This is a genomic window from Autumnicola edwardsiae (assembly GCF_031846505.1).
Classification (GTDB): domain Bacteria; phylum Bacteroidota; class Bacteroidia; order Flavobacteriales; family Flavobacteriaceae; genus Autumnicola; species Autumnicola edwardsiae.
Genome location: NZ_JAVRHP010000001.1, coordinates 1 through 57,671 on the forward strand (window position 1 = coordinate 1; position 57,671 = coordinate 57,671).

55 protein-coding genes and 1 tRNA gene (1 of these 56 running past the window's edge) are annotated in these 57,671 nt (G+C 39.2%); 35 read left to right on the top strand and 21 right to left on the bottom strand.

Going from position 1 to position 57,671, the window contains the following annotated elements; genetic code table 11:
* The coding region (locus tag RM529_RS00005) for a PAS domain S-box protein (protein WP_311482686.1) at positions 1–389 on the bottom strand (389 nt) is incomplete at its 3' end.
* 373 nt (positions 390–762) lie between these two features.
* Between RM529_RS00005 and RM529_RS00010 the strand changes: the two genes are divergently transcribed.
* Positions 763–2,916 (top strand): CRTAC1 family protein, encoded by a 2,154-nt coding sequence (locus tag RM529_RS00010; RefSeq protein ID WP_311482687.1) that lies wholly within the window; start codon positions 763–765, stop codon positions 2,914–2,916.
* Between the two features lie 444 nt (positions 2,917–3,360).
* Complete coding sequence (locus RM529_RS00020; protein WP_311482688.1) at positions 3,361–3,714, top strand: type II toxin-antitoxin system HicB family antitoxin; 354 nt, start codon at positions 3,361–3,363, stop codon at positions 3,712–3,714.
* Between the two features lie 345 nt (positions 3,715–4,059).
* Here the strand turns inward: RM529_RS00020 and RM529_RS00025 are convergent.
* Positions 4,060–4,132, bottom strand: a tRNA-Gln gene (locus tag RM529_RS00025).
* 327 nt (positions 4,133–4,459) lie between these two features.
* On the opposite strand from RM529_RS00025, the gene RM529_RS00030 reads away from it, so the two are divergent.
* Together RM529_RS00030 and RM529_RS00035 are read left to right on the top strand one after the other, a co-directional pair.
* Complete coding sequence (locus RM529_RS00030) at positions 4,460–7,780, top strand: glycosyltransferase family 117 protein (protein WP_311482689.1); 3,321 nt, start codon at positions 4,460–4,462, stop codon at positions 7,778–7,780.
* A 323-nt stretch (positions 7,781–8,103) separates the two neighbouring features.
* A complete protein-coding gene (locus RM529_RS00035) occupies positions 8,104–8,766 on the top strand; it encodes a polysaccharide deacetylase family protein (protein ID WP_311482690.1) in 663 nt (220 codons plus the stop codon).
* On the opposite strand, the gene RM529_RS00040 is transcribed toward RM529_RS00035, so the two are convergent.
* Both RM529_RS00040 and RM529_RS00045 read right to left on the bottom strand, forming a co-directional pair.
* Positions 8,763–9,059 carry a thioredoxin family protein gene (locus tag RM529_RS00040; protein ID WP_311482691.1) on the bottom strand — a complete coding sequence of 99 codons (297 nt, stop codon included), beginning with the start codon at positions 9,057–9,059 and terminating at the stop codon, positions 8,763–8,765. The two genes, RM529_RS00035 and RM529_RS00040, sit on opposite strands and share 4 nt — an antisense overlap.
* Positions 9,060–9,134: 75 nt before the next feature.
* Positions 9,135–10,358: a metallophosphoesterase gene (locus tag RM529_RS00045; protein WP_311482692.1), complete on the bottom strand. Its 1,224-nt coding sequence runs from the start codon at positions 10,356–10,358 to the stop codon at positions 9,135–9,137.
* Between the two features lie 296 nt (positions 10,359–10,654).
* Here RM529_RS00045 and fucP point away from each other — a divergent pair, with 296 nt between their 5' ends.
* Both fucP and polA read left to right on the top strand, forming a co-directional pair.
* Positions 10,655–11,965 (top strand): L-fucose:H+ symporter permease, encoded by a 1,311-nt coding sequence (fucP, locus tag RM529_RS00050; protein WP_311482693.1) that lies wholly within the window; start codon positions 10,655–10,657, stop codon positions 11,963–11,965.
* Positions 11,966–12,061: 96 nt separating this feature from the next.
* Complete coding sequence (gene polA / locus RM529_RS00055) at positions 12,062–14,890, top strand: DNA polymerase I (RefSeq protein ID WP_311482694.1); 2,829 nt, start codon at positions 12,062–12,064, stop codon at positions 14,888–14,890.
* 72 nt (positions 14,891–14,962) lie between these two features.
* Here the strand turns inward: polA and RM529_RS00060 are convergent, their stop codons facing one another.
* Positions 14,963–15,580: a lipocalin family protein gene (locus RM529_RS00060; protein ID WP_311482695.1), complete on the bottom strand. Its 618-nt coding sequence runs from the start codon at positions 15,578–15,580 to the stop codon at positions 14,963–14,965.
* 346 nt (positions 15,581–15,926) lie between these two features.
* Here RM529_RS00060 and rplM point away from each other — a divergent pair, with 346 nt between their 5' ends.
* The 8 genes from rplM (at position 15,927) to RM529_RS00100 (ending at position 21,599) form a co-directional block, all read left to right on the top strand.
* Entirely contained in the window at positions 15,927–16,382 is a 456-nt protein-coding gene (rplM, locus tag RM529_RS00065; RefSeq protein ID WP_311482696.1) for a 50S ribosomal protein L13, read from the top strand.
* A complete protein-coding gene (rpsI, locus tag RM529_RS00070) occupies positions 16,382–16,768 on the top strand; it encodes a 30S ribosomal protein S9 (protein ID WP_311482697.1) in 387 nt (128 codons plus the stop codon). Before rplM ends, rpsI begins: the two co-directional genes overlap by 1 nt.
* A 184-nt stretch (positions 16,769–16,952) precedes the next feature.
* Positions 16,953–17,861, top strand: coding sequence for a 30S ribosomal protein S2 (rpsB, locus tag RM529_RS00075; RefSeq protein ID WP_311482698.1), 909 nt, complete (start codon positions 16,953–16,955; stop codon positions 17,859–17,861).
* A 91-nt stretch (positions 17,862–17,952) separates the two neighbouring features.
* A complete protein-coding gene (gene tsf, locus RM529_RS00080) occupies positions 17,953–18,780 on the top strand; it encodes a translation elongation factor Ts (RefSeq protein WP_311482699.1) in 828 nt (275 codons plus the stop codon).
* A gap of 135 nt (positions 18,781–18,915) precedes the next feature.
* Positions 18,916–19,167 carry a hypothetical protein gene (locus RM529_RS00085; protein WP_311482700.1) on the top strand — a complete coding sequence of 84 codons (252 nt, stop codon included), beginning with the start codon at positions 18,916–18,918 and terminating at the stop codon, positions 19,165–19,167.
* Positions 19,164–19,430, top strand: coding sequence for a type II toxin-antitoxin system RelE family toxin (locus tag RM529_RS00090; protein ID WP_311482701.1), 267 nt, complete (start codon positions 19,164–19,166; stop codon positions 19,428–19,430). The genes RM529_RS00085 and RM529_RS00090 overlap by 4 nt, the downstream gene beginning before the upstream one ends.
* A gap of 103 nt (positions 19,431–19,533) precedes the next feature.
* Entirely contained in the window at positions 19,534–20,280 is a 747-nt protein-coding gene (locus RM529_RS00095) for a tRNA1(Val) (adenine(37)-N6)-methyltransferase (protein WP_311482702.1), read from the top strand.
* A 143-nt stretch (positions 20,281–20,423) separates the two neighbouring features.
* A complete protein-coding gene (locus tag RM529_RS00100; RefSeq protein WP_311482703.1) occupies positions 20,424–21,599 on the top strand; it encodes an acyl-CoA dehydrogenase family protein in 1,176 nt (391 codons plus the stop codon).
* A 51-nt stretch (positions 21,600–21,650) separates the two neighbouring features.
* Here RM529_RS00100 and RM529_RS00105 read toward each other — a convergent pair whose 3' ends face one another.
* The gene (locus RM529_RS00105) at positions 21,651–21,830 is read right to left on the bottom strand and encodes a hypothetical protein (RefSeq protein ID WP_311482704.1); all 180 of its coding nucleotides are present in this window, start codon (positions 21,828–21,830) and stop codon (positions 21,651–21,653) included.
* A 110-nt stretch (positions 21,831–21,940) separates the two neighbouring features.
* Here RM529_RS00105 and RM529_RS00110 point away from each other — a divergent pair, with 110 nt between their 5' ends.
* Positions 21,941–22,735, top strand: coding sequence for a DUF3050 domain-containing protein (locus RM529_RS00110; RefSeq protein ID WP_311482705.1), 795 nt, complete (start codon positions 21,941–21,943; stop codon positions 22,733–22,735).
* Between the two features lie 298 nt (positions 22,736–23,033).
* Here the strand turns inward: RM529_RS00110 and RM529_RS00115 are convergent, their stop codons facing one another.
* The 6 genes from RM529_RS00115 to trmB all read right to left on the bottom strand — a co-directional run bounded on the left by RM529_RS00115 (position 23,034) and on the right by trmB (position 26,837).
* A complete protein-coding gene (locus RM529_RS00115; RefSeq protein ID WP_311482706.1) occupies positions 23,034–23,369 on the bottom strand; it encodes a 2Fe-2S iron-sulfur cluster-binding protein in 336 nt (111 codons plus the stop codon).
* A gap of 252 nt (positions 23,370–23,621) precedes the next feature.
* Positions 23,622–23,864 carry a NifU family protein gene (locus RM529_RS00120; protein ID WP_311482707.1) on the bottom strand — a complete coding sequence of 81 codons (243 nt, stop codon included), beginning with the start codon at positions 23,862–23,864 and terminating at the stop codon, positions 23,622–23,624.
* The gene (locus RM529_RS00125; RefSeq protein ID WP_311482805.1) at positions 23,865–25,001 is read right to left on the bottom strand and encodes an Mrp/NBP35 family ATP-binding protein; all 1,137 of its coding nucleotides are present in this window, start codon (positions 24,999–25,001) and stop codon (positions 23,865–23,867) included.
* Between the two features lie 202 nt (positions 25,002–25,203).
* Positions 25,204–25,545, bottom strand: coding sequence for an MGMT family protein (locus tag RM529_RS00130; RefSeq protein WP_311482708.1), 342 nt, complete (start codon positions 25,543–25,545; stop codon positions 25,204–25,206).
* Positions 25,542–26,165: a LysE family translocator gene (locus tag RM529_RS00135; protein ID WP_311482709.1), complete on the bottom strand. Its 624-nt coding sequence runs from the start codon at positions 26,163–26,165 to the stop codon at positions 25,542–25,544. Before RM529_RS00135 ends, RM529_RS00130 begins: the two co-directional genes overlap by 4 nt.
* On the bottom strand, positions 26,166–26,837 hold the full coding sequence (trmB, locus tag RM529_RS00140; protein ID WP_311482710.1) for a tRNA (guanosine(46)-N7)-methyltransferase TrmB: 672 nt from the start codon (positions 26,835–26,837) through the stop codon (positions 26,166–26,168). It abuts the gene before it with no gap.
* A 68-nt stretch (positions 26,838–26,905) separates the two neighbouring features.
* Between trmB and RM529_RS00145 the strand changes: the two genes are divergently transcribed.
* Positions 26,906–27,955, top strand: coding sequence for a glycosyltransferase (locus RM529_RS00145; protein WP_311482711.1), 1,050 nt, complete (start codon positions 26,906–26,908; stop codon positions 27,953–27,955).
* Here RM529_RS00145 and RM529_RS00150 read toward each other — a convergent pair.
* Both RM529_RS00150 and RM529_RS00155 read right to left on the bottom strand, forming a co-directional pair.
* Positions 27,902–28,981 (bottom strand): sensor histidine kinase, encoded by a 1,080-nt coding sequence (locus tag RM529_RS00150; protein WP_311482712.1) that lies wholly within the window; start codon positions 28,979–28,981, stop codon positions 27,902–27,904. The genes RM529_RS00145 and RM529_RS00150 overlap by 54 nt on opposite strands.
* Positions 28,981–29,664, bottom strand: a complete 684-nt coding sequence (locus RM529_RS00155) for a response regulator transcription factor (RefSeq protein ID WP_311482713.1) — start codon at positions 29,662–29,664, stop codon at positions 28,981–28,983. Before RM529_RS00155 ends, RM529_RS00150 begins: the two co-directional genes overlap by 1 nt.
* A 316-nt stretch (positions 29,665–29,980) precedes the next feature.
* Between RM529_RS00155 and RM529_RS00160 the strand changes: the two genes are divergently transcribed.
* The 4 genes from RM529_RS00160 to RM529_RS00175 all read left to right on the top strand — a co-directional run bounded on the left by RM529_RS00160 (position 29,981) and on the right by RM529_RS00175 (position 35,860).
* Positions 29,981–31,312: a hypothetical protein gene (locus tag RM529_RS00160; protein ID WP_311482714.1), complete on the top strand. Its 1,332-nt coding sequence runs from the start codon at positions 29,981–29,983 to the stop codon at positions 31,310–31,312.
* A 100-nt stretch (positions 31,313–31,412) separates the two neighbouring features.
* Positions 31,413–34,244 carry a TonB-dependent receptor gene (locus RM529_RS00165; protein ID WP_311482715.1) on the top strand — a complete coding sequence of 944 codons (2,832 nt, stop codon included), beginning with the start codon at positions 31,413–31,415 and terminating at the stop codon, positions 34,242–34,244.
* A gap of 226 nt (positions 34,245–34,470) precedes the next feature.
* Positions 34,471–34,809 (top strand): T9SS type A sorting domain-containing protein, encoded by a 339-nt coding sequence (locus RM529_RS00170; RefSeq protein WP_311482716.1) that lies wholly within the window; start codon positions 34,471–34,473, stop codon positions 34,807–34,809.
* A gap of 61 nt (positions 34,810–34,870) precedes the next feature.
* Entirely contained in the window at positions 34,871–35,860 is a 990-nt protein-coding gene (locus RM529_RS00175; RefSeq protein WP_349254638.1) for a LuxE/PaaK family acyltransferase, read from the top strand.
* Positions 35,861–36,125: 265 nt separating this feature from the next.
* On the opposite strand, the gene tyrS is transcribed toward RM529_RS00175, so the two are convergent.
* The gene (tyrS, locus tag RM529_RS00180) at positions 36,126–37,421 is read right to left on the bottom strand and encodes a tyrosine--tRNA ligase (RefSeq protein ID WP_311482718.1); all 1,296 of its coding nucleotides are present in this window, start codon (positions 37,419–37,421) and stop codon (positions 36,126–36,128) included.
* 80 nt (positions 37,422–37,501) lie between these two features.
* Here tyrS and RM529_RS00185 point away from each other — a divergent pair, with 80 nt between their 5' ends.
* Positions 37,502–38,515: an NAD-dependent epimerase/dehydratase family protein gene (locus tag RM529_RS00185; protein WP_311482719.1), complete on the top strand. Its 1,014-nt coding sequence runs from the start codon at positions 37,502–37,504 to the stop codon at positions 38,513–38,515.
* A gap of 2 nt (positions 38,516–38,517) precedes the next feature.
* Here RM529_RS00185 and RM529_RS00190 read toward each other — a convergent pair whose 3' ends face one another.
* From RM529_RS00190 to RM529_RS00200, 3 genes are read right to left on the bottom strand one after another with little or no spacing between them, the layout of a single operon-like run.
* Entirely contained in the window at positions 38,518–39,069 is a 552-nt protein-coding gene (locus RM529_RS00190) for a DUF4296 domain-containing protein (protein ID WP_311482720.1), read from the bottom strand.
* Position 39,070: 1 nt separating this feature from the next.
* Positions 39,071–40,414 carry a dihydroorotase gene (locus RM529_RS00195; RefSeq protein ID WP_311482721.1) on the bottom strand — a complete coding sequence of 448 codons (1,344 nt, stop codon included), beginning with the start codon at positions 40,412–40,414 and terminating at the stop codon, positions 39,071–39,073.
* Positions 40,414–41,145, bottom strand: coding sequence for a polyprenol monophosphomannose synthase (locus RM529_RS00200; protein ID WP_311482722.1), 732 nt, complete (start codon positions 41,143–41,145; stop codon positions 40,414–40,416). Before RM529_RS00200 ends, RM529_RS00195 begins: the two co-directional genes overlap by 1 nt.
* A gap of 104 nt (positions 41,146–41,249) precedes the next feature.
* On the opposite strand from RM529_RS00200, the gene RM529_RS00205 reads away from it, so the two are divergent.
* Positions 41,250–41,918, top strand: a complete 669-nt coding sequence (locus RM529_RS00205; protein WP_311482723.1) for a DUF4271 domain-containing protein — start codon at positions 41,250–41,252, stop codon at positions 41,916–41,918.
* Between the two features lie 15 nt (positions 41,919–41,933).
* Positions 41,934–42,680, top strand: coding sequence for a uroporphyrinogen-III synthase (locus tag RM529_RS00210; RefSeq protein ID WP_311482724.1), 747 nt, complete (start codon positions 41,934–41,936; stop codon positions 42,678–42,680).
* A 167-nt stretch (positions 42,681–42,847) separates the two neighbouring features.
* Here the strand turns inward: RM529_RS00210 and RM529_RS00215 are convergent, their stop codons facing one another.
* Positions 42,848–43,237, bottom strand: coding sequence for a DUF423 domain-containing protein (locus tag RM529_RS00215; protein WP_311482725.1), 390 nt, complete (start codon positions 43,235–43,237; stop codon positions 42,848–42,850).
* A gap of 283 nt (positions 43,238–43,520) precedes the next feature.
* Between RM529_RS00215 and RM529_RS00220 the strand changes: the two genes are divergently transcribed.
* From RM529_RS00220 to RM529_RS00230, 3 genes are all read left to right on the top strand, one after another.
* Entirely contained in the window at positions 43,521–43,991 is a 471-nt protein-coding gene (locus RM529_RS00220; RefSeq protein WP_311482726.1) for an Lrp/AsnC ligand binding domain-containing protein, read from the top strand.
* A gap of 42 nt (positions 43,992–44,033) precedes the next feature.
* The gene (locus RM529_RS00225) at positions 44,034–44,348 is read left to right on the top strand and encodes a hypothetical protein (protein ID WP_311482727.1); all 315 of its coding nucleotides are present in this window, start codon (positions 44,034–44,036) and stop codon (positions 44,346–44,348) included.
* Positions 44,349–44,445: 97 nt separating this feature from the next.
* Positions 44,446–44,967 (top strand): ferritin, encoded by a 522-nt coding sequence (locus RM529_RS00230; protein WP_311482728.1) that lies wholly within the window; start codon positions 44,446–44,448, stop codon positions 44,965–44,967.
* Between the two features lie 79 nt (positions 44,968–45,046).
* Here the strand turns inward: RM529_RS00230 and RM529_RS00235 are convergent, their stop codons facing one another.
* Entirely contained in the window at positions 45,047–45,733 is a 687-nt protein-coding gene (locus RM529_RS00235) for a zinc metallopeptidase (RefSeq protein WP_311482729.1), read from the bottom strand.
* Between the two features lie 198 nt (positions 45,734–45,931).
* Between RM529_RS00235 and pyrH the strand changes: the two genes are divergently transcribed.
* The 9 genes from pyrH (at position 45,932) to RM529_RS00280 (ending at position 57,128) form a co-directional block, all read left to right on the top strand.
* On the top strand, positions 45,932–46,639 hold the full coding sequence (gene pyrH / locus RM529_RS00240) for a UMP kinase (protein ID WP_311482730.1): 708 nt from the start codon (positions 45,932–45,934) through the stop codon (positions 46,637–46,639).
* A gap of 28 nt (positions 46,640–46,667) precedes the next feature.
* Entirely contained in the window at positions 46,668–47,222 is a 555-nt protein-coding gene (frr, locus tag RM529_RS00245; protein ID WP_311482731.1) for a ribosome recycling factor, read from the top strand.
* Positions 47,223–47,346: 124 nt separating this feature from the next.
* On the top strand, positions 47,347–49,818 hold the full coding sequence (locus tag RM529_RS00250) for a DUF5686 family protein (RefSeq protein ID WP_311482732.1): 2,472 nt from the start codon (positions 47,347–47,349) through the stop codon (positions 49,816–49,818).
* Between the two features lie 74 nt (positions 49,819–49,892).
* Positions 49,893–52,313 carry an efflux RND transporter permease subunit gene (locus tag RM529_RS00255; protein ID WP_311482733.1) on the top strand — a complete coding sequence of 807 codons (2,421 nt, stop codon included), beginning with the start codon at positions 49,893–49,895 and terminating at the stop codon, positions 52,311–52,313.
* A gap of 63 nt (positions 52,314–52,376) precedes the next feature.
* Positions 52,377–53,819, top strand: a complete 1,443-nt coding sequence (asnS, locus tag RM529_RS00260) for an asparagine--tRNA ligase (RefSeq protein ID WP_311482734.1) — start codon at positions 52,377–52,379, stop codon at positions 53,817–53,819.
* A gap of 99 nt (positions 53,820–53,918) precedes the next feature.
* A complete protein-coding gene (locus RM529_RS00265) occupies positions 53,919–54,047 on the top strand; it encodes a hypothetical protein (protein ID WP_311482735.1) in 129 nt (42 codons plus the stop codon).
* Between the two features lie 64 nt (positions 54,048–54,111).
* Positions 54,112–54,978, top strand: a complete 867-nt coding sequence (locus RM529_RS00270; RefSeq protein WP_311482736.1) for an RluA family pseudouridine synthase — start codon at positions 54,112–54,114, stop codon at positions 54,976–54,978.
* A gap of 84 nt (positions 54,979–55,062) precedes the next feature.
* Complete coding sequence (gene rpoN / locus RM529_RS00275) at positions 55,063–56,523, top strand: RNA polymerase factor sigma-54 (protein WP_311482737.1); 1,461 nt, start codon at positions 55,063–55,065, stop codon at positions 56,521–56,523.
* Complete coding sequence (locus RM529_RS00280; RefSeq protein ID WP_311482738.1) at positions 56,523–57,128, top strand: hypothetical protein; 606 nt, start codon at positions 56,523–56,525, stop codon at positions 57,126–57,128. Before rpoN ends, RM529_RS00280 begins: the two co-directional genes overlap by 1 nt.
* Here the strand turns inward: RM529_RS00280 and RM529_RS00285 are convergent.
* On the bottom strand, positions 57,123–57,671 hold the 3' portion of the coding sequence (locus RM529_RS00285; protein WP_311482739.1) for a porin family protein. Its footprint extends 174 nt past the window's final position; 549 of the gene's 723 nt are visible here — the last part of the coding sequence; the start codon falls outside the window, past its right edge; it ends in the stop codon at positions 57,123–57,125. The genes RM529_RS00280 and RM529_RS00285 overlap by 6 nt on opposite strands.

Sequence of the window (57,671 nt, forward strand, 5' to 3'; positions counted from 1 at the left end):
GTCTCCTTTCTAATACTAATATCGATAACAAGCGACATCACATAATCCTCACCATCTATTTTAAAAGGGTTTAAACCCGCTTCAACAGGAAATTGGCTACCATCTTTTTTTAAGCCATGAAGGTCCCTCCCATGCCCCATTTGCCTTTTTTCACTACTCTCTAAAAACCTTGAAAAATGTTGGCCGTGGTTGGGCCGGTAATTCATTGGGATAAGTAGGTTAAGGGGCTCCCCTGTTAATTCTCCAGATTGGTATCCAAACATATATTCTGCAGCAGAGTTTACGGCAATTATTGTTTGAGAAGCATCCACCACAATAATTCCTTCGGAAGCAGCTTCAAAAAGGACATTAAAGACATTTTTATTCTGAAAAAACTCGTTTTTCGCCACAGTTTCTGTTTTACACGAATTTACAAAAGCTAATTCATTTGAAGGAAAATCCTGAAGTTAAGATTCCATTTGTTGCGCTTACTAATATGTACCGAAAATTGCCAATTTTCGGTCTTCATTTATAAGATTAGAGAAACTAATTCGCTATAGAACACATAAAGATTTACCTAAACGATTGGAAAACTTATTTGTTCCTGGAATGCATATAACATTTCTATCCTATATTTGCCAAACACCAAGAACATAAAGAATTGTTTTCTAATATTTTATATTTAGGAAATATACAGGAGGGAAACACAATATCATGAAGTACATAACAGGCATTATTTTTTTATCGTTTCTATTACTTGTCTCTTGTAATGAGAAAGAAACAATGCCTGAAATAATAAAAAAAACAGCTGAGGATCAATTTTATATCTCTGAAAACATTTATGCATCCTCCTTAAGAATTGCTTATTTTGACAGTCTATCCAAAGTAGCTCCCAAAAATCACAAAGAACGCTACAATCTTAGGAAAGCAGATGCACTACTGTATGCGGGTAAAACAAAAGATGCCATCGAGATACTGGAAAGATTATGGGAAGAAAGTGATAAGGGCACATTGCGATATAAACTAGAGGCATTTGAAGAAGAAAAAATAGGTCCTTTACTGGCCCTTGCCTATATGCGGCTGGGAGAACAACAAAATTGTATACATCACCATAATGCTTCTGCATCCTGCATTATTCCTATTGATCCCGAAGGATATCATCAGGCTCCTGAAGGGTCCAGAAAGGCCATTAGTCTTTATGAGCAATTTTTGAAGCAGGATTCTCACGATTATGGAAGTCTCTGGCTCTTAAATGTTGCCTACATGACTTTAGGGGAATATCCTGAAGGCGTACCAGAAAAATGGTTAATTCCTGAAAGTGTTTTTGAATCGGAATACCCATTAAAAAAGTTTGAAGACATTGCCCCAAAATTAGGGTTAAACGTTGATGATTTATCCGGAGGTAGTATAGTAGACGATTTTAATAATGACAATCTTTTAGACGTGCTTGTTTCCAGTTGGTTTCCTTCCGGAAAACTACAATATTTTATTAATAACGGGGATGGTAGTTTTTCAGAAAAAACTGAAACTGCAGGTTTGCAGGAAGTTAAAGGAGGCCTTAATATGGTGCAGGCCGATTATAATAATGATGGTTTTCTGGATATTTTTATTTTGCGCGGTGCCTGGATGGGAAATCTGGGTAAACATCCTAATTCCCTGCTAAAAAATAATGGAGATAATACCTTTACCGATGTAACTATAGAAGCAGGTTTACTATCTTTTTATCCTACCCAAACTGCAACCTGGGCAGATTTTAACAATGATGGCTGGACAGACCTGTTTATCGGAAATGAGTCTGACAAAGAGAACATCAACCCTTGTGAATTCTTTATAAACAACAGAGATGGTACTTTTTCTAACTTTACAACCAAGGCAGGGCTTAATGTAAGTAGTGAAAAAGAACCCTATTATGTAAAGGGAGTAACCACCGGAGATTACAATAATGACGGGTGGATGGATATCTATATTTCCACACTTCAATCTTCAAGTAAAAATCTGGTATATATCAACAAAGGTATTGGTGAAAGCGGTAATATCAATTTTGAGGAAGCCGGATCCCGGATGGGTCTGGAAGAAAAAATTTCCAGTTTCCCCACCTGGTCCTTCGATTACAATAACGATGGGTGGATGGATATTTTTGTAGCCGGTTACAGAAGAAGTGACTTTTACACTATAGTTCCAGATATTGTGAAAGAATATTTAGGAGAACCAAATAAGGCCGAAACCATGCGCCTTTACCAAAATAATAAAGGTTCTTTTACTGATGTTTCCGCTGAAGTGGGACTGAAGAAAATAGGATATGCCATGGGTGCAAATTATGGTGATTTGGACAACGATGGTTATCCCGACATCTACCTGAGCACCGGCGAAGTAAGTTATGAATCCATTATTCCAAACCGGGTATTCCGAAATAATTCCGGAAAAGAATTTCAGGATGTCACCACCGCCGGAGGATTTGGACATATCCAAAAAGGTCACGCCGTCTCATTTTCTGATATTGATAATGATGGCGATCAGGACGTTCATGTGGTTATGGGAGGCGCCTATGAAGGTGATAATTTTTTTAATTCGCTTTACATAAATCCGTATCAGGATGAGAACAACTGGATAAGCTTAAAACTGGAAGGAACAGAGGCCAACAGGGCAGCAATTGGCAGTAAAATTGAGGTAAAAGTTACAGAAGAAGAAGGACTTGAACGTTCAATATTTCATACAATTAGTTCAGGAGGAAGTTTTGGTTGTTCTACTTTACAAGCGCAAATAGGATTAGGAAAAGCATCAGCAATAAATGAAGTAAAAATCCTTTGGGCAGGCAGTGGCACTACCCAAATCCTGGAAAACCTGAAGTTAAACACCTTCTATAAAATAACAGAAAATAAAGCTGAAGCAGAAGAATTAAATCTACAGCCTATTCAATTACAGGAAACCGTTCATTAGGATTTCTGAATTTGAACTTTTGACAAAGTATATGCCGATAATTGGCAATTATCGCTATCTATCTCTTCCCTCATAAATCTCCCTTGCAAGAAAATTACAAATCAGCAAAATCAGCTATTCCTTTGACACGCAGAACACAAAGTTAAAGCAACTAAAATTTAGTTGCAATTCTTTCGGTTTGTATATATTTGTATATATCCAGAATTGAAAAGCTTTTTCAAAAATTCTTAAGCATTCAAAAAGATCTAACTGGGAGGAGTTTTCTCAGGTACTTGAGCACTATGGCTATATTGAGTTAAAGAAAAGAGGAAAGACGGGAGGATCCAGGAGAAAGTTTATAAATATAAAAAAGGACAATGATGTTATAATAGCGCACAAACCACATCCTCAGAATGTCGTAAAAAAGTATATCATTGAACAGGTAATTGAAAAATTAGAGCTGTAATGAAAAATTATTTAGAATATAATGGGTATTTAGGTACTGTAGCCTTTAGTGCCGACGATAAAGTTTTTTTTGGAAAAATACAGGGAATAAATGATTTAATTCTTTTTGAAGGAGAATCTGTTTCTGAATTAGAAAATAACTTCCGGGAATCGGTAGATGATTATCTGGAGACTTGCAAGAAAATAGGAAAAAAACCAGACAAAATTTTTAGAGGCAGCTTTAATGTTCGGATAGACAAAAAAGTACATAAAAAACTATTTATGCTGGCTGCTAAAAAGGGAATTAATCTCAATCAATTAGTGAGCAAATCCCTGGATTTTACTGTTGATAATGAAGAAATTGTTTTAAAATAAAACTGACGATTTAGAGTAGCACTTCTTAGTCTGTTCCTAAAAACCACCAAACTTAAAATTAAAAAAATGTGTTTTTAAGCCAATGCAATGCATATGCTTATCCGCTGCTACTAAAAGACCTCACAGGTTTTAAAAACCTGTGAGGTCTGTATATATGCTAAACGAAAGAAAATAAACAACTATTTATTCGTGCATTAGTGAATATGGAAATATTAACTTTCTCCTACTCTGGTTAACATCTTTGCCTGGTCCACAACATTTAGGAATGATCCGGATAAACTTCTCGCCAATTTTATCAAAAACAAAAAAACCGAACTCTTTGCAGAATTCGGTTTTACATTTTAGTTGGCCTACTAGGGCTCGAACCTAGACTCTTCTGGACCAAAACCAGACGTGTTGCCAGTTACACCATAGGCCAATGCTTAAATGCGGATGCAAATTTAAAACAAAGTTCTTTTTACACAAACATTTTCATCAAAATTATCGAAAAAATTCTTTTCCCTTGTAAAATTCAGTGATCCCAGGACCTCTCTTAGGCTGTAAAAGGACCTGTTTTTCTGCTTCCAAAGAAAATAATTCCTTTTAAAGAGCGTTCATCAGGCATTCACATATTTATTATTAAATTCGCCACATTAATATAAGAAACCTCTGGGAATGTTTACGAGGGGAATTGGGAAAAAATTAAAAAATCGGGGCAGGCCCCGGGCAACCATACCCTCTTTGAGGGATTCAACATTACACAAAAATGACAGATTTCAACTTTCGTAAGTGGAACAAAATCCTGGGATGGCTGGTTTTTATTATCGCACTTATCACTTACTCTTTAACCCTGGAACCTACTGCAAGTTTCTGGGATGCAGGAGAATATATCGCAACTTCTGCCAATCTTGAAGTCGGTCACCCCCCGGGAGCACCGTTTTATCAAATGATGGGCGCTTTCTTTTCTACGTTCGCACCAGATGATAGCCAGGTGGCATTAATGGTCAATTTTATGTCTGGTGTAGCCAGTGCCTTTACCATTCTTTTTATGTTCTGGTCCATTTCACTGCTTCTGCTAAAAATTACCGGACCTGTTTCTAAGATTTCCGCATCTAAAAAAATGTCGGTTTTAGGGAGTGCTTTGGTTGGATCCCTTGCCTTTACCTTTACCGATAGTTTCTGGTTTAGTGCTGTTGAGGCTGAAGTTTATGCCATGGCCTCCTGTTTTATGGCCATTTTATTCTACCTGGGGCTGCTTTGGGAGAGGGATATGTTTAAACCACGTGGCAACCGCTGGGTAATCCTCATTTCCCTGGTTATTGGCCTTTCCTTTGGTGTCCACTTTCTTGGGTTGCTAACAATCCCTGCTATTGGATTCCTTTACTTCTTTAAAAATTACAAAAAAGTTACGGTAAAAAATTTCATTATTGCCAATGTGGTGGTGGTTGCCGTGTTACTGTTTATCTTTAAACTTCTGCTACCCTACACGCTAACTTTTTTCTCGGCTTCAGAAGTATTTTTTACCAACTCGCTGGGGCTTCCGTTTAACACAGGAACGATTATCGCTTTTGTCGTTATTGTGGCTGCATTCTACTTCGGAATAAACTATACCCGCAAAAGAAATTTTTACCAGCTAAATACACTGTTTCTTTGCATCCTCTTTATCCTTATTGGTTTCTCCAGTTGGATGATGCTTCCCATTCGCTCCAACGCGCCAACGGTAATTAATGAAAATAGTCCCAATAATGCCCGGAAACTATTGGCGTATTATAACAGGGAACAATATGGGGAAACGCACCTTTTCTACGGCCCGCAATGGTCAGAAATGTATTCTGGCCTGGACGAGGATAATCCGTACTTGGATGCAAAGCCTCTGTATGAAAAAGATGAAGAACAGGGAAAATATGTTATTGTAAATGATTACAAGAACGCCAGGCAGAACCTGGATGATGACCATAAGGCTATTCTACCCCGAATGTGGAGCACCCAGCACGCCGTAAATTACATGGAATTTACCGGTCCCCTGGAATTTACAGTTAAACCTGAATATCAGGGCGAAGAGCAGCTCATGCAGGCCATTAACGAATTCCGGAGAAGTTACAATGCAAATCAACTGGACAATGAGGATTATCACCAGTTCCTGCAAAGGTTTAGCGATTATATAGATGTAGAAAAACCTTCTTTTGCCTCCAATATTGCTTATTTACTGGAATACCAGATTGGTTATATGTACTGGCGTTACTTTATGTGGAATTTTGTGGGCCGGCAGGACGATGTGCAGGGAAAATATACAGACTTAAACGGAAACTGGCTTAGCGGCATCGATTTTATTGATGAAATGCACCTGGGGCCGCAGGACGAGCTGCCCAGCGATGTAGAAAATAACAAAGCCAGGAACACTTACTATTTCCTACCCTTGATTTTAGGATTAATAGGCCTCGTCTTTCAGTTTAAAAGGGACAAAAACAACTTTTGGGTGCTGCTTGTGTTTTTCCTTTTTACCGGTATAGCACTTAAAATTTATCTGAATGAGCGTCCGTTCGAGCCACGGGAAAGGGATTATGCCCTGGTTGGCTCTTTTTACGTTTTTGCGATCTGGATAGGCTTTGGGGTCTATGCCTTAATAGACATGCTCAAAGACTATTTAAAACCCAAACTCGCAGTACCTATAGTAATTGTTGGTACTTTACTCGCCGTTCCTACGCTGCTGGCTAGTGAGAACTGGGACGATCATAACAGGTCCGGCCGCTATACCGCACTTGCAATGGCAAAAATGTACCTGGATTCTGTAGAGGAAAACGGAATTATTTTCACTATTGGAGATAACGACACCTTCGCTTTATGGTATGTCCAGCAGGTGGAGAAGTACCGGACAGACGTGCGTGTTGTGAACACCAGCCTCTTTGCGACCGACTGGTATATTGACCAGATGAAGCGCAAGGCTTTTGAAAGTGACCCCGTCCCGTCTCAACTGGAACACGATTTCTATACCGGTAAAAACGATGCTATATTTCTGGATGAGCGAACCAGTGATACACTTTCTATAAATACATGGTTAAATTATATTGAAAGTGACGACGCCCGCACACAGGCCGAACTTAGAGGCGGACAAACCATTAACACGTTCCCTACCCAGAATATCAGAATTCCGGTAAATAAGCAAAAGGTATTACAAAACGGAATTGTACAGGAGGATGAGAGCGATCTTATTGTGGACCATATAGACATCCATATCGATCAAAGCGTACTGTACAAAAACAGGTTAATGATGCTGGATGTAATTGCCAATAACCAGTGGGAGCGCCCAATTTACTTTACCGGTGGCAGCTTTGGTGACGAGGATTACCTCTGGATGAAGGACTACCTGCAGCTGGAAGGAGTGGCCTATAAGCTCGTTCCTATCCGCACCCCTGTTAACCCCAGGAATCCTTTTGATATGGGAAGGGTGAATACCGAAAAAATGTACAATATTGTGAAAAAATGGGACTGGGGCAATATGGAAGATCCGGACCTTTACCACGATCCGGAAACCCGAAAAAATGCAATTACCTACAGAAGCAACCTTGCGCGCCTCGTAGAAAACCTCCTCCAGGAGCAGGATACCGCGGCTGCTAAAGAAATCCTTGATTTGGGAATTGAAAAAATGCCATTGGATAAATATGGTTATTATTCCCTTGTGGAACCCTTTATTGAAGGTTATTACGAAGTTAACGAAGTAGAAAAAGCAAGAAATCTCTGGGAACAGATTGCCACAAAATACCAGGAGAACCTTAGGTATTACAGCACCTGGGACCAGGACAGGCAGTATCGCTATGCAAGTGAAATTATAAACGACATTGAGAGGTACCGTTCCATTATAGACATTCTTGTAAGACAGCAGGACGAGGAGATTGTTAAGGAAAAAGCAGAAGAATTTAACGAGTATTTACGGTTATTCAGGCATTTTTATGCTGAAGATGAAGAAATAGATACCAATCCCGCTCCTTCGCAGCAACTAATTGAAGAGCAGTTTGACCGGGAGCTGAATCCGCAGCAGGGTGTAGATACTTTCTCTGAAGAAATTCCGGCGGAAGAGCTTCAGGAGTAAAAAATAATTCAGCCATAATTCATAATTTGTAATATGGCTGAATTTTTCTTCGGAAGAAAAAGATCAGGTTTTAATTAGCAGGCCGATAATTGCCATTTTTGGGAGTGCCCTGAAAATTAAAATTTTGAATTTTGAATGAACACCATAGGGTCCAGACAACATTTTCACCTCCTGCAAGGTTTAAAAATCCTTGTAGGTTTGTGTACTTGACATACCTACAAGGTTAAAAAAACCTTGCAGGAACATACAGACCATAAAAAAATAATCATACTGGTAAAGTAAATTACCGTAGAAACAAGATTTCATCTTCCGCAGAAAGTACCATGAACAAATTTCTGGTTAAATATCCTTTAATTCTAAGGCGGCTTTACCCCCGCAGATGGACAAAGATGGAAATTCCGGAGAGTATTTACCTCACTTTTGACGACGGGCCAATTCCTGAAATCACTCCGTGGGTTCTGGACCTTTTAAAAGAATATAATGCCCGCGCAACCTTCTTTTGCATTGGCGATAATGTGAAAAAACATCCCGAAATTTTCAGAAGAATACTTTCTGAAGGGCACAGCGTGGGAAATCATACTTTTAATCATCTGGACGGCTGGAAAACCTCAACTTCAGCATATATTGAAAACGTTTTTAAGGCTGAAAAAGCAATAACTTCAGAAAAAAACGAAGAACTCCAAACTACGAACTACAAACTACAAACTACCAGACTCTTTCGCCCTCCCTACGGAAGGATAAAAAACAGCCAGGCCCAAAAATTGGCAAATTTCGGTTATCAGTTGGTGATGTGGGATGTGATTAGCTGGGATTTTGATTCAGAATTAACTGAAGAAGAGTGCCTGAAAAATATTTTGAAAAATTCAGAAGAAGGGAGCATCATCGTTTTTCACGACAGCAGGAAAGCCTTTAAAAATTTGCAAAAAGTGCTGCCGCAGGTGCTGGAATATTACAAAAAGAAGAACTTCAGCTTCAAAAGCCTTTAAACGTACTCTTTAATAAGCCCTATAATGGTATTGGCATCCTGTTCCCCACTCTGCCGCCATTTCATTTCGCCATTTTTATAGATCATTAGCGTGGGGAGGGCTTTTACGCGCAGGGCTTCTGCAAGCTGGGCATTTTTGTCTACGTCAATTTTTATCACTTTGGCCTTATCGCCAAGTGCAGCGGCAACATCCCTTAAAACCGGGTGCATTGCTTTGGAAGCATCGTTCCATTCAGTATAAAAATCCAACAATACAGGGATGTTGAGATCTACTAATTCACCAAATTTTGACATAAAACCAAGCTTTTATCACAATTAGATTTATACACCTTAAATGCCGGCATACTCAAATATAGCAAATTCTTATTATTATGCAGGTTTCGGGCCTTTTTTCAGTTCAATTACACTTATTTCAGGCCATATTCCAACCCGCCCGGGATAAGCCAGAAATCCAAAGCCGCGGTTTACATTTAAAACCCTACCCATTTCTTCATAAATTCCGGCCCAGTGTTCGTAACGGTATTGCACCGGACTCCATCGAAACCAGCCGGGAATTTCTATCCCAAACTGCATCCCGTGGGTATGGCCGCTTAAAGTTAACTGAAAATGTTTATCGTCTGTACGCACTTTCTCGTCCCAGTGTGAAGGATCATGGCTAAGCAGAATCTTAAAATCTTTAGCTGTTAACCCTTCAGAAGCCTTGTCGAGATCGCCGTTCTTTTTAAATCCGCCTGCTCCCCAGTTTTCCACTCCAACCAGCGCAATTCGTTCGCCGTTTTTCTCCAGGAAGCGGTGCTCGTTCAGCATGAGGTCCCAGCCCATTTCTGCATGTATATCTTTTAAAGTGTCCATATTTGCCTTTTTGGCAGCTGCACTTTCCCAGTTTTTATAATCCCCGTAATCGTGATTTCCCAAAATAGAATATACGCCATCCCGGGCTTTTACGGTGGAGAACAATTCTTTCCAGTTCTGCATTTCGGCTGCTTCATTATTTACGAGATCTCCTGTAAAAAACACCACATCGCTGTCCTGTTCTCTAAGCAAATCCACACCGTATTTAATTTTTTCATGGTTATCAAAACTGCCGCTGTGTATATCGCTAATCTGGCTAATTCTATACCCGTCAAAAGCCTCGGGCAAATCATCAAAATATAAGGTATACTTCAAAACCCTAAAATCATACCTGCCTTTATACATTCCGTAAAGCATGGAAACAAAAGGAATTGCAGCAAGACCAAGGGCAATTTGACTAATAAATTTCCTTCTTGAAGGCAAATTAAAGTCAGTGCCCGAATTTGCCAATTTTCGACCTCCACCTACAAAAAGCCTCACAACATCTTCCCCAAACATAAAAATCAAAAAGATAAGCTTAGGTACAAAAAATACCAGGAAGAAGCCCACGGCATAAGAGCGGGCACCAGCCCAGCCATCGCCTTCGCCACTGTTGAATTGATAAAGCAGGTTTGCCAGTACAGCAAGGGAGAGGAACAGGTAGATATAGTAAATCCAGGAATATCTGCTAACGGTTTTAAAAACCTGGTACGTATAAACGTCCAGCAAAACATAAATAACAACAAAAATAATCCAACGCATTGGCTTGTATAATTTTTGCGCGAATATACTTCTAATCTTTCTGTATAACTGCCTGTTATAGTTATTTTAGCTAATGATAACATAGAAATTTTATATGCCGCCACTACAATCTTCAGCGTCTTACAAAACTATAAATTTGAATATCTAAGGTCTTAGAAGTATCTTTCACCCCATCTTACATATAACAAGGAAAACCGGCTCTTTTTGCATACAAAATGTTTTCTTTGGCAAAATTTATAAGACAATATCAAAAATTCACAACTTACATAACTACTACATCTAAGAATAACTAACCAATGAATCAACAAAAATCTTATCGCACCGCATTTATATTTTTAACTATCCTCTTTTTTCTCTGGGGCTTTATCACCGTGCTGGTCGATTCTTTAATTCCGAGGTTAAGGGAGGTTTTCACCCTTAGCTATTTCCAGGCCGGGATGGTGCAATTTGCCTTTTTTGGCGCCTATTTCCTGCTCTCTATTCCCGCGGGTTATATTTTATCCAAAATCGGCTATAAAAAAGGAATTATTCTGGGCCTGGTGACTATGGCCGTGGGTTGTTTGCTTTTTTATCCAGCTGCATCCTATAGAATCTTCGGGGTTTTTATGCTTGGGTATTTTATCCTTGCCGGCGGAATTACAATTCTCCAGGTGGCTGCCAATCCTTATGTCACCATTCTCGGCCCGGAAAAATCTGCTTCCAGCCGCCTCAATCTCTCCCAGGCTTTTAATTCCCTGGGAACCGCTATCGCTCCAATTATTGGCGCACTTTTTATCTTAAGTGACAAGGTAATGTCTTCTGAAGAAATTGCTTTTATGACTGAAGCTGAACAGAAAGATTATTACATCGCTGAAGCTTCAGCAGTACAAACACCATTTCTTGGGATCGCAGCATTTATAATTCTAATAGCCGTGGTCTTTTTGTTTGTAAAACTTCCGAAGATTGGAGATACAGCAGCATCCAACGACTACGGAAAAGTACTGAAGAACAAAAATCTTATCCTGGGTGCCATCGCGCTTTTCTTTTATGTAGGGGCCGAAGTTGCCCTGGGGAGTTATATGGTAAATTATTTTCTAAGCCTTGAATTATCTGAAACCATACGCGACACGCCCTTTATGCGGAATATCGCAGAATGGACCCTGAATTCAGGATTGACAGAATCCAGCAGCATGGCCATAGTAGGGGTTTTTGTTACCTTTTACTGGACAGGTGCAATGGTGGGAAGATTTATTGGCTCTTACCTTACAAAAATTATGAATCCCGCAGTAGTGCTGAGTGTTTTTGCCTCCTGCGCAATTGGCTTATTGATAATCACCAATTTTAGCACAGGCCTTGTAGCAATGTGGACGATAATTGCCATTGGATTGTTTAACTCCATTATGTTCCCAACCATTTTTAGTCTTGCATTAGACGGTCTGGGCGACGATAAACCGCAAGGATCTGGTGTACTTTGTACCATGATTGTGGGAGGTGCGATTATCCCGCCGGCCTACGGTTATATTGTGGACAGCTTCAGCTTTAATATTGCTTTTATCCTGGTGATGCTCTGCTATGCCTATATCCTCTACTACGGCTATCGCAATAAACGCCGGCAGGTCGCTATTTAAATCTTTTAAGCCGTTCATTTCTGAACGGCTTTTCTTTTAGAATGACATTATCTTTGTAGTTTTGGAATATTCTGTAAATAACATTTGAATCAATATATGTCCGCTCAAAAACGCTTATTCTTACTTGATGCATACGCACTAATCTTCCGTGGTTACTATGCTTTTATTAAAAACCCGAGGATCAACTCCAAAGGTTTCGACACTTCAGCAATTATGGGTTTCACCAATTCGCTGTTTGATGTGATTAGGCGGGAAAAACCAGATCATTTGGCGGTTTGTTTTGATAAAGAAGGTAGCGAAGTAAGAAAAGAACTGTTTAGCGAATACAAAGCCAACCGCGATGCCACTCCGGAGCCTATTATGCAGGCAATTCCAATAATTCAGGATATTTTAAAGGCGATGCACATCCCGGTTGTGGTGCTTCCCGGCTGCGAGGCCGATGATATAATTGGCACCCTTGCACAACAGGCCGAAAAGGAAGATTACAAGGTTTTTATGGTAACGCCAGACAAGGATTTTGCGCAGTTGGTGACCGAAAATATTTTTATGTACCGCCCGGCAAGAATGGGAAATGGTATAGAAATCTGGGGAATTCCTGAAGTTCAGAAAAAATTTGGTGTAGAGCGACCCGAGCAGGTTATCGATTACCTGGGAATGATGGGCGATGCCGTAGATAATATCCCCGGACTTCCCGGAGTGGGGGAAAAAACTGCCAAGAAATTTCTGAAGGAATTCGGCAGCATGGAAGAATTGCTCGCGAATACCACAAAGCTAAAAGGGAAAATGCGCGAAAAGGTAGAAGCCCATGCGGAACAGGGAATTCTTTCCAAAAAGCTCGCTGCCATTATTACCGACTGCGATGTGAAATTTCATGCTGAAGATTACGAACTTTCGATGCCTGATGCCGAAAAGGTCCAGGAGATTTTTGATGAACTGGAATTTAGAAGGCTGAAGGATCAGTTCTTAAAATTATTTAGCGGAGAAGAAGATCACCCGCAAACCCAGGTTACCAATTCCCCTTCGGCAAAGCAAAATGCGCAGGTGGCGGGAGCAGGGCAATTCTCTCTTTTTGGATCTGGAGGTGGAGAAAAAATTGAACCTACTTCAGGTAGAAAATCACTGGAAAATACAGCACATGTATATCAAAGCTTAGGCACAGAGATGGCGCGAAAGCTTTTTCTTCAGAATTTAATTAAGCAACAGAGTGTAAGTTTCGATACACAAACCACGAGCACCAATCCTATGGATGCTGAACTTGTGGGGATTGCATTTTCCTGGGAAACCGGAAAAGGTTTTTATCTCCCTTTTCCTGAAGATAAAGATGAATCTCAAAAGCTCGTTGAAGAACTGCGACCTTTTTTTGAAAATGAAAACATCGAGAAAATTGGTCAGAATTTAAAGTACGACATTAAGGTAATGGCCAGGTATGGCATCGAAATCAAAGGAAAACTGTTTGATACGATGATCGCTCATTACCTGATAAACCCGGATATGCGCCACAATATGGATATCCTGGCAGAGACCTATCTCAATTATTCCCCCCAGCCTTTATCTGAAGTTGTTGGTAAGAAAGGGAAAAATCAGAAGTCGATGCGGGACATTCCGATGGATCGCCAATGTGAATATGCTGTAGAAGATGCAGATGTTATCCTTCAGCTTAAGCAGTTTTTCGAAAAAGAACTTAATGAAGCAAACACCCGGAAATTATTTAACGAGATTGAAATTCCGCTGGTAAAAGTGCTGGCCGAAATGGAGCTTGAAGGAATCAATCTTGATGAAAAGTTCCTGAATTCACTTTCCGAAGCGCTGGATAGCGACATTAAGGAATTAGAAGAAAAAATATATGCCGATGCCGGTGAGGAATTTAATATTGGTTCTCCCAAACAATTAGGAATTATCCTTTTTGAGAAAATGGAGCTGGTAAAAAAACCGAAAAAGACCAAAACCGGACAATATTCCACTAGTGAAGATGTACTTTCTGTATTGGCCAAAGACTACGAAATCATTCAGCGTGTACTGGATTACCGTGGATTGGTAAAATTGAAGAACACCTATATAGATGCGCTGCCCGGGCAGATCGAAAAAAACACCGGCCGCGTGCATACAGATTACGTACAGACCATTGCCGCTACCGGCAGGTTGAGTTCCAATAATCCTAACCTTCAGAATATACCTATAAGGACAGAAAGAGGACGGCAAGTGCGTAAGGCTTTTGTACCAAGGGACGAAAATTATATTTTACTCGCAGCCGATTATTCCCAGATTGAATTACGAATTATCGCTGCACTTAGCAAAGAGGAGACTATGATTAAAGCATTTAGAGAAGGTGAAGATATTCACGCCTCTACAGCTGCCAATGTATTTAATGTCTCTATAGATGAGGTAACCCGCGAACAAAGGAGCAATGCGAAAACTGTCAATTTTGGGATCATATATGGAGTTTCAGCTTTTGGACTTAGTAACCAGACCAGCCTTAGCAGGTCGGAATCCAAAGAATTGATTGACACCTACTATAAAACTTACCCTAAACTCAGCAATTTTATTAGCGAGCAGGTAGATTTTGCAAGGGAGAATGGTTATGTCCAGACGGTTTTAGGAAGAAGAAGATACCTGAAAGATATTAATTCGCAGAATGCGATGGTAAGAGGTGCTGCGGAAAGAAACGCTGTAAACGCTCCTATCCAGGGAAGCGCTGCAGACATCATTAAATTAGCCATGATCAACATCCACAGAAAGCTGAAGGAAAGTAATTATAAAACTAAAATGCTCCTACAGGTACACGATGAACTTGTTTTTGATATTTACAAGCCGGAATTGCAAGAAATAAAAAAGATGATCAAGTTCGAAATGGAAAATGCATTTAAACTGGAAGTGCCTTTGGACGTAGACTTGGGAGAAGGCCAAAACTGGCTGGAAGCACATTAAAGTAAAAACTCCCCCAGAATTAAATCTACGGGAGTTTTCTACTAACAACACTAAACTACTGTTTGATTATTTCTATTGCACTTTTGTGTAAATCGTTTCTAACCTTGTAATATCTTTGACCACTGTATCTTCCCTCCCGTCATTAATATAACTCGCGTCGTCTACTTCTTGATCTGTAAGGATAACATGTAGAAATTCCTGGCCACTTTCGTCAGTGGTTAATTCTATGGTTTTCGAATCAGTAATTGTCATACCGTCTATTTCAAAAGTTACCACTAGTTTGGTAGCGTCATTTTCATTAACAATATTATATGTAGCGGAGTAAGTTCCGTAATTACAACTAAACCCATCGGCAAAGTCCAGTTTCGCCTGTCCCGTAATAACCTTATTGTCATCTCCAAAATCAAAGTACATTTCATTAAAACAGTCAGTTTCTTCTAGAATATTAGTACTAGTATCAGTACTATCATTGGTGTAAGGCTCATCAAGATCTACCGCAACGTCTGAAGTCATAGAAGAAAGCTCCCACCTTCCCACAAGAGCGCTTTGCTCTATTGTGGCATTGCTCACTTTTAAAACTTCTTTACTTGAAGTTGCCATTTCATCACTTTCAGGCTCACAAGAAATTGTTAAACCCGCCACCATCACAATCATTCCAAATGCTCCGGCCAATTTTTTTAATCTGTTCATAATCATTCATTAAGATTTGGTCACGCAAATGTAGACAACATAAAAACGTTTTATGACTCTATTAACATAAATAATACTCTTTATCGATTTTTTAACACATTTTGTCGTTTTAACCTGGTTCTAGATATAACTTTTATCTTCTCCAGGCTCAATGTCTCAGGTTCTTTGCTATCAAATTTTTAGAAGACAGAATACTTCTGACAATCAGCCTTTTCCACCTCCACAAAATAATGAAAGTCCTGTTTGCTATATGAATTTATAATTGTACATTTGCAGCCCGTTTTCCCAAGATCAAAATTGGGATTATGGGAATGGAATGTTTAATTATTAAGTAAAACTATTTAGTGTGGACACATTAAGTTACAAAACAGTATCGGCCAACAAGGCCACCGTTACCAAAGAATGGGTACACGTAGATGCTGAAGGACAAACACTGGGACGTCTTGCTTCTAAAGTAGCAAAATTACTAAGAGGAAAGTACAAACCCAACTTCACCCCACACGTTGATTGCGGAGATAACGTTGTTATAACCAACGCTAGCGGAATCAACTTAACCGGAAAGAAATGGGATTCTAAAGAATACATTCGCCACACCGGTTATCCAGGTGGACAAAAAAGTCTTACAGCATCCGAATTATTCAACAAAGCTCCTGAGCGTTTGGTGGAAAAAGCGGTAAAAGGAATGCTACCTAAAAACAAATTAGGAGCAGACCTATTCAGAAATTTAAAGGTTTATGCAGGATCTGACCATGATCAGGAAGCTCAAAAACCTAAAACTATTAACTTAAACGATCTTAAGTAATGGAGGTTATTCACAAAATTGGTCGTAGAAAGACGGCAGTTGCACGTGTTTATGTTTCTGATGGAAATGGGAACATTACCGTGAACAAAAAAGAAATGAACGATTACTTTACTACAGGTACTCTTCAGTACAAAGTTAATCAACCGCTAAACCTTACCGGTAACGATAAAACTTTTGATGTAAAAGTAAACGTTTACGGAGGTGGAATTACAGGACAGGCAGAAGCTATTCGTCTTGCACTTTCCAGAGCAATGGTAGAACTGGACGAAGAAAACCGTACCACTCTTAAGCCGGAAGGTTTATTAACGAGAGATCCACGTATGGTAGAACGTAAGAAATACGGACAGAAGAAAGCCCGTAAGAAATTCCAGTTCTCTAAACGTTAATTATTTGGGCGTTGCCCTAAAAGTTCATTTAAAATTAAAAAGATTTTTGTTGTTATTCCGGAATCCCACTGAGCTTGTCGAAGTGCCGGGAGTTAGTTTAGCATCTAAACAAGCAAGGCCGTATTTAATTATAAATAGCCACTTGCCTGTTGCTATCTTCAACAGAACGTAAACTATTACAAAAATGGCAAACAAAGTAGAAGTAAAAGAATTACTTGACGCAGGTGTACATTTTGGACACCTTACAAGACGATGGAATCCAAACATGGCCCCTTATATATATATGGAGCGCAACGGGATTCACATCATCAACCTATATAAAAGTGCTGCCAAAATGCAGGAAGCCGGAGAGGCTTTGGCAAAAATAGCAGCCAGTGGTAGAAAAATACTTTTCGTAGCTACCAAGAAACAAGCAAAAGAGATCGTTGCTGAACAAGCTGAAAGAGCAAACATGCCTTACATCACTGAAAGATGGCCTGGTGGTATGTTGACCAACTTTGTGACTATCCGTAAAGCTGTTAAGAAGATGGCTTCAATCGATAGAATGAAAAAAGACGGTACGTTTAACACGCTTTCTAAAAAAGAACGTCTGCAGGTAGATCGTCTTAGAGCTAAGTTAGAGAAAAACTTAGGTTCTATTTCAGATATGTCCAGACTTCCGGCAGCCTTGTTTATCGTTGATATTACACGTGAACACATTGCAGTTAAAGAAGCTCAAAAATTAAACATTCCAATTTTCGCGATGGTGGATACCAATTCAGATCCACGTGAAGTAGATTATTTGATCCCTTCTAACGACGATGCTTCAAAATCTATCAGCAAAGTAATTTCTTACGTTTCAGATTCTATTGTTGAAGGCTTATCTGAAAGAAAGACGAGCAAAGATTCTAAGAAGAAAGACGAGAAAGATAATGCCGCTCCTAAAGCAGCAAAATCTGAAAAAGCTCCAAAAGCAAAAGCCGAAAAAGCTGAAGTTCCTTCCACAGATCCTCAGGACAAAAAGGCTATGAAGGAAGCTCAGGAAGACGTAAAGCTGCAATCTAAACAACAAACTTTAGATAAAGCTTCCGACGCTAACGGAGAAGAAGAATAAACATAACAGTTTGGTAAATTTTATAAGTCGTTTAGTTCATTTCTTTATACTTGACTAAACGACTTGTTAATTCTAAATAAAATATAAGACTATGGCTAAGATATCCGCCGCAGAAGTAAATAAACTAAGAAAAGCTACCGGTGCAGGAATGATGGACTGCAAAAAAGCTTTGGTAGAAGTTGATGGTGATTTTGACAAAGCAATTGAAGTGCTTCGTAAAAAAGGACAAAAAGTTGCTGCCAAAAGAGCAGACAGAGAATCCAGTGAGGGTGCTGCAATTGCAAAAGTAAATAATGACAGCACTAAAGGTGCCGTTATTTCCCTTAACTGTGAAACAGATTTTGTTGCCAAAAACGAAGATTTCGTAGCTTTAGCACAAAGTCTTGCTGAACTTGCTCTGGATTACAATACTAAAGAGGAACTTTTGGCTGCAGACTATAAAGGAATCACTGTTCAGGACAAACTTACCGAGCAAACCGGTGTTATTGGTGAAAAAATCGAAATTGGTGCTTTTAAAACTTTACAAGCTCCTTTTGTAGGTTCTTACATCCACGCAGGTAACAAAATTGCCGTTCTTACAGGCCTTTCGGCAAATGTAGAAGGTGCAGATGAAGCTGCTAAAAACGTTTCTATGCAGGCTGCTGCTATGAATCCTGTAGCTTTAAATGAAGACGGAGTAGATCAGTCTACCATCGATAAAGAAATTGAAATTGCAAAAGATCAATTGCGCCAGGAAGGAAAACCTGAAGAAATGCTTGATAAGATCGCTAAAGGAAAAATTCAGCGTTTCTTTAAAGACAACACTTTGGTGAACCAGGATTATATTAAAGGCAATAAAGAAAGCGTTGCAGATTATGTAAAATCTGTAGATTCTCAACTTGAAGTTATCGCTTTTGAAAGAGTTGCTCTTGGTGAGTAATTTCTTCTGAAGAAAATATTTTAAACCGCTTTCTTAATAAGGAAGCGGTTTTTTATTTTTTAGTTGAAAGTATCTCAAAAATAAAGTTGAAATATGTTTTAATTTTATGTGTATCTTACTACTATAGTTCAATTTATGAAACAGAATATAGACATAGATGAAGCTACTTTATCTAAACTGAAGATTATTTCGTCTACACAAGGACTTAGCATCAAAGCAATACTGGAAAGAGCCGTGAATTCTTTTATTAACAACATTGAAAAAGAAAAATTCGAGCAGCTAAACGATCAGGAAAAAGAGGATCTTGGGCTTATGATCCTAATGCAGCAGGCTAATAAGAATGAAACTGTGAGCGAAGATGAATTTTTTCAATCTTTATACGAGTGAAGATTATTTACTCAAGAGCCATTTCAAAAGACGTTCGCAAGATAAAAGATAAATCTTTGCAGCAAGACATTACGAAGATCATCAATGATCTCAAGGCAGCTCGAAGTATAAAAGAATTAAAAAACACCAAAAAACTAATCGGTTTCAAAGATGCCTACCGCATTAAAATAGGTAAATACAGATTAGGCTTCTTTCTGGAAGATGACTCTATCTTTCTTGCCCGTCTTGTGAAACGTGGTGAAATCTATAAAGTCTTTCCATAATTCCTTGCCAAGAAATTCAGCTTAACAATTTACTGTAAGCCGATAATTGCCATTTTTAAGCATTCACTTTTTTTCCGCAGAAAACCTTCAATTTTTTACTTTCATGTCTGATCAAATCTTCAAATTCAAAGAATTCTCCGTCGCTCAGGACAAATCTGCGATGAAAATAGGTACAGACGGTGTTTTACTCGGTGCCTGGACGCCTCTGGAACATAATCTGGAGTCTATCCTTGATATTGGCACAGGAACCGGTCTTATCGCTCTCATGATAGCCCAAAGATCTTCCGCTTTTGCCATAGACGCCATAGAAATTGAAGAAAATGCGTACGAACAGGCAGTCGAAAACTTCGAAAACAGCGATTGGGGCGACAGATTGTTCTGTTACCATGCAGATTTAAATGAATTTGCTGAAGAAATGCAGGATGAGGAAAAATACGACCTCATTATTTCCAATCCACCGTTTTATGCTGCTCCCTTATCTCCGGAAGTAGCCGAAAATGAGCAAAAAATGACAGAGGCCAGGAAAATGGCTCGCTTCTCAGATTCCCTTCCGTTTGATCACCTAGTACGCGGAGCTTCCTTATTACTTTCTGAAAAAGGGATCTTCAGCGTAATAATTCCTAATTCTGAAGAAGAAGATTTTATAGATCTTGCCTCCAAAGTTCATCTTTTTCCGAAGAAAATTACCCGCGTAAGAGGAACTGAGACCAGTGCTTTAAAAAGGTCATTGCTGACATTTTCTTTTCAGAAAACCCAAGCGGTAACAGATGAATTGATTATCGAAATTTCCCGGCACAACTATACTGAAGCTTATAAAGAATTGGTAGCGCCCTTTTATTTAAAGCTATAATCACAGTTTCCCGAATTCCTTCTGCAAGGTTTTCGAAACCTTATAGGTTTTATTAGAAACTCAAAATTTTCTTCAGGTTTCCGCAGAAAAAGGCTTTGTTTGCTGCAAAAGTCCTCGTTATATTTGTGAATAAACTCACCGGCATGAAAGAAGATCTTTTCCAGGCTCCCGATTATTATAACCTTGACGAACTACTTACAGAAGAACATAAGGTGGTTAGGCAAGCCACAAGGGCCTTTGTAAAAAAGGAGATTTCCCCCATAATTGAAGAAGCGGCTCAAAAAGCCGAATTTCCGAAACAGCTTTTAAAAGGCCTGGGCGAAATTGGTGCTTTTGGCTCCTTTATTCCCGAAGATTTCGGTGGTGCCGGTATGGATCAAATTTCCTACGGACTCATTATGCAGGAACTTGAACGCGGTGATAGCGGGATTCGTTCTACAGCTTCGGTACAAACTTCTTTGGTAATGGATCCAATTTTTAAATTTGGAACCGGTGAGCAGCGGGAAAAGTTTCTTCCGAAACTCGCTACCGGAGAAATGATTGGTTGTTTTGGCTTAACCGAACCCGATCATGGCTCCAATCCTGCGGGAATGCGCACCAATTTTCAAGACAAGGGAGATCACTATTTACTCAATGGGTCGAAAATGTGGATTTCTAATGCCCCGTTTGCAGACATAGCCATTGTATGGGCAAAAGACGAAAATGAGCGTATCCACGGACTTATTGTAGAACGCGGGATGGAAGGGTTTTCCACTCCTGAGACTCATAACAAATGGTCACTACGTGCCAGCGCCACCGGAGAACTGGTTTTTGACAACGTGAAAATCCCAAAGAAAAATCTGTTACCCAACAAGAGCGGATTGGGAGCTCCGTTGGGCTGCCTTGATTCTGCGAGATTTGGAATTGCTTGGGGTGCAATTGGCGCAGCTATGGATTGTTATGATACCGCCTTAAAATACGCAAAGGAACGTGTTCAGTTTAACAAACCCATAGCCGCAAAACAACTTCAGCAGAAAAAACTGACAGAAATGATCACAGAGATCACAAAAGCACAATTATTGTCCTGGAGACTGGGAACGCTCAAAAACGAAGGGAAAGCAACTTCCGCACAAATTTCTATGGCTAAAAGAAACAATGTGGAAATGGCGCTGAAAATAGCGAGGGAAGCACGGCAGGTGCTTGGTGCAAATGGTATTAGCGGTAATTACAGCGTTATGCGGCACATGATGAACCTGGAAAGCGTGATTACTTACGAAGGTACGCACGATATTCATCTCTTAATTACGGGAATGGATATTACAGGGCATGCGGCGTTTTAATTTTTAAATCCAGGTTAAGGAGAGAAAAAGCTAAAAAATAAAATTCTCAAATTATTGTAAATCAAAGCAGGGGCAGCGTTTGCAACGCTTGCCTTTTTTGTAGCTCTCGCAGCACTTCTTCTTCAGGGCCTTCGGCTTCTTTGCCACCACCCCGTCAATTTTTAAATACTCTTCAGATTTTTTGGAGTAAAAAATGATGATGTTCTGTAAAGATGTAAAACGAGTCTTCATATTTTAAAGTTATCGCAAAATGGGCAATTTTTGGGTTAAATCTACTTTAAAGTATTTATATATTTTATAAATCCCTTTCCAGCTGTTACTTTTGCAAAAACCAAGATTTTATGATAGAGAAGATAAATAACAGCCTGAAACCAAAAACAGAACAGCTTTTAAATCATTCCCTATATCAAAAAATAACGTCACCAGAAGAGCTCCGGATTTTTATGGAACACCATGTATTTGCAGTATGGGATTTTATGTCCCTGCTTACTGCGCTACAGGAAAAACTTACCAAAACAACGCAACCATGGTTTCCTGTAGGTGATCCTGAGATAAGATATTTAATTAATGAAATTGTACTTGCTGAAGATACCGATGTAAACCTGGAAGGAAAACATCAAAGCCACTTTGAGATGTACCTGGAAGCAATGGCCTCTGCCGGTGCAAATACAAAAAAGATAGAAGATTTTCTTCTCCAGGTTAACCACGGCACAGATATCTTTCTAATTATAGCAGCCAGTAAAATACCGCTAAATATAAAGCAGTTTCTTAAAAATACTTTTGATGTAATTTCTGAAGGAAAACCGCACAACATTGCTGCTGCTTTTACCTTTGGAAGAGAAGGCCTTATCCCCGCGATGTTTTCTTCAATTATTGAAAATGTTCAAAGAAATTTTCCTGAAAATGATCTAAGGCTGTTCAAGTATTATTTTGACAGGCATATTGAACTTGATGGTGACGAACATGGTCCTATGGCTTTTAAAATGATAGAAAAGCTCTGCGGAAATGATGCTGAAAAATGGCAGGAAGCTCAACAAACCGCTGAAAATGCACTTTCCAGCCGAATTGAACTCTGGAATGGAATAGAAGAAGTCATTTCAGAAAAAACAGAATCTGAAAACCTGCAAAGAGTTTAATAATACAAGCTTTTGAGTCTATGCCTGAAAATGGCAATTTTCGTCCTAATATTTTTGAACTCACGGAAAATAAATTAGACCTCACAGGTTTTAAAAACTTGTGAGGTCTGGTGGTCAAAGGGTTTAAGCCGATGTCTAAAAATTGCAATTCGTCCAACAGTGTGAGATAAAAAGACCTGTCAGGTTTTCGAAACCTGAAAGGTCTCACTCAAAATGACTATAAGTTGTCCAAAAAGACCATTCCGGCAACAGTATCCCGATAATTGGCAAATTCCGGATTAAACTTTTAAATTTTCTTCTAAGTTGACTCGGGAGCAAGCTTTACCTCCAGCCCGTCCAGTTCTTCTGTAATTGGAATCTGGCAGCTTAAACGGCTGTTGGACTCCACAAAAAATGCCTGATCCAGCATATCTTCCTCTTCTATACTTTGCTCTGGCAGCATGTGCTCCAGATTAAGAATATAGCACTGGCAGGACGCGCACATAGCCATACCGCCGCAAATTCCAATAGTACCCTCGGGCGCAAGCTCGTAAGAGCGAACTACCTCCATAAGGTTCATATTCATATCTGTAGGGGCATCTACCAAATGTGCTTCCCCTTCGCGGTCGATAATTGTGATTTTAATATCAGACATAGTGTAAGTAAAAAAGATCTTGATCGTGTTTAAAAAATGATAAGCTGAAACAACCACTTCTAAATTGAAGCAGGAAGTTTCAGCTAATTTCGATCAAAACAAGCTTATAATTTATATTCATTTATTCAAATCCAACTTATTCTGAAACTCTTCATTTTCATTTTAATGAAAATAATATTCAAAAAAAGCATTGATATTTTCTCCTGAATCCGTAATTTCTTCCGAAGGATAATCCAGCTTCAGCTACAAAAATTAATGCTCTACATTAATTACCTGCTCAATTTGCGGCACGTATTTTTTAATGGTCATTTCCACACCAGATTTAAGCGTCATGGTATTTACAGAACAACCCACGCATGCACCTTCCAGCTGCACCCTTACCAGACGGTCATCTTCAATGGAAATTAAAGAGATATCCCCTCCATCGCTTTCAAGAAACGGACGGATCTCGGCCAAAGCCTTTTCTACGTTTATTTTAACTTCTTCGCTCGTCATCTATTTCTTATTAACTGCACTACATCCTGCCATTGTGGTAATCTTAACAGCTTCGGTTGCCGGCAGATTTTCATTTCTTTTCACAGTCTCTTCGACCATATTCCTGGTGATCTCTTTAAAAGCTTCTTCCAGAGGAGTACCTTCCTGCAAAGCGGCAGGGCGGCCTATATCCCCGGACTCTCTAAGGCTCTGCACCAATGGAACTTCTCCCAAAAACCGAACCTCCAAATCTTCAGCAAGGTTTTTTGCTCCCTCCCTACCAAAGATATAATATTTATTTTCAGGCAGCTCTTCCGGAGTGAAATAAGCCATATTTTCTACAATACCCAATACAGGTACATTTATACTTTCCTGTTGGAACATGGCCACTCCACGTTTTGCATCTGCCAGGGCCATATTTTGTGGCGTACTTACCACAACCGCTCCGGTAATTGGCAAAGACTGCATGATGGAAAGGTGAATGTCACCTGTTCCCGGTGGAAGATCTACTAAGAGAAAGTCCAGTTCTCCCCACGCAGCATCAAAAATCATCTGGTTAAGTGCCTTTGCCGCCATTGGCCCTCTCCACACAACCGCCTGATTTGGTTTTGTAAAGAAACCTATGGATAATATTTTCACGCCATAGTTTTCTATGGGCTTCATTTTAGATTTACCGTTAACATTTACAGACAAAGGCCTTTCGGCTTCTACATCAAACATCATTGGCGTAGACGGCCCGTAAATATCTGCATCAAGAATACCCACATTAAAGCCCATTTTTGAAAGCGTAACAGCCAGATTTGCAGTTACCGTAGATTTTCCAACTCCTCCTTTTCCTGAGGCAACAGCTATAATATTTTTTATCCCGGGAATAGGTTTCCCTTTAATCTCCGGTTTTTTCTTCTCCTGAGCTTCAACTTTAATATTCACTTTTACTTTGGCTTTCTCATAAACCTGCTCGTGGATAGCTTTTAAAATATCAACCTCGGCCCGCTTTTTTATATGAAGTGCAGGTGTGGCAAGAACTAAATCCACAACCACCTCATCACCAAAAATCATAATGTTTTGCACTGCACCGGCCTCTACCATGTTCTTGCCTTCTCCGGCTACAGAAATGGTCTCCAGTGCTTTTAAAATATCTTTCTTCTTCAATACCACAACAACAATTTTTTTCAGCAGAAAAAATTTCAATTCTTCAGGTTCTTCCGGAAGAATTAAAACTTCTGAAAATTATTTGATCCAATAGCTCTTATATAGATCGATTCTAAACGCAAATATAGGTTGAAAACCTAAGAAAACGAAGCGATTGACTATAATTGATTTTTCAGTTTTAAAGACCCTGCAAGACAATATTAAGCAGCTATTCCTGCTCTTTCAGCTCTTTTACAGGATCCCAGAAATGCCTCTCAAAATCCTGAATTTTAAGATCTTTTACCACAATCCCTTCCTCTTCCAAAAGCTGCTGCATGACGTGAGTTCCGCTAAAGTGGCTTTTCCCGGTTAAAAGTCCGTTTCTGTTCACCACCCGATGCGCGGGGACACCTGGTTTTTCTTTAGAGGCATTCATAGCCCAGCCCACCATCCTGGCGCTTTGCGGTGAGCCTAAATATCTAGCAATTGCACCATAGGAAGTTACCTTTCCATGCGGAATTTGAGCCGCCACATGGTAAACCTTTTCAAAAAAACCGGAGTTTTTTGTCATGAACTGTAGATTCTAAATAATGTGATTACGATTAGCACAAGCATGAGGAGTGCCATAAAGTAATTGGAAAACCGGGAGAAAGTTTCTGTTTTACTTTCTATTTTATTAAAGAACAGCACATAAAGATAAAGGCTGGTGAAGGTTCCCATAGCACCGGCCACTGCAAACGAGAGGATTTTAAACCAGTCGTAAGATCCTCCCACGCCAACATTTAATGCACCCGCAATAGCTACAAAATAAGGAATGGGAAAAACATTAAGAACAGCGATAAGCATTCCTTTAAAAATGCTGTTGGACCTTGCTTTTTCTGAATGCTGCTCGATGTCATCTTTTCGTTTGGCTTTCACAAAAAAATAAATCCCGAGGATTGCAAAGATTACCAGGCCTGCTCTTAATAAGATATTCTGAACAAAAGGATTGGAAAAAATATAATTTGCAAGAAGTATGGCAACAAATGCCTGAAACAGCACTATAAAAGAAGCACCTACCGCAACATACATCCCATTCTTCTTACCATGCTCCACACAAGTTTTGGCCACAGTCATATTAACCAAACCAGGAGGAATCACCCCCAGAAAAGCGGCGACATAAGTGATAAGAAAAAGTCTTGCCTCTTCCAATTATTTTATCTTAAACTGAATGTAAGTAATCGGTTTTCCTTTTTCAAGATACTGTTTTTCATAGAAAGTCTGGATTTCCCGTACTTCCTTAGGAGAATATTCATTTTTATAAATATCGTGATGTGAATAAATAACTTCGTGACCTTCACCGTGCAGAAGCCCCAGGGTGTAGCCATGCATAAATTCACTATCGGTCTTCAGGTTTACGAATCCGTCGTCTTTTAAAATTTGTTTATACTTCTGTAGAAATTCAGAATTTGTAAGGCGGTGCTTGGTTCTTTTATACTTTATCTGTGGATCTGGAAAAGTGATCCAGATTTCGCTTACTTCATTTTCAGCAAAAACGTGCGTAATAAGTTCAATCTGCGTGCGCAGAAAAGCCACATTGTGCAGGTTTTCTTCCTGAGCGGTCTTTGCCCCACGCCAAAAACGGGCTCCTTTAATATCGATCCCGATAAAATTCGCATTGGGATTTTGTTGCGCAAGTCCTACACTGTACTCCCCTTTTCCGCAACCCAATTCAAGAATTATAGGTTTATCATTTTTAAAAAATTCATTCCACCTTCCCTTCCATTCAAACTCAGCATCGGTAAGATTTTCCCTGGATGGCTGAATGACATTAGAAAATTTTTCATTTTCCCTGAAACGTTTAAGCTTATTTTTACTTCCCACGTGATTATTTAATATTTTGGTAAAATTAAAGAAAATAGGCCATAGCCCGATAAGAATATATTTGTTATATGCGAAAGAAACGAATTTTAGTCGCACCTTTAAATTGGGGTTTGGGCCATGCCTCCCGTTGCGTACCCATTATTAAAAGCCTGGAACAGGAAAATTTTGAGCCAGTTTTAGCTTCAGATGGAAATGCGCTTTTACTTCTGAAAAAAGAATTTTCGCATTTAGAATCTTTTGAACTTCCTTCCTACAAGGTTGAATATGCCAGAAACGGAAGCAACTTTAAATGGAAAATGATGTGGGACAGCCCCAAAATCTTAAAAGCCATTAAAGCTGAAAAAAAGGCTACAAAAAAGCTGGTGGAGGAGCTTAATTTAGAGGGTATAATTTCAGATAATCGCTTTGGAGTGAGGTACAAACACTTAAAATGTGTGTTTATAACCCATCAATTAAACGTTTTAAGCGGCACAACCACTTACTTCAGCAGTAAATTGCACCAAAAGTATATAAAGAAGTTTGATAAATGCTGGATTCCCGATGCTAAAGGCGGAAAAAACCTTAGCGGTATCCTGGGACATCTGAACAAGGTAAATGAGTATATAAAATACATTGGCCCCCTTAGCCGGTTTGAAAAAAAGGAGCTGCCGAAAAAGTACGATTACCTTATTTTGTTATCTGGACCGGAACCGCAACGAACAATCCTGGAAGAGCTGCTCCTAAAGGAATTTTCTGGATGTACGGCCAAAATTTTACTGATAAGAGGAGTTGTTGAAGAAAATGACCGACCTTCTAAAAAGGCAAATATCGGTATAGAGAATTACATGTTCGGAAAAAATCTGGAAGATGCGGTTAATTCTTCTGAAGTTGTTATTTGCAGATCGGGCTATACTTCTATCCTCGACCTTGCAAAGCTGGAGAAAAAAGCATTTTTTATCCCGACACCGGGACAATTTGAACAGGAATACTTAGCAGAACGGCTTATGAACCTGGGGATAGCCCCATCCTGCAAACAGAGTGATTTTAAGCTCTCAAAACTGAAAGAAATTGATAAATACAAAGGTTTAAAAGATATCGGATTCGCTACTAATTTCAGGGAGTTCTTCGCTCTTTTCTAACGTAAAGGAAAATTCGCTCCCTACTCCAAAGACACTTTCAATATAGATTTTTTCTTCGTGGGCTTCAATAATATGTTTTACAATGGCAAGGCCAAGACCTGAACCGCCTTCTTTTCTGGAACCGCTTTTATCCACCCGATAAAAACGTTCGAACAGCCGCGGAATATTTTCTTTTGCAATACCTTCCCCGTTATCGGTTACCCTTACAATAACCTTGTTTTTAATAAGGTTCTCTATAGTAATTTCGGTAGTTCCGTCTTTTTTTCCGTATTTAATAGAGTTAACCACGAGATTTGTAAGTACTTGCTGTATTCTTTCCCGATCCCCATAAACATAAATTGCCTTTTGATATTCCACATCAAAAGTAAGGGTTATGTTTTTTTTAGCTGCTTTCATTTCCAGAAGGTCAAAAGTATTCTGAACAAGTTCCACAATATTAAAATCCTCCATTTGTAAATGAAGGTCCCCAACTTCGAGCTTACTTATCATATCGAGATCTTTTACAATATAAATCAGCCTCTCTACACCTTTACTGGCACGGGTAAGATATTTTTTTCTTACAGATTTATCTTTCATGGCACCGTCTAACAAAGTGAGAATATATCCCTGGACCGTGAACAAAGGAGTTTTTAATTCATGAGATACGTTGCCCATAAATTCTTTCCTGTAGCCTTCCCTGATTTTAAGGGCTTCGATTTCCAGCTTCTTATGCTCGGTAAATTTTTCTACCTCCCTGGTAAGGGTCGCCATATCTGTGGTCACCTGGCTGGGTCGTAATGTGGTAGAATCAAGTAAAGATACGTTGTCGTAAATCTTTTTTATACGCCGGTAAATAAAGTACTCTACCCGCTGCTGAATGATAAAAAATGAAAAAATATAGATTACAAATAAAAATACCAGGAAAGGAATCCACAGTAAATTATCCATATAGTATAGAAAAGCGGCCAGCAGAAAACCAATAAAAACGGTGATATAGATCGATGTTTTTATTGCAAATTTGTATGAACGCTTAAATTTATTGGCCATTAAACTACAAACTTATACCCTACTCCTTTTACGGTCTTAAAACTGTCGTCCCCAATTTTCTCGCGAAGTTTTCTTATATGGACATCTATTGTACGACCTCCAACCACCACATCGTTTCCCCAGATTTTGTCCATAATATCTTCTCTTTTAAAAACCTTTCCGGGTTTGGAAGCAAGAAGAGACAATAATTCGAATTCCTTCCTGGGCAGGAGCATTTCTTCATTGTCTTTAATAATCTTGTATTCTTCCCTGTTTATGGTAAGGTCACCAATTTTTACGATGCTTGCGTTAGAAGTATCATCTTTAAATCTTCTTAGCAAGGCCTTTACCTTACTGGTAAGTACCTTTGGCTTGATAGGTTTGGTAATATAGTCATCTGCACCTGCATCAAATCCGGCCATCTGGGAATAATCTTCGCCCCTGGCAGTTAGAAAGGTAATGATTGTATCTTCAAGTTCGGGTATTTTTCTAATTTTTTCACAGGCTTCAATGCCGTCCATCCCCGGCATCATCACATCTAAAATGATAAGTTGGGGATTTTTTTTCCTGGCAAGTTTTACAGCATCGGCGCCATTATCTGCAGTAATAACTTTATATCCTTCAGAAGAGAGGTTATAACTCACTATTTCCAGGATATCCGGCTCATCATCCACTAACAGGATACAAATGTCTTTTTTCTTCATGTCGTTTATGTAGTTAAGATAAATATGAAGTAAAAGTAAATATAAATTTCAACTAATCTTCCCGAGCCAAAGCTCCCCTTAAGTTAAGTTAACATATTTTAAATTCGTAAAGCTGTTACAAAATAGGCATTTTCCGGGATATCAGCAATTAACAGCAAGGGCTCCAAATTTCTTCAAGAGTTTTCCTAAACCATTTTATAACATTGCTCGTGGCGTGTTAACATAAACTTAAACTTCACATAAGATCCTACTTAACCTAAGCTTGTTTATTTGCCGTGAATTTAAAACTCACTATTTAAACTAAACTATTGAGATTATGAAAAAATTAATTATTGCAGGTTTCGCTATTGCTGCTTTAGGATTAACCGGTTGTAGCGATGATGATGATGCACCTAACGAGCCCATTGCATCTTGTACAGATGGGGTGAGAAATGGAAACGAAACCGGGGTAGATTGTGGTGGACCTTGTACTGCCTGTGATGACGATCCTGGTAATGGTAATGGCGGTGAAACTCCGCAGGATGAAGATCTTTCTGGCCTTTTAACTGAGGATTTCACACTAACCAATGATATTATATGGGAACTGAACGGAAAGTTTGTAGTAGGTGATGGAGCAACCCTAACTATTGAACCAGGAACGATTATTAAAGGTCGTGAAGGGACAGGTTCTCTTGCTTCTGCACTTATTGTTGCCCGTGGTGGCCGAATTATGGCTGAAGGAACTGCTGACAATCCTATAATATTTACTTCTATAAACGACAACATTGAAGTTGGACAACAACAAGGAAGTAATTTGGACGAAAATGATCGAGGTCTTTGGGGTGGAGTTTTAATTTTAGGACACGCACCAAGTTCTTTTGAAGGTGATTCTGAAGAGTCTCAAATAGAAGGAATTCCTGCAGATGATGACTATGGTCGTTATGGAGGAGACATTGCCGATGACGACTCTGGTGTATTCCAATATGTTTCTATTCGTCACGGTGGAGCTTTAATTGGTTCGGGGAATGAAATTAACGGACTAACCTTAGGTGGTGTTGGTAACGGAACAGTTATAGATCACATAGAAGTTGTAGGAAACGTAGATGATGGTGTAGAATGGTTTGGCGGTACTGTAGACGCAAGTAACATACTTGTTTTTGCCGGTGGAGATGATGGGCTTGATATTGACCAGGCATACTCTGGAACTGTCACCAATGCCCTTGTAATCCAGGGTGCTGAATCTGACCATGGTTTAGAAATAGACGGACCAGAAGGAACTATGATGGGATCTTTTACTATCCAGGACCTCACTATCATTGGAGATCCAAATGCTCCATCTGGAGAAATCGCAGACCTTAGAGACGGCGCAATGGGAGCTTTTAACAATGTTTACATAAGAGGATTTAATGCAGATCAGGATGTAGAAATAGACGATGCTGATTCTGCTGAGAATTATACCTCTGGCGACCTAAGCTTCTCTGCATGGGAAATTGTATTACCAGAAGGGGTAGAGAGTGTTTCTTCCATTTTTAACGATACTACAGAAAGCACAGATTTCTCTAGCGATGCTGCAGAGTTTGCTACAGCAATAGAACAGGATCAGGAAACTGTAGGCGCAGATCTATCGGCTTTTGGATGGACTTACGCTAGCTTCAGAGGTGCATATTAAAAAGATTATAAGCAAGACCAGATAAATGGCTTTCTAAATTGCTCGCTTCTTTTAAGAAGCGGGCAATTTATTATTAAGATTTTAATCGATAATTGATATTATGAAAACCCAATTTTCATTAGTTTTATTTTTTATTTTTATTGTAAACCTGGCACAGGCACAGACCGGAAAAATATCAGGATCAATCTTTGATGTTGAAGTGAATGATGTTATGCCTTTTGCCAACGTTGCCATAAAAGGTACCAATACAGGTACCACCTCAGATTTTGAAGGAGATTATAGTCTTAACGCTGAGCCTGGCATTTATACCCTTGTTTTCTCTTTTATGGGTTATGAAACCCTTGAAGTCACCGGGGTAGAAGTAAAAGAAAATGAAGTCAACACAGTAAATGTGGAAATGAAATCTTCTGCCGGTGCACTGGATGAAGTTCTAATTACTACAACAACTGCCAGGGATACAGAAGCTTCGGTATTAAATATACAGAAAAATGCAGTAAACCTTACCGATGGTTTATCTTCTCAAACTTTTGCCAAAATTGGCGCGGGAGAAGTCTCTTCCGCAGTAAGAACAATTCCCGGAGTATCTGTACAAGGTGGCAAATATGTATATGTGAGAGGTTTGGGAGACCGCTATACTAAAACTATTCTTAATGGGATGGATGTTCCCGGACTTGATCCCGACAGGAATACCTTGCAAATGGATATTTTTCCTACCAACATTCTGGACAACATTCTGGTCGTTAAATCGCTAACCGCAGATATGCCTGCAGATTTTACAGGAGGAATGGTAAACATAATTACCAAAGACTTTCCGTCCAGCCAAGAGTACAGCGTCTCTGTAGGCGCAACTTACAATCCCGACATGCACTTTAATTCAGATTTTCTCCAGTACGATGGCGGCGATACAGATTTTCTTGGGTTTGATGATGGAACTAGAGACCGTCCAGTAAACAGAGAACAGGTTTTCCCAAGGCCTTTTGATAATGACAGGGCCCTAACGAGGATAACTGAAAGGTTCAATCCTACTCTGGGAGGAACAAGGAAAAGCAATTTTATGGATTTTAGCGCAGGTTTTACTGCCGGAAATCAATATGATGTAGGAAGCAACAACAATAAATTGGGATATATTGCTTCCCTTTCTTATAAAAACACCTCTGAATATTTTGAGGATTTTCAAAATAATTCCTACCTAAAGCCACGGGAGACGAGTGAGTTTGAACTTAGACCAAGTCGTACACTTACAGGAGATGTAGGAACAGAAAGTGCGCTTATTAGTGCACTGGCAGGATTATCATTTAAAACAGACCAGTCTAAGTATCAATTAAACCTCTTGCACATACAAAATGGCGAATCTGCCGCAGGTAATTTTTATGAGCAGGTTTTTGTTTCAGATGCTATAGAAGTTTTTAGAGACAATCTGGAGTATACGCAACGCTCTATAACTAATGCGCTTCTAAGCGGAAAACATACAAATGAAGACGCGAGCTGGACTACAGAGTGGAAATTATCACCCAGTCTTTCACGCGTTTACGATAAAGATGTACGTATTACAGCGTTTGAATATAACCGAAGCAATGATACTTACAGCATACGTCCAAGTTCTTCTGAAAGCCCTACCAGAATATGGAGGGATCTCGAAGAGACCAACCTTTCAGGAAAATTGGATTTTAGCTATAAACATGAGTTACTTGGACAAAACGGAAATCTCAAATTTGGAGGAGCTTACACTTACAAACAACGTGATTTCAGTATAGATCAATACCAAATCCTTATACAGGGATCCATAAGTCAGAATTTTGGAGGTGACCCCAACCAGGTATTGGCACCGGGAAATATCTGGACACCAGAGAGCGGTGTCGGTTCTTATATTAACGGATTCTATGAGCCGGCAAACACTTTTGATGCCTATACTTCTAACGCGGCAGCTTATGTCTCCGAAGAATTTAATGTGTTGGAAAATTTAAAAGCTATATTAGGGTTAAGGTTCGAAAAATTTGATCTCTTCTATACCGGACAAAATAACCTGGGTGACGTGGTATTAGATGAAGAACAAATTTTAGATAAAGCAGACTTCTTTCCTTCTGCAAATCTCATTTATAGTCTTAATGACGACAGTAATTTAAGACTATCCTATGCAAAATCTACAGCAAGACCTTCTTTTAAGGAAGCTTCCATTGCCCAAATTTACGACCCTCTTACCAACAGAACTTTTATTGGGAATATAGATATCCAGCCTACTTACGTAGACAATATGGATTTGAGATATGAACTTTACAGTGAGGACGCCCAATTATTTGCAGTAAGTGCATTTTACAAAAAATTTACAGACCCTATAGAGTTATCTGTTTTCAGCGATTTTTCTGCAGATAATATTCAGCCAAGAAACGTAAACGATGCTACTGTAATAGGAGCAGAAATTGAACTAAGGAAAAATTTCGGATTTATTGCTGAGGATTTGAGAAAACTCAGCATAAACCTTAATGTGTCTGTAATAGACTCTGAAGTAGAAATGGACCGTAGTCCAAGTGGTGAATATGAATCACGACAGCGTAACCTAAGGACGGGTGAAGATTTTGATGGCACAAGAAATTTACAAGGTCAGTCTCCTTATCTGATTAACGCGGGTATAGATTACGCAGATCCCGAAACAGGATGGCAAACCGGGATATTTTACAATAGCCAGGGAAAAACTCTTGAGCTGGTAGGATTAGGTACAGTTCCAGATGTCTATACTATGCCTTTTCATAGCCTGAATTTTACTCTAAATAAATCTTTTGGAGAAAATAAAAACTCCACTATTTCATTTAAAATTTCTAACATTCTTCAGGATGATATAGAGAGCAGGTTCCAATCTTTTGGGGCAGAAGATCAGATTTTTTCTTTAAGAAAACCAGGAATGCCAGTTTCATTAAGCTATAGTTATAAATTTTAGAGTTTAACTGTTCACCTTTTTTGACTACTCTCTTACAAATAAATAAGAAGAAGAAGAAGATATATCATATTTGAATTAGCCTGAAAATATAATCATCTGCCTTCAAATTAAAGAGGCCGCCACTCCGGCGGCCTTTTTCTGTTAAGTTTATTAACGTAATTAGCGTTTTTTTATGGCAGAGTTTTTGGAAATTAATTTGTAGATTTGTAACAATTAGCCAGAAAGAATGAAGCAAAAATACCTTTTAAGTTTCATATTTGCATGTTTTTTGTCTTTTGCCACTCCCGTAGTGGCTCAGGATACTACAAGCACGGGCAATAGAACTGAGATTCCCATTTCGGGATTATCGATTTATCCTAACCCGGTTACTGGCGGCAAGGTATACATTAGTACAACCAGAAATCTTGAAAAACAAATTGAAATTTATAATGTTCTTGGAAAACCGGTGCAAAAGACAAGGATGAGAGGGAAAGAATTAGACGTTTCTACATTAAGTCCCGGGATTTATATCCTTAAAATCAAAGAACAAAACAGCAAAGCCACCAGAAAGCTTGTAATCAAATAAAAATCCAGGAATATTTCAGATAACAGGAAGCTTCTATTAATAGAGGCTTTTTTCTTTTCAGATAAATCTACTTATGCTCAAGAACCGAATCTTTAATATTTCTTCTGAAGCAGAATTTGAGAAAACCGCACTTGAAGTTTTTAGATTTCAATATCACAATAATAAGGTGTACCGTCAATTTTGCCAATTATTGAGCATAGATAGCAATGCAGTACGTGGTATTAATCACATTCCTTTTCTTCCAGTTGAATTTTTTAAATCCCACCGCATCCTTTCTTCTGAAAAAACACCGGAAATCACCTTTACAAGTAGCGGAACCACCGGCAGTAGCACAAGTAAGCACCATGTGACCAGCTTAAAGATTTACGAAGAGAGCTTTATCCAGGGATTTGAGCATTTTTACGGTAAACCTGAAGACCTGGTGATATTTGCCCTTTTACCGTCTTATCTTGAACGGCAGGGTTCCTCCCTTATATATATGGCAGAAAAACTTATTTCCAGAAGTAAACATAAAGAAAGTGGCTTCTACCTCAACGAACTTCAAGAATTAGCGGGTAAACTTATAGAACTTGATCAGTCTGGTAAGAAAATCCTGCTGATAGGTGTTTCCTTTGCCCTTCTGGACCTGGTGGAAAACTTCAGCTTTAACCTTCAGAATACAACTATTATGGAAACCGGCGGAATGAAGGGCCGGCGCAAAGAAATGATAAGAAAGGAGCTGCATCAGATTCTTGCTAAAGGTTTTGGGGTTGATAGAATTCACAGTGAGTACGGAATGACCGAATTACTTTCACAGGCATACTCCAAAGGATCAGGCGTTTTTGAATGCCCGCCCTGGATGAAGATTTTAATCCGTGACCCTGAAGACGCGCTGGAAATTCTTCCGGAGAACAAAAACGGCGGAATCAATATAATCGACCTGGCCAACCTCAATTCCTGCTCTTTCCTTGCCACGCAGGACCTGGGTAAAAACCTTTCAAACAACACCACAGAAATCCTGGGCAGATTCGACAATAGTGATATTCGTGGTTGCAATCTGATGGTTTTGTAGCCTGATTAGCAGCAGACTGTAAAGAATAAAAAAAAATATTTCCGCAAAACCTTACAAACACTGGGATAGGAGAAAACTACAGAAATAATTTAATTTTTTATGTAGAAATATGTAATGTACAGAAGATTTTTCGACCTAATAAGTGTAAGAAAGTGAATTAAATTCTGATCTCTTACAGATTAGTTGGTTTTTCATAATAAATTGGTTGGTTAGTTAGTTAATTGCAATCCCTCTGCACACCCCACGTGGCAGAGGGATTTGCATTTTACACCACCGTTATTATAAAAGTATTCTTTTTCCCTTTGTTAAGAATAACGTATTTGTTGTTGAGAAGATCGCTGGTTGTAATCACATAATCTTCCTTTACTTTCTCCTTATTTACTGAAACCGAATTCTCTTTGAGGGCCCTTCTTGCTTCCCCGTTGGAGCCAAGAAAGCCAGTTTTTGCAGCAAGGGCAGCAATCATATCCAGACCATTTTCAATTTCGGTCCTGGCGATTTCCGCTTGTGGCACTCCTTCAAATACATCCAGAAAAGTAGCTTCATTTAAACCTTTTAAATCTTCAGCAGTACTTTTTCCGAAGAGTACTTCTGAAGCTTTTACGGCATTATCATAATCCTCTTCAGAATGCACCATTATCGTCACCTCTTTCGCCAGAACTTTTTGAAGTTCCCTTTGATGAGGTGCTTCAGTATGTCTCTTTACTAAATCTTCAATTTCCTCTTTACCTAAAAAGGTGAAAATCTTTATATACTTTTCCGCATCGGCATCACTTGTATTCAGCCAATACTGGTAAAATTTATAAGGTGACGTACGCTGTGCATCCAGCCATACGTTTCCCCCTTCGGTTTTGCCAAATTTCGTCCCGTCTGCTTTGGTTATTAAAGGACAGGTTAGGGCATAGCCTTTTCCGTTTCCAATCCTCCTGATGAGTTCGGTCCCTGTAGTAATGTTTCCCCATTGGTCGCTTCCACCCATCTGTAAAGTACACTGGTGCTCCCTGAAAAGGTGGAGAAAATCGTAGCCCTGCACCATTTGATAGGTAAATTCTGTAAAAGACATTCCTTCGGAAGCGTCAGAAGACAGGCGCTTTTTCACAGAGTCCTTGGCCATCATATAATTAACAGTTATATGTTTGCCCACATCACGAATAAACGCGAGGAACGAGAAATCCTTCATCCAGTCGTAGTTATTCACCAAAACTGCAGTATTTTCAGCCTCACCTTTAAATTCTAAAAACCTCGATAATTGCCCTTTTAGAGCCTCCTGATTGTGCCTAAGGGTTTCTTCGTCCAGCAAATTACGCTCTGCAGATTTCCCTGAAGGGTCACCAATCATCCCTGTAGCACCGCCAACAAGTGCAAAAGGCTTATGGCCGCAAAGTTGAAAATGTCTTAACATCATCACCCCTACCAAATGGCCAATATGAAGCGAATCTGCCGTAGGATCTATCCCCACATAAGCAGCACGCATTTCTTCCATTAAATGTTCTTCGGTTCCAGGCATGACGTCGTGTAACATTCCGCGCCATTTAATTTCTTCGACAAAATTTTTTTTCATGGTCTCTAAGTCTTCTAAAAACAGCCGTAAAGATACCATAAACTGTTATTTTTCCTAAGCGCTTTCGCTATATTTACCACATGATTCTAGTCACCGGAGGTACAGGACTCGTAGGTTCACATTTGCTATTCGATCTCGCCAGGTCTGGAGAGAAAGTCCGTGCAATCCACAGGGAAAACAGTAATCTTGAGGCGGTTGAAAGGGTATTTTCCTATTACGCCCCTTCTGCGGAAGCAAAAGAACTTTTTAATGCTATTGAATGGGTTAAGGCTGATATACTGGATATTCCGGCCTTAAAATTGGCATTTTCAGGGGTTGACTTTGTTTACCACTGTGCGGCACTTATTTCTTTTGATTCCGGCGATGTCAACAAACTCCGGCAAATAAATATTACAGGAACAGCGAACGTTGTAAATCTTTGTATTTCAAATTCGGTAAAAAAGCTTTGCCATGTAAGTAGTACGGCCAGCCTGGGAAAACCATTGAAAGGCAAAACAATAACAGAAATAACTCCGTGGAACCCGGAAGAGAATCACAGTGATTATGCTATTTCCAAGTACGGTGCTGAAATTGAAGTTTGGCGTAGCACACAGGAAGGAGTAAATGCGGTAATTGTAAATCCCGGAATAATCATTGGCCCGGGATTCTGGGAATCGGGATCGGGTCCTCTTTTTAAAAAAATAGACAAGGGCTTTAATTATTATTTCCCGAAGATTACAGGATTTGTAGGTGTAAAAGATGTAGTTAAAGCCATGCAGCAATTGATGGCTTCCGAAATTAAAAACGAGCAGTATATACTGGTTTCAGAAAACCCGAGTTTTAGAGATGTAATGGAACAGGTGGCTGCAAGTATCAACAAACCAGGACCCCGGAAAAAGCTAAAGAAGTGGATGATTTTTTTAGGTTGGATATTTCAGAGTTTTGGAAGCCTTTTTGGATTCAGGCAACAGATTAATCGAACCTCAGCAAAAAACCTGGATGACGAGTGGCATTTCAGCAATAAAAAGATAAAAGATGACCTTGAATTTCGCTTCCAGCCTTTATCTGAAAGCATCATGGATACCGGAAAAATCTACCAACAAGAATCCTGCTGATCTTACCTTCTTCTGTTCTCCCCGGAAGAGGCAAGACTATCCCTTGACAGAAAATTTCTGCGGCGTATATCCCGCACATTATTCCTTACAGAATCCTGCTCTCTTATTGAGTCCCTTTCTAAACCATTGCCAATGGAATCACCGGATATTGAATCCAGTGCCGCAACTGAATCCAGTCTTGAAATGGAATCCTGTATGCGCTCTTCTTCTTCCTGTATAGAGTCACGCGCCTCCTTTACACGCTGCAAACGGTCTCTTACACGCTCAAAGATACTTTCGTAAATTGTAAGATTTTCGGTGTAATATGCGTTACTGCGCTCCAACTGCAAGCTATCTATGTCGTGCTTTTCATAAACGTGTTGGTAAGGCTTAATGCCCGCATCTTCAAGGATATTTTTATTTACGTTTCTCGCCGATTGTAAAATAGCCAGTTCTGTGAGAACATCTACCATTTTTTCTTCTCCTATCAAATCATCAGGTTTCTCCGTCCGCTCAACATTCTGGCAGGCAGAAAAAACAAAAATAATTAGAAAAAAAGCTAAGAAACTTTTCATATTATCTGTCGAAGGTCAACCGCTCTGCCACCCTGGCGAAAGGCTGATGTTTAAAGTTTTTATAAACGAGGCGACCATTAACAAATGTGTGTGTAACGCGGGATTTAAACGTTGTCCCTTCAAAAGGGGACCAACCGCATTTGTAAACGGTATTATCTGGCTGTACAGCCCACGGTGCGTTTAAATCTACTAAAACAAGATCTGCTTTATACCCCTCTCTTATATATCCTCTGTCTTTAATCTGAAAAAGAATAGCCGGGTTATGGCACATTTTTTCCACAATTTTCTCCAGGCTTATTTTTTCCTGGTGATGAAGCTGGAGCAAAGCTGGTAACGCATGCTGAACCAAAGGCCCTCCACTTGGAGCTTTGGTGTATACGTTTTTCTTTTCTTCTCGGGTATGCGGGGCATGATCTGTTGCGATAACGTCTATAAAGTCATCTTTTACTGCCTGCAAAAGTGCCTTTTGATCTTTTTCTGTTTTAACCGCAGGGTTCCACTTGATGAAAGTTCCTTTCCTGGCATAGTCTGAATCATTGAACCACAGGTGATGGATACACACTTCCGCAGTAATTTTTTTATCCTTTAGCGGCTTTTTATTACTGAAAAGGCTAATTTCTTTTGCCGTGGAAACATGAAAAACGTGTAATCTCGCTCCCGTTTTTTTAGCTAGTGCAACAGCCCTGGAAGAAGATTTATAACAAGCTTCGGCACTTCTTATTTTTGGATGCAATTCCATTGGAATATCGTCCCCGTAACGCTCTACACATTCCTCAAGGTTTTTACGTATCGTTTCTTCATCTTCGCAATGCGCCGCTATTAACAATGGCGACTTTAAAAAGATCTGTTCGAGCACCTTTTCATCGTCTACCAGCATATTTCCGGTAGAAGAGCCCAGGAACAACTTTAAGGCTGCAGTAGTCTTTGGGTCAATCTTTACAATTTCTTCCAGGTTGTTATTCGTGCCGCCAAACATAAAAGAATAATTGGCATAAGAAGACTCCTGCGCCAGGCGGAATTTTTCTTCCAGTAACTCTATGGTAGTGGTTTGCGGTAAGGTATTGGGCATTTCGATAAAAGAAGTTATACCTCCTGCTACTGCGGCCCGGGATCCCGTCTCTATCGATTCCTTATGCGTAAGCCCCGGTTCCCTAAAATGAACCTGATCGTCTATAAGCCCCGGCAAAAGGTAATTCCCTTCTGCATCATAAATAATAACATCGGGTGATTTTGCACTAATGCTCTCGGCAATTTCTACAATTGTTCCATCTTCTATAAAAACATCGCCTTCTTTAATCTTACCTTCATTTACAATTCTGGCGTTTTTTATTAAAACCTTTTTCATTACACTTCAACCTTATTAAAAAGACTTTTCATCTTCATATTTATTACCCCAAAAACAGCTTCAGAAATAATTGAGCCGCTCATTTTTGATGTGCCCTTGGTTCTATCTGTAAATATAACCGGCACTTCCACAATTTTATATTTTAACAGATAGGCTTTAAATTTCATTTCAATCTGAAACGCATAGCCTACAAACTGAATTTTATCCAAATTAATCTTCTCCAGCACTTCCCTTTTATAACAAACAAAACCGGCAGTGGTATCCTGAATATCCATTCCTGTTACAAAACGCACATATCGGGAAGCCAACCAGGACATAAGCACCCGGTTCATGGGCCAGTTAATAACATTTACGCCGGTTATGTACCTGGAACCAATTGCAACATCGGCACTGTCCCTTCTACAGGTATTATACAATCTTACAAGATCATTTGGATTATGGGAAAAATCTGCATCCATTTCAAAAATATAACTATAATCCCGGTCTAAGGCCCATTTAAATCCTAAAATATAGGCAGTACCAAGTCCCAACTTCCCTTCTCTTTCTTCCAGGAACAAAGATTCCTTAAACTCTGCCTGTAACGTGCGGACCCTCGTCGCGGTACCATCGGGAGAATTATCATCTACTACCAAAATATGAAATTTGCGCTGCTGCGAAAACACATTCCTAATAATGCGCTCAATATTTTCAATTTCATTGTAGGTGGGTATAATAATTATCCCATTTACCATCCCGAAAAATTTTGAACAAATGTAGGCATTTTATACAATCGTTTCTTTGGATTTACCGTCAAGTTTTCATTTCAATAATCATACATTTGTAAAAAAATTATCACTTGCAGGCAATAGAAAGACAAGCAGGCACTATAGATTGGATCACGCTAATTCTACTAGGCTGTATTATACTGCTGGCGGTAATTAAGGTGATTTATCCACAGCGTTTTGGGGAGTTTATGTCACTGCTAACATCGGGCAAATTTATGATGTTTAAAGGAAAGGAGAATCATGCTTTTCATCCTTTTAACATTTTGATGCTCTTTGTAAATGTAGGTGGGGTTTCCCTTTTTTTGTTCATTTTACTGCACTTCTTCTTTAATATTACCGAAAATATTCCAGCTGTTATTGTTTACGTTCGTATTGCCACCGCCTATGCCAGCTTTGTACTTCTAAAAATGGGTATAGAAAAAATTGTCGCTAACGTGTTTGGACTTGACGAGAAAGTTGACTATTACCTTTTCCGGAAGCTTGGTTATCGAAACTTTATTTCACTGTTTGTACTTTTGGCAGCCATTCTCCTCACCTATACCTTTACTCCCACAGGCCCAATACTCTACGCTATACTTAGCTTTATGATCGTAGGAAACATCTTAAGCCTGTTTGTTATTTACAAACAAAATCAAAGCATAATTTCCATAAACTTGTTTTATTTTATTTTGTACCTTTGCGCTCTCGAAATTGCCCCTTATATTATTTTATACAAGCTATTTATAAGCAATTGGGGATAAATAAAGTAAAGATATATGAAAGTGAAAACAATTTTGATTTCTCAGCCAGAACCAAAAGTCGAGAACTCTCCTTATTTTGAGCTGGAAGAAAAGCAACGAGTAAAAATTGATTTCATTCCCTTTATTCATGTTGAAGGGGTATCTTCTAAAGAAGTAAGACAACAAAAAGTTGACCTTACTGAATATACTGCAATCATCCTTACCAGTAGAAATGCCGTTGATCATTTCTTTAGAATTGCTGAAGAAATGCGGTATAAAGTTCCCGACACTCTAAAATATTTTTGCCTAAGCGAAGCTGTGGCCTACTACCTGCAAAAATATGTGGTGTACAGAAAACGAAAAATTTACGTAGGAAAGAGGACCTTTGCAGAATTATCTCCGTTGATCAAAAAATATAAAAGTGAGAAGTTTTTACTTCCTTCTTCGGATATGCTGAAGCCGGATGTTCCAAAAACTTTGAACAAACTGGGAGTAACCTGGAAGAAAGCTGTTTTCTACAAAACCGTGGTAAGCGATCTTTCCCATTTAAGGGATGTCACCTATGATATCCTTGTTTTCTTCAGCCCTAGCGGAATTAAATCTTTATTTGAGAACTTTCCCGATTTTGAACAGAATGAAACGCGAATAGCAGTTTTTGGGAATACTACAATTAAAGCCGCAAAGGAACATGGGCTAACGGTAAATATTAAAGCACCTACCGCAGAAACACCTTCGATGACGATGGCTTTAGAAAAATATATAGCTAAAATGAATAAAAAATAAGTTCTTTTAAAAAGAACAAAAGACAAAATCCGGTATTTTAAAAAAAATACCGGATTTTTCATTTCATGTATCCCAGCAACTCTTGTAACACGGGAATTAAAGATTAAACAAGGGATCGAAAATTGCCATTTTCGATCTTCTGTTTTGGGATAAGCATTCAGATCTTTCTACTCCTTCTTTAACTTAAAAACGCTTACCAATATCAAAATCCATCCAATTATTAAAAGGCTGCCCCCAAAGGGCGTGACCAAAGCTATACTCTTAAAATCAAGATCTGTAAGGTTATTTGTAGCAAGCAGATAAATAGAGCCTGAAAAGAAAATTATCCCGAAAACAAAAAGATAAAAAATTACATCCCGCAATTTTGGCGCAAGGAAATTCGTTGAGCCCAAAAGAAGCAAAAGAAGCGAATGGTACATCTGATACTTCACAGCCGTTTCAAAAGATTTTATAGATGCATCAGTCAATAACGGCTGCAACCCATGAGTAGCAAAGGCTCCTATTATTACTCCAAGCAAACCAAAACACGTTCCTGCGATCAAGAATTTTTTATCCATAATTAAATAATTAGTAATCCTTTTTATGCACCACAAAATATATCAACAAGGCGCAAGTTATATAAGTCACAGAAAAAACATTAATTAAAAATAATTTCTGCAGGTAATTTACAGTTTAAATTTTAAAGAAGCCACGGGTCAAATACTCCCCCACAACCTGGCGCCAAATTATAGAATTAAATTAAGAACAACATATTCATTAAATTTGAATAGGAAACTTTAGGTTTAGCTAACATTTTAGCAGAAATTTTTTATTTTAGATTAATAACCAAAAGCTATTACTATGAAAATTATTGACCAGGATGTTGTTATAGATGGTATAGATAAAACCATTCTTAACGCGCTAATGCAAGATGCTAAAAAACCAATTCTGGAAATTGCCCGTGGTATAGGGATTACAGGGGCTGCTGTGCATCAAAGGCTTCGAAAACTTGAAAAATCAGGACTAATAGAAGGTTCAAAGCTAATGATAGATCCCCGCATCCTGGGTTATAAAACCATGGCGTTTGTTGGTGTTTATCTGGACAAAGCAGTCAGTAACCCCAAGGCGGTAAATCAGCTACGGGAGATCACCGAAGTTATAGAATGTCACTACACCACAGGAAACTGGTCCATTTTTCTCAAAATACTTTGTAAAGACAACGAGCATTTAATGCAGGTGCTCAACAAAAATATTCAGGGAATCGAGGGAGTTTCAAGGACAGAAACTTTTATTTCGCTCAATCAACAAATCAACCGACAGATTAAAATTTAATATTTGTATTTATTCTAAATAAGAATTAGATTTGGCGTTGAAATGAAATTATTATTCCAGTCCCGATATTTTTCTTCCTACCAATGTGACAAAGGCCGTTGTTTTTATGTGGACTTTAATCACAAAACGGTAAAATTCAGCTTTTGCCAACTCCTGGCATTGCGACAGCAGGTAAAAAATATTAATCCTGAAAGTCACTTTAACGGCGAGAACAAAAACGGCATCGAAATTTTAATGCTTTGCAACCGGGAACATGTTTTCATCCTCGATACATTAGAAATACTTGATCTACAAGAGCTTGTTAATGCAACCTTTGGAGTCCTGGAGCTTAATTCACTTTTAAGTACCCCGGTTTAAGCTATATATCTCCTGGATTTAGACTACTTCTAAATTCACCATCTTCTTAGCACATCTGCTTCTTTTTGCGTAATTTTAAACAAAGAGAAAAGAGAATATGAAAGATCTGGTAAGACAAAAATTAAGTATCCATGTAGAAATCATGGATCTTCTAAATAAACAAATAGAAAAAGAAGCACATTCTTCTTCTGCATACCTGGCCATGGCATCTTGGTGCGATCACAACGGCCTGTCCTACAGCGCGAAATTTTTCTACGAACAATCTTCTGAAGAGCGCGAACACATGCTGAAGATTTTCAGGTTTATTAATAATAACGGAGGTACTGCGTATTCTCCTGAAGTTAACAATATAGAGCACGATTTTAATTCCCTGCAGGAAATCTTTGAAGTTGCACTGGACCAGGAAATCACAATAACTAAATCTATTCACAATATTGTTTACAAATGTCGTAAAGTGCAGGATCTTAATACGGAAAATTTCCTACAGTGGTTCGTTAATGAACAGACAGAAGAAGAACAAACAATGCGAAAAGCCCTTGAGCTGTTTGACCTAATGGGAACTGAAGGCCTGGCTTTAAAATTTATAGACGAAAGAATTCCGCAGATCCGCGAGTATTAAACAAATTTAAAAGATTAAAATAAATAATAAAGGCTGCCCAAAAAGCAGCCTTTATTATTTTATACTTATTTCAGATTTCTTAATCTCTTCCCATATAAATACTCAGGAAATAAAGAAGGGTAGCCAGGGAACCAACTGCGGCAACTACATAGGTTCTTGCAGCCCATTTAAGCGAATCTTCTGCGGCATCGTGTTCCTGAGGGCTCAACATATTTTCGTTCTCCAGCCACACAAGTGCGCGCTTACTTGCATCATATTCTACCGGTAAAGTAATAAAGCTAAACAGCGTTCCCATACCAAACATGATAATCCCTATAAGTAAAATGGTACTTCCCATTGCAGTGGTAGCCATAAGCATAAGTCCACCAAAGATTACCCATTGCGAAAATCTTGAAGCCACACTCACCACCGGCACTAACTGGCTTCTCATCTTTAGCCAGCTATACGCTTTGGCATGTTGCACCGCATGGCCGCATTCGTGAGCCGCAACTGCAGCGGCTGCAGCGTTACGCTGGGTATAAACGCCTTCACTAAGGTTTATGGTTTTCTTGCTTGGGTTGTAATGATCTGTCAACATTCCCGGTGTAGAAATAACTTCTACATCATAAATACCATTATCATGTAACATCCTTTCGGCAATTTCCTTCCCGCTCATCCCGTTTTGTAGATGAACCTTAGAATATTTTTTGAATTTACTCTTCAATTTATTGCTCACGTACATGCTCACAATAAATATTAAACCAGCAATTATATAGTATCCAAACATCGTTTTATAATTTTTTAATCTAATCAAAGATAGCAAAAACCCGGCCAATCCTACAGCAGCAGCATTCCTGCCATTTTTATTTACACAGATTCCCGGATTTTGAAAAATTTTTCTTCAGGAACAAGATTCCTTTTATATATGTTATTTCTCAAAGTAAGATATTATCTATATTTGCACGAATAATTTATATCTTTCACTATGCAATACACTAGAATACTTCTAAAATTATCGGGAGAAGCTTTAATGGGAGAACGCCAATATGGCATAGATCCTAAAAGGCTGGCAGAATATGCCGAAGAAATTAAATCGGTGACCGAGAAAGGTATAGAAGTAGCAATTGTAATTGGTGGAGGGAATATTTTTAGAGGAGTTGCCGGCGCCAGCAAAGGGATGGACCGGGTACAGGGCGACCATATGGGAATGCTTGCCACTGTAATTAACGGTCTTGCATTGCAAAGCGCTCTGGAAGATGCAGGTGTCCAGACGAGGCTACAATCTGCAATTAAGATTAATGAAGTGGCCGAGCCTTTTATCCGGAGAAAAGCAATTCGCCATCTTGAAAAAGGAAGAGTGGTGATCTTTGGCGGAGGAACCGGAAATCCTTATTTCACTACAGATTCTGCCGCAGTTTTAAGAGCCATAGAGATCCATGCAGATATTATTCTGAAGGGCACAAGGGTAGACGGAATTTATTCTGCAGATCCTGAAAAAGACAAAAAAGCGACCAAATTTGATTTTATTTCCTTTGAAGATGTCATCAAAAAAGGACTAAAAGTAATGGACACAACTGCTTTTACTCTTAGTCACGAGAACGAACTGCCAATAATTGTATTTGATATGAACACTCCCGGAAACCTTATAAAAGTGGCTACGGGCGAAAAAATAGGCACAATAGTTAATTTATAATTTACCTGAAAGATAAAAGTTTACTAAAATGGAAGACGAAGTTGATTTTATTATAGACAGCACTAAAGAAGGGATGCATAAAGCCATTGAGCACCTAAAAAAGCAATTGCTCAATATACGCGCAGGTAAAGCAAATCCCGCCATGTTGGGAAGCGTTCTTGTAGAATATTATGGTGCAAAAACCCCTCTCAACCAGGTAGCAAATGTCTCTACACCAGATGCGCGTACCATTTCTGTCCAGCCTTTTGAAAAAAAACTTATTCCTGAAATTGAAAAAGGCATCATGCAGGCCAATCTTGGTTTTAACCCTATGAACAATGGCGAAAGTGTAATTATAAATGTTCCGCCTTTAACAGAGGAACGTCGTACACAGCTTGTAAAACAGGCCAAAGCCGAAGCAGAAGACGCTAAAATTGGAGTAAGAAACGACAGGAAGTCTGCTAACAACGACCTTAAAAAACTGGATATTTCTGAAGATTTACTGAAAAGCGCTGAAGCAGATGTGCAAACCTTAACAGATGAGCACATCGAGAAAATTGATCAAATTTTAGTAGCAAAAGAAAAAGAGATCATGACGATATAACGATCATTATTCTGTTTGTCGAAAATTGCTAAATTTTGCATGCCCCACGGGAAGCTTAATTTGGCAATTTTTTATTTTAGTGCCTACTGAAGATTTATAGTATCTTCAGAAAAAAATCTACTGTATGCATAAATTTCTGCTTTTTCTTCTTTTACTGCTCCCTTTTTCCGGTCTTACGGCCCAAAATGGGATTTCAGGAAGAATAATTAATGCAGAAAACGGCGAACCACTTCCTTATGTCACCATAAATTATGGCGAAGACCGTCATGTGATGACAAATATTGATGGTTCTTTTGAAATAAATTACAAAGAAGATCAAATCCAGCTAAAAATCTCCTATTTGGGGTTTTACAGCAAGAACTTGGAAATTTCCGGTGCCATTGAATATGTTGTAGTGAAAATGGAACCTTCTGTAACAAATCTCGACGCTGTAATAATCTCTTCCGAAGAAAATCTGGCAAACTCGATTATTAAAAAGGCAATTGCAGCCAAAGAAGAGAACGATCCCGAGCAGGCACTGGAGGCATTTCAGCATAAAACCTACACCAAATTCATTATCGACAATCAATCAGACGCTGTGACTTTGGATACCGACACCACAAATGTGGAAATTGGGACTATTATTAACACCGCCAGAGCTTATCTTTCAGAAAAAATTTCCCGCACAGCTTTTCAGAAAAGAAAAGGCAGAAACGAAAAGATCCTGGGCTTAAAAACCGCAGGATTTGAGGAGCCGGTTTACGAAATGCTTGCCCTGGAAGCCAATCCATACTCGTTATACAAAGAGGATTATAAGCTGTTTGAAACAGATTATGCAGGACCTCTTGCAGATAATGCTCTTAGTAATTATAATTTTCAAATCCTTGACACGACCTCTACAGAACGCCCGGCTTATGTTATCTATTTTAGGCCCAAACGTGAAAGAACCGTTGCCGGTCTGGAAGGCATTCTATATCTGGACACTGCCAGCTACGCTATACAGCGTGCAAAGGCTCAGTTACTTGGTGCCATAAAACTGGAAGTAAACCATTACTACAAATATTACGAAGAAGCAGCTATTTGGTTTCCGGAAAGGCAGGCTACCAGTATTTTACCAGGCTCCGGAACTAAGGACATTTCGGTTTTTGGGGGAGTTATTTCCGTTGGCACACTACAGAGAAGTGATAATATCATAAACAGGATTCTTGGTTCTGGAAAAGTAAACCCCGATGCCATTCTTTCTTCCAGTTCCACAAATTACGATGTTGTTTTTGAAGCTCCCAAAGATCTTGAACAAAACACCGCAAGCATAGAAGTACCTCCCGGAGCCGGTGAACAACCGGAGAATTTTTGGGATGCGAACCGGCAGGAACCTTTTACCTACCGCGATGAGAACGCCGCCCGGTATGTAGACAGCATCATAAAAGCTGATAATATAGAACGTAGGATTGAGGTAAAACAGGCGCTTACAAATGGCTATTATCCGCTTGGTTTCTGGAATTTTAACATCAGCGGTATTTATTCTTCTAATGGCCATGAAGGATGGCGGATGGGATTGGGAGGCAAGACAAACAGCAGGCTTTCAGAATATTTTAATCTTCATGGATATGCTGCTTATGGCCTGAGAGACGAAAAATTTAAGTATAATATCGGTACCAAAATCTACCTTCACAAATCTACCGGAACCAATTTAAATTTAGATTATACAGATGATTTACGCGAATTCGGGACCTTTCGCTACCGTAAAAAAGTAGATTTGTTTTCGCTTTTTACGCCGCGCTTCGGCAATATTGCCTCCTATTTTAATCATAGAACCTTAAGCACTGGGCTGGAGCATCGTTTTAATCCTTACACATCATCAGAACTGAGGTTGAGTAATAGCCGCATTTCCATGAACGAAAGCTTTGACTACGCTTATTTGCATAATGGAGAACTTTATTCTGAATATGATGTTACCGAAGTGACATTTTCGGTTTTATGGCGCCCATTTAGCAGGTTTCTTCATACTCCAGAAGAAAATGTGCTCCTGGAAAGAGGCTTTCCAAGATTTACAGCCCAAATTTCGCAGGCGGTTGAGGGAATTGCGGGTGGGGATTTTAGTTTTACAAGGGTCGGCTTAATAGTGGAACATGAGATACGGAATCTCGACCAATCCAGAACAGAATTTATTTTTGAAGCAAATTATGCTTTTGGTGATCTTCCGCTAACACACGTTTTTCACACTTCTCCCAATAATGTAAATGAGCCAAAAATCCTTAATCGTTTTTCTGTGGCGGGTAGAACTGCCTTCGAAACAATGTATTTCAATGAATTTTTTAGCGATAAGCAGGCAATGTTTCACATAAGGCACCAACTAAGGCCTTTTTACATTACTAAAAGCTTAAAACCAGAACTACTGCTATTCTCCAGGTTCGCGATTGGCATCTTTGAAGATGTCGACAAACATCCCTATGCCGAATTTAAAACTTTAAAACACGGTTATTCTGAGGCCGGCGTGGAACTTAACAACATTCTCTTTGGTTTCGGACTTAGCGCGGCGTATAGATTTGGGGCTTATCACCTCCCGGAATTCAGTGAAAACTTCTCTTTAAAATTCACTTTCCAGCTACCGCTCTAAGATCGCATTTTACCAGCCTAAAGCTGAGTATTTAACCAAGCTTTTTCTAACTTTGCCATCCTTAAAATTGTACCATGTCTAAATTATTCAGCTTTGGTTTCTGGAATTCCGTAGCACGGCTTATTCTGAGAAACAGGCTAATTATAATTTTTATTATTCTTGGGATTACCGTCGCGCTCGCCACGCAGTGGAAGAACATGCGCTTTTCATATACTGAAGCCAACCTGCTGCCCGATGATCACCCAATAAACCAGGTTTATTATGACTTCCTGGACAAATTTGGGGAAGAAGGCAATCTTATTGTTATTGCCGTAAAGGATTCTTCTCTATTTACTCCTGAAAAATTTGAGGCCTGGACAAGATTAAACGACAGCCTCGACACCTTTCCTGAAGTCGATTACGTACTTTCCCTAAGCAACCTGCAAACACTCGAAAAATTTAACGACCCTAACCGGTTTGAGATGGTTCCCTTTGTTGAAGGAGAAAACCCTGACCGGGAACAGCTGCAGGATTACGAAGACGAATTGTTTAACCGACTTCCGTTTTACGAAAATCTTGTCTACAGCTCCAAATCCAATACTGTCCAATCGGCACTTTATATCAACAAGGAAATCGTAAATTCTGAAGACAGGAAAACTTTTGTTCTTGAAGAGCTTACTCCGCTACTTGAGAAGTATAATAAAGAATATGACCTTGATATAAGGGTTTCGGGAATGCCTTACATTAGAACGCTGAATTCTCAGAACATTATTGACGAGATAAGCATGTTCCTGCTGGCTGCCTTGCTGGTCACTTCCCTGATCTTCTTTTTCTTTTTCCGCTCCATAAGAGCGACCGTTATTTCCATGATTACGGTTTGTATTGGAGTAATGTGGGCCTTTGGCGTTATTGGTCTTCTGCATTACGAGATCACCATTTTAACGGCAATTATTCCGCCACTAATTATCGTGATTGGAATCCCCAACTGCATATTCCTGATCAACAAATATCAGCAGGAAATAAAAAAACACGGAAACCAGGCAAAATCCCTGCAGCGGGTAATAACCAAAGTTGGGAACGCCACGCTAATGACCAACGTTACCACAGCTTCCGGTTTTGCTACTTTTATTTTGACCGACAGTACATTATTAAGTGAGTTTGGTATTGTGGCCTCCATAAATATAATTGCCCTTTTCCTCTTGTGCCTGCTGGTGATCCCTATTATTTACAGCTACATGTCCCTCCCCAGGGAAAAGCACCTTAAGCATCTAAATAAACGCTGGATTGGTGGCTTTGTAGGCTGGATGGAAGACATGGTGAGAAACCGCAGGATTACCATTTATATAGTTTCTGTAATACTTCTTGCCACCAGTATCATTGGGATTTACAACATAAAAATTTCAGGAAGTTTACTGGAAGACATGCCCCAGGAAGCCGAATTTTTTCAGGATATTAAATTCTTTGAAGAAGAGTTTGACGGAATCATGCCTTTGGAAATTTATATAGATACGCAAAGGAAACAAGGCGTAATGAAACTTTCCACATTAAAAAGAATGGAAGAGCTGGAAAGTATTATTGCTGAAGTTCCAGAACTTTCGCAACCTCTTTCTGTAGTACGATTGGTTAAATATTCGAAACAGGCCTATTACAACGGCAATCCAAAATATTACCAGCTACCTTCTTCCCAGGAGCAAAACTTTATAATGCCTTATATAAAAGGAATGTCTTCTACAGATAATTTATTGAGCTCTTATGTAGATTCCACAGGACAATATGCCCGTATCACGACCTTTATGAAGGACATTGGCACCGAGAAAATGGAAAATATTGAAGAAGACCTTTGGCCACAAATCAATAAATTATTTCCTGAAGACCGCTACAATGTCTCCCTTACCGGAAAAGCCTTGATTTTTCAAAAAGGAACGAACTACCTGGTTAAAAACCTGGTATTATCGCTTTCACTGGCTATTTTTCTAATTGCAATCCTCATGGCGTGGATGTTCAGATCCTTCAGGATGATTCTAATTTCCCTGGTTCCAAACCTTTTGCCACTGTTGGTCACCGCAGGAATGATGGGCTTTTTGGGGGTTCCCATAAAACCTTCAACCATCCTGGTTTTCAGTATAGCATTTGGAATTTCTGTAGATGATACGATCCATTTCCTGGCCAAATACCGGCAGGAATTAAAGGCCAATAATTGGAAAATTAAGAAGTCGGTCTATGCAGCTTTAAAAGAAACCGGAGTAAGTATGTTCTACACCTCAATTGTTTTGTTCTTTGGCTTTTCAGTATTTATGATAAGCAGTTTTGGCGGAACAGTGGCCCTGGGTGGATTGGTTTCTGCCACTTTACTGTTTGCCATGCTTGCCAACCTGCTCCTTCTTCCATCTTTATTGCTTTCTTTGGAAAGGAGTATTGCCAATAAAGAGATCTTAAAGGAACCGGCAATAAAAATTATCGACACTTCTGAAGATGATGACGAAATAACACGGGAGGAGAATAACAACAAATATTAAAATTCAAAGCTTTGCAGGCACGGGTGGAAAATTTATCTTTGTCCCTTTCTAAAATCTAACTAAATGACACAGGCAAAAGTTGCTGAATTACTGGACAGCAATCAGTTTTTACAGGAATTTCAAGTTAAAGGATGGGTACGTTCCTTTAGAAGTAATCGTTTTATTGCACTAAACGACGGTTCCACGATTAACAACCTGCAGTGCGTTATAGATTTTGAAAACACCGATGAGGATATCCTGAAAAGGATAACCGTAGGTGCTGCCATTGGCGTAAAAGGTACTTTAAAAGAAAGCGCCGGAAGCCAGCAACGGGTGGAAATTGAAGTAAATGAAGTGAAAATTTACGGCGATGCAAACCCCGAAGAGGTAAAGTTAACGATACTTTCACCAAAACGCCATAGTTTAGAGAAATTACGTGAACAAGCACATTTAAGAGTGCGCACCAACACTTTTGGCGCGGTAATGAGGGTGCGTTCAAAACTGTCTTTTGCGGTACACAGCTATTTTCAGCAGAACAATTTCCATTACGTAAATACGCCAATTATCACGGGAAGTGATGCGGAAGGTGCCGGTGAAATGTTTAAAGTTACCAATCTAGACCTTAAGAATCTTCCAAAAAATGAAGACGGTTCCATTGATTATAAAAAGGACTTCTTCGGAAAAGAGACTAATCTTACCGTTTCGGGACAATTGGAAGGAGAAACTTTCGCTCTTGGCCTGGGCCAGATCTACACCTTCGGACCAACTTTTAGATCTGAAAATTCCAATACTTCCCGCCATCTTGCCGAATTCTGGATGATAGAACCCGAAGTTGCTTTTTGTGACCTGGACGGGAATATGGACCTTGCTGAAGATTTTATAAAGTATGTATTAAAATACGTTCTTGAACATTGCAAAGACGACCTGGAATTTTTGGACCAGCGCCTTTCTAATGAAGACAAGGCAAAACCAAAAGCAGAGCGAAGCGAAATGGGACTGCTGGAGAAGCTTCATTTTGTGCTCGATAACAACTTTAAGAGAGTAAGTTATACCGAAGCTATCGATATCCTGAAAAATTCCAAGCCAAACAAAAAGAAGAAATTCAATTATTTAATTGAAGAATGGGGCGCAGATTTGCAAAGTGAGCACGAGCGTTTCCTGGTCGAAAAGCACTTCAAGTCCCCGGTGATTTTGTTTGATTATCCCGCGAATATCAAGGCGTTTTACATGCGTTTAAATGAAGATGGAAAAACGGTAAGAGCTATGGATATCCTTTTCCCTGGGATTGGGGAAATTGTAGGAGGTTCGCAACGGGAAGAGCGTCTGGATGTACTTCAGGATAAAATGAAGGCATTGGAAATAGATGAAAAAGAACTCTGGTGGTACCTTGATACCCGCAGGTTTGGTACCTGCGTCCATAGCGGATTTGGATTAGGTTTTGAACGCCTGGTATTGTTCGTGACCGGAATGAGCAACATTCGCGATGTAATTCCATTCCCGAGAACACCGCAAAACGCGGAGTTTTAATAAGCGCACGTTCCTTTATAAGAACTTTAAACCTCCCAGATTATAAAATTTTGGGAGATTTGTAGTATTTTGTAGTCCATTAATCTGAAATATCATCCAATGATAAAAAAGCTCAAATCTCTAAGCATTTTAGAAATTATAGGATTGCTGTTTTCTATTTATGTGATAGTCCGTTTTCTTATCTTTACTGTAAATGCTGCACTGGACGGCTGGAACAATCCTGTATAAGCAATAAAACCTCACAGGTTTTTAAAAACCTGTGAGGTTTGTTCTTTATGGCCTATCAATCACCATGAAAATTATAGAAACGCATACCGTTCCTGCAATCGATGAGAAAATCAGGTTACAGGAATATGCTGTTTCAATTTTTAAAACAATCCCTTCCCGAAGCGGTATAAAAAAAGCCATAAAACGGAAAGAAATTCTCCTTAATGGGAAGCCGGCAAATACTTCAGACTGGATAGAAGAAGGACAGCGAATAGAATTGCTACAGGCCGAAAATGGCCAAAAAAAGACATTCACCTTAAAACTGAAGGTTTTATATGAAGATGAAGATTTGGCAATTATCGATAAACCTTCTGGAATCCCAACCAGCGGCAACTATTTTAAAACCGTAGAGAATGCGCTGCCCTATAATTTGCAAATTTCGGTTAAAAATACTGCTCTTCCTGCTCCGTTACCCGCACACAGGCTCGATAATCCCACCAGCGGCCTCCTTATTTGCGCTAAAACACGCCCGGCATTAACGGAAATTCAGAAAATGTTTCGGGAAAAGGAAATCGAGAAGACTTACCTGGCCCTGACCACAGGCCATGTCCCAAAAATGGCAATTTTCGATACACAGATAGAAGGTAAACCCGCAGTTACCAGAATTGAGACGCAGGAATACTTCAGAATTGACAATTTGGAGTATTCGCTGCTAAAAATTTTTTTAGAAACCGGAAGAACGCACCAAATCAGGATTCATTTATCTGAAAATGGATTTCCGATTGTTGGGGACAGGCAATATGGTGGGGAAATTCAGCAAAAATTTAAAGGCATGTATTTAGCGGCAATCGAAATAAAATTTAAGCATCCGGTTAAAAACGAAATTCTTGACATTGCACTTCCACTTCCGAAGAAATTCTTAAAAATAAAGGATTTAGCAGAGGCTCCTTAACAAAAATTTACCACAAACATGTACTGTGCCAAAGCAAGTATAGCGTTGTTTTTCTTATTTTTGTAGTAAAGCCAAAGGAACTTTATGCTTAAACAACAATTAAATTTTAAATTATCACAAAAACTCTCTCCTCAACAAATCCAGTTGATGAAACTGATCCAGTTGCCTACCCAGGCTTTTGAACAGCGACTGAAACAGGAAATTGAGGAAAATCCCGCTTTGGAGGACGGAAGAGAAGAAGCAAAAGATGAGTTTGAAGATAATTTTTCTAATGAAAATGATAGTGAAGACGATAATTATGACGAGGCATTGGAAGATTTTAATGTTGACGATTATTTAAGTGATGACGAAATTCCGAGTTACCGGTTAAATGCCAATAATTATAGTGCAGACGATGAAGATAAGCAGGTTCCCTATGCCTCCGGAACTTCTTTTACCCAGCATTTAAAATCCCAGTTAAACACCTTCAGGTTTAATGAGACAGAACAGGAAATCGCAGAATTTCTTGTGGGTAGTGTAGATGAAAGTGGTTATATACGCAGGTCTATTCAGGATATTGTAGATGACCTTGCCTTTACACAAAATGTTTATACCGATGAAGAAACTGTAGAAAAAGTATTACTACGGGTTCAAAAACTGGATCCTGCGGGAGTTGGTGCGAGATCACTTCAGGAATGCCTGCTTATTCAGCTTAAAAGAAAAGAAAGTACAGAGGCTGTTTCCCTGGCGTACGACCTGCTCGAGCAATCCTTTGACCACTTCAGTAAAAAACACTACTCCAAGCTTTTATCCAGGCATGATATTTCTGAAGACCAGTTGCGTGATGCCATAGAGGTTATTGAACATTTAAATCCCAAGCCGGGCGGTGCGTTCTCTGGAAACACGAGAATGGTGGAGCATGTTATTCCCGATTTCACTATTAAAATAGTAGATGGCGATCTGGAATTAAGCCTTAACGGAAGAAACGCACCAGAGATGCATGTTTCCCGCGATTATAGCAATATGCTGAAAGGTTACAAGGAATCGAAGAAAAAAACGAAGGAGCAGAAAGATGCAGTGATGTTTATAAAACAAAAGCTGGACGCTGCAAAATGGTTTATAGAGGCGATTAAACAACGGCAACAGACGTTGATGGTCACCATGAGTTCTATAATGAATTACCAGAAGGAGTATTTTCTTACAGGTGACGAGCGAAATTTGAGGCCAATGATCCTTAAAGATATTGCTGACGAGATTGAAATGGATGTTTCTACCGTCTCCAGGGTGGCAAACAGCAAATATGTAGATACCCCCTACGGCACAAAACTGATTAAAGAATTCTTCTCGGAATCTATGAAAAATGACCAGGGTGAAGATGTTTCCACACGGGAGATTAAGAAGATCCTGGAAATGTCGATAGAAGAAGAAGATAAAAAAAAGCCGCTTACTGATGAAAAGCTGGCGAAAGTCCTCAAAGACAAAGGTTATCCAATAGCGCGGCGAACTGTAGCAAAATATCGTGAGCAGCTGGATATTCCCGTAGCCAGATTACGTAAAGAAATTTAATGAAACTGCTCCTTAAAAGCGCTTCCTACGTTTTTCACCCTTTGTGGATGCCGGTTGCAGGAAGCCTGCTTTATTTTTTCCTCACTCCCAGATTTTTTCCGGTTGAGCTTATTAAAATAAAATTGCTGGCAATAGCTATAATTACCTTATTTATTCCCATTGTATTTTATTTTCTACTTAAAAACCTGGGTAAGGCTAATTCTCCTTTTCTAAGCGATGTGGATGAAAGGAGATGGCCGCTGTTCTTTTTTATCCTTCTCACGCTGATGATCCTTTACCAGGTGCTTAATTCTTACAATTATCCAGCTCTTTATTTCTATTTTGTAGGCATTCTTTTCTCTACAATGACCTGTTTTATAATGAGCCTCTTTCGGGTCAAAGTCAGTTTACACCTTGTTGGTCTTACCGGCCTGGCAATGTTTGTTGTGGCGCTTGGTGTTCATTTTCACCTTAACCTTATATATACAATTGCTTTTCTTCTCACAGCGCTGGGGCTCACCGCCTCATCCCGGCTCCTTTACAAAGCACATACTGTCCTTGAGTTAATAGTGGGCTTTTTTATAGGTCTGATTCCACAACTTATAGTAATTAATTACTGGCTATAAGATATAGAACATAAGTCCCATTTTTAGCGTAGAAAGTTCTACTTCCTCATTCTGAATATAAGCATCCTTAAAAAAGGAATTTAGACTGTAATAGAAATGAAAATTAAAGGTGTTGTAGCCAAAGGTAAACGTTGCCCCTAACCGAAACCTATCGAACTCGGGAACATCTGTTTGAACCACCTGATTTGCATCCTGAACAAAGTTAGACTTAAGATAGTAAACATAGCCTAGTTTGAGCCCTGTATAAATGCGCCAGAATTTGTAACTGGTTGCGGTAGACGTTCTCCACCGGAATTCTATTGGAGCCTCTACTAATTGCGTACTGAATCTGTTTGTATCGTAAGAAATATTATCGTCTAAACTTCTGAAAACAGATTCTCCATCCTCAGTTTCGCCTATAAAAAGATTTTGACCATAGCTATTTAATGACCAACCCAAACCGACAGCAACTGCGATATTTCTGCGATTATTAATGGGAAAATCCCGCATCACGCCAAGGTGTACCCCTCCAGAAAAACCAGATTGCGAAACAGATGAGGATGT

What these genes read in the sequence shown, in the direction of transcription:
- RM529_RS00010 (WP_311482687.1), top strand. Translation starts at nt 763, where the DNA reads ATGCCTGAAATAATAAAAAAAACAGCTGAGGATCAATTTTATATCTCT.
- RM529_RS00020 (WP_311482688.1), top strand. Translation starts at nt 3,361, where the DNA reads ATGAAAAATTATTTAGAATATAATGGGTATTTAGGTACTGTAGCCTTT.
- RM529_RS00030 (WP_311482689.1), top strand. Translation starts at nt 4,460, where the DNA reads ATGACAGATTTCAACTTTCGTAAGTGGAACAAAATCCTGGGATGGCTG.
- RM529_RS00035 (WP_311482690.1), top strand. Translation starts at nt 8,104, where the DNA reads ATGAACAAATTTCTGGTTAAATATCCTTTAATTCTAAGGCGGCTTTAC.
- RM529_RS00040 (WP_311482691.1), bottom strand. Translation starts at nt 9,059, where the DNA reads ATGTCAAAATTTGGTGAATTAGTAGATCTCAACATCCCTGTATTGTTG.
- RM529_RS00045 (WP_311482692.1), bottom strand. Translation starts at nt 10,358, where the DNA reads ATGCGTTGGATTATTTTTGTTGTTATTTATGTTTTGCTGGACGTTTAT.
- fucP (WP_311482693.1), top strand. Translation starts at nt 10,655, where the DNA reads ATGAATCAACAAAAATCTTATCGCACCGCATTTATATTTTTAACTATC.
- polA (WP_311482694.1), top strand. Translation starts at nt 12,062, where the DNA reads ATGTCCGCTCAAAAACGCTTATTCTTACTTGATGCATACGCACTAATC.
- RM529_RS00060 (WP_311482695.1), bottom strand. Translation starts at nt 15,580, where the DNA reads ATGAACAGATTAAAAAAATTGGCCGGAGCATTTGGAATGATTGTGATG.
- rpsI (WP_311482697.1), top strand. Translation starts at nt 16,382, where the DNA reads ATGGAGGTTATTCACAAAATTGGTCGTAGAAAGACGGCAGTTGCACGT.
- rpsB (WP_311482698.1), top strand. Translation starts at nt 16,953, where the DNA reads ATGGCAAACAAAGTAGAAGTAAAAGAATTACTTGACGCAGGTGTACAT.
- tsf (WP_311482699.1), top strand. Translation starts at nt 17,953, where the DNA reads ATGGCTAAGATATCCGCCGCAGAAGTAAATAAACTAAGAAAAGCTACC.
- RM529_RS00085 (WP_311482700.1), top strand. Translation starts at nt 18,916, where the DNA reads ATGAAACAGAATATAGACATAGATGAAGCTACTTTATCTAAACTGAAG.
- RM529_RS00095 (WP_311482702.1), top strand. Translation starts at nt 19,534, where the DNA reads ATGTCTGATCAAATCTTCAAATTCAAAGAATTCTCCGTCGCTCAGGAC.
- RM529_RS00100 (WP_311482703.1), top strand. Translation starts at nt 20,424, where the DNA reads ATGAAAGAAGATCTTTTCCAGGCTCCCGATTATTATAACCTTGACGAA.
- RM529_RS00105 (WP_311482704.1), bottom strand. Translation starts at nt 21,830, where the DNA reads ATGAAGACTCGTTTTACATCTTTACAGAACATCATCATTTTTTACTCC.
- RM529_RS00110 (WP_311482705.1), top strand. Translation starts at nt 21,941, where the DNA reads ATGATAGAGAAGATAAATAACAGCCTGAAACCAAAAACAGAACAGCTT.
- RM529_RS00115 (WP_311482706.1), bottom strand. Translation starts at nt 23,369, where the DNA reads ATGTCTGATATTAAAATCACAATTATCGACCGCGAAGGGGAAGCACAT.
- RM529_RS00120 (WP_311482707.1), bottom strand. Translation starts at nt 23,864, where the DNA reads ATGACGAGCGAAGAAGTTAAAATAAACGTAGAAAAGGCTTTGGCCGAG.
- RM529_RS00130 (WP_311482708.1), bottom strand. Translation starts at nt 25,545, where the DNA reads ATGACAAAAAACTCCGGTTTTTTTGAAAAGGTTTACCATGTGGCGGCT.
- RM529_RS00145 (WP_311482711.1), top strand. Translation starts at nt 26,906, where the DNA reads ATGCGAAAGAAACGAATTTTAGTCGCACCTTTAAATTGGGGTTTGGGC.
- RM529_RS00150 (WP_311482712.1), bottom strand. Translation starts at nt 28,981, where the DNA reads ATGGCCAATAAATTTAAGCGTTCATACAAATTTGCAATAAAAACATCG.
- RM529_RS00155 (WP_311482713.1), bottom strand. Translation starts at nt 29,664, where the DNA reads ATGAAGAAAAAAGACATTTGTATCCTGTTAGTGGATGATGAGCCGGAT.
- RM529_RS00160 (WP_311482714.1), top strand. Translation starts at nt 29,981, where the DNA reads ATGAAAAAATTAATTATTGCAGGTTTCGCTATTGCTGCTTTAGGATTA.
- RM529_RS00165 (WP_311482715.1), top strand. Translation starts at nt 31,413, where the DNA reads ATGAAAACCCAATTTTCATTAGTTTTATTTTTTATTTTTATTGTAAAC.
- RM529_RS00170 (WP_311482716.1), top strand. Translation starts at nt 34,471, where the DNA reads ATGAAGCAAAAATACCTTTTAAGTTTCATATTTGCATGTTTTTTGTCT.
- tyrS (WP_311482718.1), bottom strand. Translation starts at nt 37,421, where the DNA reads ATGAAAAAAAATTTTGTCGAAGAAATTAAATGGCGCGGAATGTTACAC.
- RM529_RS00185 (WP_311482719.1), top strand. Translation starts at nt 37,502, where the DNA reads ATGATTCTAGTCACCGGAGGTACAGGACTCGTAGGTTCACATTTGCTA.
- RM529_RS00190 (WP_311482720.1), bottom strand. Translation starts at nt 39,069, where the DNA reads ATGAAAAGTTTCTTAGCTTTTTTTCTAATTATTTTTGTTTTTTCTGCC.
- RM529_RS00195 (WP_311482721.1), bottom strand. Translation starts at nt 40,414, where the DNA reads ATGAAAAAGGTTTTAATAAAAAACGCCAGAATTGTAAATGAAGGTAAG.
- RM529_RS00200 (WP_311482722.1), bottom strand. Translation starts at nt 41,145, where the DNA reads ATGGTAAATGGGATAATTATTATACCCACCTACAATGAAATTGAAAAT.
- RM529_RS00210 (WP_311482724.1), top strand. Translation starts at nt 41,934, where the DNA reads ATGAAAGTGAAAACAATTTTGATTTCTCAGCCAGAACCAAAAGTCGAG.
- RM529_RS00215 (WP_311482725.1), bottom strand. Translation starts at nt 43,237, where the DNA reads ATGGATAAAAAATTCTTGATCGCAGGAACGTGTTTTGGTTTGCTTGGA.
- RM529_RS00220 (WP_311482726.1), top strand. Translation starts at nt 43,521, where the DNA reads ATGAAAATTATTGACCAGGATGTTGTTATAGATGGTATAGATAAAACC.
- RM529_RS00225 (WP_311482727.1), top strand. Translation starts at nt 44,034, where the DNA reads ATGAAATTATTATTCCAGTCCCGATATTTTTCTTCCTACCAATGTGAC.
- RM529_RS00230 (WP_311482728.1), top strand. Translation starts at nt 44,446, where the DNA reads ATGAAAGATCTGGTAAGACAAAAATTAAGTATCCATGTAGAAATCATG.
- RM529_RS00235 (WP_311482729.1), bottom strand. Translation starts at nt 45,733, where the DNA reads ATGTTTGGATACTATATAATTGCTGGTTTAATATTTATTGTGAGCATG.
- pyrH (WP_311482730.1), top strand. Translation starts at nt 45,932, where the DNA reads ATGCAATACACTAGAATACTTCTAAAATTATCGGGAGAAGCTTTAATG.
- frr (WP_311482731.1), top strand. Translation starts at nt 46,668, where the DNA reads ATGGAAGACGAAGTTGATTTTATTATAGACAGCACTAAAGAAGGGATG.
- RM529_RS00250 (WP_311482732.1), top strand. Translation starts at nt 47,347, where the DNA reads ATGCATAAATTTCTGCTTTTTCTTCTTTTACTGCTCCCTTTTTCCGGT.
- RM529_RS00255 (WP_311482733.1), top strand. Translation starts at nt 49,893, where the DNA reads ATGTCTAAATTATTCAGCTTTGGTTTCTGGAATTCCGTAGCACGGCTT.
- asnS (WP_311482734.1), top strand. Translation starts at nt 52,377, where the DNA reads ATGACACAGGCAAAAGTTGCTGAATTACTGGACAGCAATCAGTTTTTA.
- RM529_RS00265 (WP_311482735.1), top strand. Translation starts at nt 53,919, where the DNA reads ATGATAAAAAAGCTCAAATCTCTAAGCATTTTAGAAATTATAGGATTG.
- RM529_RS00270 (WP_311482736.1), top strand. Translation starts at nt 54,112, where the DNA reads ATGAAAATTATAGAAACGCATACCGTTCCTGCAATCGATGAGAAAATC.
- rpoN (WP_311482737.1), top strand. Translation starts at nt 55,063, where the DNA reads ATGCTTAAACAACAATTAAATTTTAAATTATCACAAAAACTCTCTCCT.
- RM529_RS00280 (WP_311482738.1), top strand. Translation starts at nt 56,523, where the DNA reads ATGAAACTGCTCCTTAAAAGCGCTTCCTACGTTTTTCACCCTTTGTGG.